Source organism: Methylocystis sp. B8 (assembly GCF_005771425.1).
Lineage (GTDB): Bacteria > Pseudomonadota > Alphaproteobacteria > Rhizobiales > Beijerinckiaceae > Methylocystis.
The window spans coordinates 1-55,637 of sequence record NZ_VBTZ01000005.1 but is presented as its reverse complement, the minus strand read 5'-3'; the positions used below and the strand labels follow the sequence as shown (position 1 = coordinate 55,637).

54 protein-coding genes and 1 pseudogene (1 of these 55 running past the window's edge) are annotated in these 55,637 nt (G+C 61.2%); 27 read left to right on the top strand and 28 right to left on the bottom strand.

Annotation, left to right across the window (positions count from 1 at the left end; genetic code table 11):
- From FEV16_RS10155 to FEV16_RS10145, 3 genes are all read left to right on the top strand, one after another.
- Positions 1–226 carry the 3' portion of a hypothetical protein gene (locus tag FEV16_RS10155; protein ID WP_138167524.1) on the top strand. It extends 251 nt beyond the left edge of the window, so the window shows 226 of its 477 coding nt (coding positions 252–477); its start codon lies beyond the left edge, outside the window; it ends in the stop codon at positions 224–226.
- 179 nt (positions 227–405) lie between these two features.
- The gene (gene secG / locus FEV16_RS10150) at positions 406–1,167 is read left to right on the top strand and encodes a preprotein translocase subunit SecG (protein WP_138167523.1); all 762 of its coding nucleotides are present in this window, start codon (positions 406–408) and stop codon (positions 1,165–1,167) included.
- 103 nt (positions 1,168–1,270) lie between these two features.
- Positions 1,271–2,899, top strand: a complete 1,629-nt coding sequence (locus FEV16_RS10145) for a CTP synthase (protein ID WP_138167522.1) — start codon at positions 1,271–1,273, stop codon at positions 2,897–2,899.
- 21 nt (positions 2,900–2,920) lie between these two features.
- Here the strand turns inward: FEV16_RS10145 and FEV16_RS10140 are convergent, their stop codons facing one another.
- From FEV16_RS10140 to FEV16_RS17445, 4 genes are all read right to left on the bottom strand, one after another.
- Positions 2,921–3,130 (bottom strand): hypothetical protein, encoded by a 210-nt coding sequence (locus tag FEV16_RS10140; protein WP_138167521.1) that lies wholly within the window; start codon positions 3,128–3,130, stop codon positions 2,921–2,923.
- A complete protein-coding gene (locus FEV16_RS10135) occupies positions 3,117–4,076 on the bottom strand; it encodes a hypothetical protein (RefSeq protein WP_138167520.1) in 960 nt (319 codons plus the stop codon). The genes FEV16_RS10140 and FEV16_RS10135 overlap by 14 nt, the downstream gene beginning before the upstream one ends.
- Before the next feature lie 121 nt (positions 4,077–4,197).
- Positions 4,198–4,596 (bottom strand): carboxymuconolactone decarboxylase family protein, encoded by a 399-nt coding sequence (locus FEV16_RS10130; protein WP_138167519.1) that lies wholly within the window; start codon positions 4,594–4,596, stop codon positions 4,198–4,200.
- Positions 4,597–4,621: 25 nt separating this feature from the next.
- Positions 4,622–4,753 carry a hypothetical protein gene (locus tag FEV16_RS17445; protein WP_281404849.1) on the bottom strand — a complete coding sequence of 44 codons (132 nt, stop codon included), beginning with the start codon at positions 4,751–4,753 and terminating at the stop codon, positions 4,622–4,624.
- Between the two features lie 335 nt (positions 4,754–5,088).
- On the opposite strand from FEV16_RS17445, the gene FEV16_RS10125 reads away from it, so the two are divergent.
- The 5 genes from FEV16_RS10125 to FEV16_RS10105 all read left to right on the top strand — a co-directional run bounded on the left by FEV16_RS10125 (position 5,089) and on the right by FEV16_RS10105 (position 10,920).
- The gene (locus FEV16_RS10125) at positions 5,089–5,388 is read left to right on the top strand and encodes a hypothetical protein (protein ID WP_138167518.1); all 300 of its coding nucleotides are present in this window, start codon (positions 5,089–5,091) and stop codon (positions 5,386–5,388) included.
- 213 nt (positions 5,389–5,601) lie between these two features.
- Entirely contained in the window at positions 5,602–6,051 is a 450-nt protein-coding gene (locus FEV16_RS10120; RefSeq protein WP_138167517.1) for a host attachment family protein, read from the top strand.
- A 240-nt stretch (positions 6,052–6,291) separates the two neighbouring features.
- A complete protein-coding gene (locus tag FEV16_RS10115) occupies positions 6,292–7,509 on the top strand; it encodes an alpha/beta hydrolase (RefSeq protein WP_138167516.1) in 1,218 nt (405 codons plus the stop codon).
- A gap of 131 nt (positions 7,510–7,640) precedes the next feature.
- Positions 7,641–8,543, top strand: a complete 903-nt coding sequence (locus FEV16_RS10110) for a hypothetical protein (protein ID WP_138167515.1) — start codon at positions 7,641–7,643, stop codon at positions 8,541–8,543.
- A gap of 187 nt (positions 8,544–8,730) precedes the next feature.
- Complete coding sequence (locus tag FEV16_RS10105) at positions 8,731–10,920, top strand: phospholipase D-like domain-containing protein (protein ID WP_138167514.1); 2,190 nt, start codon at positions 8,731–8,733, stop codon at positions 10,918–10,920.
- 21 nt (positions 10,921–10,941) lie between these two features.
- Here the strand turns inward: FEV16_RS10105 and FEV16_RS10100 are convergent, their stop codons facing one another.
- The 5 genes from FEV16_RS10100 to FEV16_RS10080 form a co-directional block, all read right to left on the bottom strand.
- Positions 10,942–12,153, bottom strand: a complete 1,212-nt coding sequence (locus tag FEV16_RS10100; protein ID WP_138167513.1) for an alpha/beta hydrolase domain-containing protein — start codon at positions 12,151–12,153, stop codon at positions 10,942–10,944.
- A complete protein-coding gene (locus tag FEV16_RS10095) occupies positions 12,056–12,730 on the bottom strand; it encodes a UdgX family uracil-DNA binding protein (protein ID WP_138167512.1) in 675 nt (224 codons plus the stop codon). The genes FEV16_RS10100 and FEV16_RS10095 overlap by 98 nt, the downstream gene beginning before the upstream one ends.
- Positions 12,731–12,968: 238 nt before the next feature.
- Positions 12,969–14,726, bottom strand: coding sequence for a di-heme-cytochrome C peroxidase (locus FEV16_RS10090; RefSeq protein ID WP_138167511.1), 1,758 nt, complete (start codon positions 14,724–14,726; stop codon positions 12,969–12,971).
- 129 nt (positions 14,727–14,855) lie between these two features.
- The gene (locus FEV16_RS10085) at positions 14,856–15,404 is read right to left on the bottom strand and encodes an alpha/beta hydrolase (RefSeq protein ID WP_138167510.1); all 549 of its coding nucleotides are present in this window, start codon (positions 15,402–15,404) and stop codon (positions 14,856–14,858) included.
- Complete coding sequence (locus FEV16_RS10080; RefSeq protein ID WP_138167509.1) at positions 15,404–17,089, bottom strand: lysine--tRNA ligase; 1,686 nt, start codon at positions 17,087–17,089, stop codon at positions 15,404–15,406. The genes FEV16_RS10085 and FEV16_RS10080 overlap by 1 nt, the downstream gene beginning before the upstream one ends.
- A 218-nt stretch (positions 17,090–17,307) precedes the next feature.
- On the opposite strand from FEV16_RS10080, the gene FEV16_RS10075 reads away from it, so the two are divergent.
- Entirely contained in the window at positions 17,308–18,663 is a 1,356-nt protein-coding gene (locus tag FEV16_RS10075; RefSeq protein ID WP_246657263.1) for a carbohydrate porin, read from the top strand.
- Between the two features lie 102 nt (positions 18,664–18,765).
- Here FEV16_RS10075 and FEV16_RS10070 read toward each other — a convergent pair whose 3' ends face one another.
- The 10 genes and pseudogenes from FEV16_RS10070 to FEV16_RS10025 all read right to left on the bottom strand — a co-directional run bounded on the left by FEV16_RS10070 (position 18,766) and on the right by FEV16_RS10025 (position 28,243).
- Complete coding sequence (locus tag FEV16_RS10070) at positions 18,766–19,083, bottom strand: hypothetical protein (RefSeq protein ID WP_138167508.1); 318 nt, start codon at positions 19,081–19,083, stop codon at positions 18,766–18,768.
- Between the two features lie 160 nt (positions 19,084–19,243).
- Positions 19,244–20,119 carry an NAD(P)-dependent oxidoreductase gene (locus FEV16_RS10065; RefSeq protein ID WP_138167507.1) on the bottom strand — a complete coding sequence of 292 codons (876 nt, stop codon included), beginning with the start codon at positions 20,117–20,119 and terminating at the stop codon, positions 19,244–19,246.
- A 3-nt stretch (positions 20,120–20,122) separates the two neighbouring features.
- Positions 20,123–21,160, bottom strand: a complete 1,038-nt coding sequence (gene moaA / locus FEV16_RS10060; protein WP_138167506.1) for a GTP 3',8-cyclase MoaA — start codon at positions 21,158–21,160, stop codon at positions 20,123–20,125.
- Between the two features lie 122 nt (positions 21,161–21,282).
- Complete coding sequence (locus tag FEV16_RS10055; RefSeq protein WP_138167505.1) at positions 21,283–22,290, bottom strand: sulfotransferase domain-containing protein; 1,008 nt, start codon at positions 22,288–22,290, stop codon at positions 21,283–21,285.
- Positions 22,291–22,322: 32 nt separating this feature from the next.
- Positions 22,323–22,886 (bottom strand): annotated as a pseudogene (gene cysC, locus FEV16_RS10050) (adenylyl-sulfate kinase); the annotation flags it as partial.
- A 110-nt stretch (positions 22,887–22,996) separates the two neighbouring features.
- Positions 22,997–24,646, bottom strand: a complete 1,650-nt coding sequence (gene mbnF, locus FEV16_RS10045; RefSeq protein ID WP_138167503.1) for a methanobactin biosynthesis FAD monooxygenase MbnF — start codon at positions 24,644–24,646, stop codon at positions 22,997–22,999.
- On the bottom strand, positions 24,646–25,944 hold the full coding sequence (gene mbnM, locus FEV16_RS10040; protein ID WP_138167502.1) for a multi antimicrobial extrusion protein MatE: 1,299 nt from the start codon (positions 25,942–25,944) through the stop codon (positions 24,646–24,648). Before mbnM ends, mbnF begins: the two co-directional genes overlap by 1 nt.
- Complete coding sequence (gene mbnC / locus FEV16_RS10035; protein ID WP_348639982.1) at positions 25,941–26,516, bottom strand: methanobactin biosynthesis protein MbnC; 576 nt, start codon at positions 26,514–26,516, stop codon at positions 25,941–25,943. Before mbnC ends, mbnM begins: the two co-directional genes overlap by 4 nt.
- Positions 26,500–27,327: a methanobactin biosynthesis protein MbnB gene (gene mbnB / locus FEV16_RS10030; RefSeq protein ID WP_138167500.1), complete on the bottom strand. Its 828-nt coding sequence runs from the start codon at positions 27,325–27,327 to the stop codon at positions 26,500–26,502. Before mbnB ends, mbnC begins: the two co-directional genes overlap by 17 nt.
- 79 nt (positions 27,328–27,406) lie before the next feature.
- A complete protein-coding gene (locus FEV16_RS10025) occupies positions 27,407–28,243 on the bottom strand; it encodes a methanobactin precursor domain-containing sigma factor (RefSeq protein WP_138167499.1) in 837 nt (278 codons plus the stop codon).
- Between the two features lie 740 nt (positions 28,244–28,983).
- Between FEV16_RS10025 and FEV16_RS17520 the strand changes: the two genes are divergently transcribed.
- The 6 genes from FEV16_RS17520 (at position 28,984) to FEV16_RS09990 (ending at position 36,828) form a co-directional block, all read left to right on the top strand.
- Positions 28,984–29,511, top strand: a complete 528-nt coding sequence (locus FEV16_RS17520; RefSeq protein ID WP_348639981.1) for a DUF2946 family protein — start codon at positions 28,984–28,986, stop codon at positions 29,509–29,511.
- Between the two features lie 161 nt (positions 29,512–29,672).
- A complete protein-coding gene (locus FEV16_RS10010; RefSeq protein WP_138167497.1) occupies positions 29,673–30,737 on the top strand; it encodes an MbnP family copper-binding protein in 1,065 nt (354 codons plus the stop codon).
- Positions 30,734–31,912 carry a methanobactin export MATE transporter MbnM gene (locus tag FEV16_RS10005; protein WP_138167496.1) on the top strand — a complete coding sequence of 393 codons (1,179 nt, stop codon included), beginning with the start codon at positions 30,734–30,736 and terminating at the stop codon, positions 31,910–31,912. The genes FEV16_RS10010 and FEV16_RS10005 overlap by 4 nt, the downstream gene beginning before the upstream one ends.
- 29 nt (positions 31,913–31,941) lie before the next feature.
- Positions 31,942–34,335: a TonB-dependent receptor gene (locus FEV16_RS10000; protein WP_171015191.1), complete on the top strand. Its 2,394-nt coding sequence runs from the start codon at positions 31,942–31,944 to the stop codon at positions 34,333–34,335.
- Positions 34,336–34,478: 143 nt separating this feature from the next.
- On the top strand, positions 34,479–36,344 hold the full coding sequence (locus tag FEV16_RS09995; protein ID WP_138167495.1) for an extracellular solute-binding protein: 1,866 nt from the start codon (positions 34,479–34,481) through the stop codon (positions 36,342–36,344).
- Positions 36,345–36,453: 109 nt separating this feature from the next.
- A complete protein-coding gene (locus FEV16_RS09990; RefSeq protein WP_138167494.1) occupies positions 36,454–36,828 on the top strand; it encodes a DUF971 domain-containing protein in 375 nt (124 codons plus the stop codon).
- A gap of 58 nt (positions 36,829–36,886) precedes the next feature.
- Here FEV16_RS09990 and FEV16_RS09985 read toward each other — a convergent pair whose 3' ends face one another.
- The 3 genes from FEV16_RS09985 to FEV16_RS09975 form a co-directional block, all read right to left on the bottom strand.
- The gene (locus FEV16_RS09985; RefSeq protein ID WP_138167493.1) at positions 36,887–37,513 is read right to left on the bottom strand and encodes a L,D-transpeptidase; all 627 of its coding nucleotides are present in this window, start codon (positions 37,511–37,513) and stop codon (positions 36,887–36,889) included.
- Between the two features lie 179 nt (positions 37,514–37,692).
- Positions 37,693–39,279, bottom strand: a complete 1,587-nt coding sequence (gene serA / locus FEV16_RS09980) for a phosphoglycerate dehydrogenase (protein ID WP_138167492.1) — start codon at positions 39,277–39,279, stop codon at positions 37,693–37,695.
- 118 nt (positions 39,280–39,397) lie between these two features.
- On the bottom strand, positions 39,398–40,576 hold the full coding sequence (locus FEV16_RS09975; RefSeq protein ID WP_138167491.1) for a phosphoserine transaminase: 1,179 nt from the start codon (positions 40,574–40,576) through the stop codon (positions 39,398–39,400).
- 127 nt (positions 40,577–40,703) lie between these two features.
- Between FEV16_RS09975 and FEV16_RS09970 the strand changes: the two genes are divergently transcribed.
- Positions 40,704–41,006 (top strand): DUF6156 family protein, encoded by a 303-nt coding sequence (locus FEV16_RS09970; protein ID WP_138167490.1) that lies wholly within the window; start codon positions 40,704–40,706, stop codon positions 41,004–41,006.
- Between the two features lie 4 nt (positions 41,007–41,010).
- Here the strand turns inward: FEV16_RS09970 and FEV16_RS09965 are convergent, their stop codons facing one another.
- A complete protein-coding gene (locus FEV16_RS09965) occupies positions 41,011–41,307 on the bottom strand; it encodes a BolA family protein (protein ID WP_171015190.1) in 297 nt (98 codons plus the stop codon).
- Positions 41,308–41,393: 86 nt separating this feature from the next.
- On the opposite strand from FEV16_RS09965, the gene FEV16_RS09960 reads away from it, so the two are divergent.
- The 6 genes from FEV16_RS09960 (at position 41,394) to FEV16_RS09935 (ending at position 47,194) form a co-directional block, all read left to right on the top strand.
- Entirely contained in the window at positions 41,394–41,993 is a 600-nt protein-coding gene (locus FEV16_RS09960) for a J domain-containing protein (protein ID WP_138167488.1), read from the top strand.
- 92 nt (positions 41,994–42,085) lie between these two features.
- Positions 42,086–43,084 carry a cobaltochelatase subunit CobS gene (gene cobS / locus FEV16_RS09955; RefSeq protein ID WP_138167487.1) on the top strand — a complete coding sequence of 333 codons (999 nt, stop codon included), beginning with the start codon at positions 42,086–42,088 and terminating at the stop codon, positions 43,082–43,084.
- Between the two features lie 65 nt (positions 43,085–43,149).
- Complete coding sequence (locus FEV16_RS09950) at positions 43,150–43,377, top strand: zinc ribbon domain-containing protein (RefSeq protein WP_138167486.1); 228 nt, start codon at positions 43,150–43,152, stop codon at positions 43,375–43,377.
- Between the two features lie 75 nt (positions 43,378–43,452).
- The gene (gene cobT / locus FEV16_RS09945) at positions 43,453–45,375 is read left to right on the top strand and encodes a cobaltochelatase subunit CobT (RefSeq protein WP_138167485.1); all 1,923 of its coding nucleotides are present in this window, start codon (positions 43,453–43,455) and stop codon (positions 45,373–45,375) included.
- A gap of 279 nt (positions 45,376–45,654) precedes the next feature.
- Complete coding sequence (locus FEV16_RS09940) at positions 45,655–46,875, top strand: molybdopterin-dependent oxidoreductase (RefSeq protein WP_138167484.1); 1,221 nt, start codon at positions 45,655–45,657, stop codon at positions 46,873–46,875.
- Between the two features lie 7 nt (positions 46,876–46,882).
- A complete protein-coding gene (locus FEV16_RS09935) occupies positions 46,883–47,194 on the top strand; it encodes a cytochrome c (protein ID WP_138167483.1) in 312 nt (103 codons plus the stop codon).
- A 7-nt stretch (positions 47,195–47,201) separates the two neighbouring features.
- Here FEV16_RS09935 and FEV16_RS09930 read toward each other — a convergent pair whose 3' ends face one another.
- On the bottom strand, positions 47,202–47,996 hold the full coding sequence (locus FEV16_RS09930) for a quinoprotein dehydrogenase-associated SoxYZ-like carrier (RefSeq protein WP_138167482.1): 795 nt from the start codon (positions 47,994–47,996) through the stop codon (positions 47,202–47,204).
- 64 nt (positions 47,997–48,060) lie between these two features.
- Positions 48,061–48,954, bottom strand: a complete 894-nt coding sequence (locus tag FEV16_RS09925) for a quinoprotein relay system zinc metallohydrolase 2 (protein WP_246657280.1) — start codon at positions 48,952–48,954, stop codon at positions 48,061–48,063.
- A gap of 322 nt (positions 48,955–49,276) precedes the next feature.
- Here FEV16_RS09925 and xoxF5 point away from each other — a divergent pair, with 322 nt between their 5' ends.
- The 4 genes from xoxF5 (at position 49,277) to FEV16_RS09905 (ending at position 53,185) form a co-directional block, all read left to right on the top strand.
- Positions 49,277–51,085 carry a lanthanide-dependent methanol dehydrogenase XoxF5 gene (gene xoxF5, locus FEV16_RS09920; protein WP_138167480.1) on the top strand — a complete coding sequence of 603 codons (1,809 nt, stop codon included), beginning with the start codon at positions 49,277–49,279 and terminating at the stop codon, positions 51,083–51,085.
- A gap of 145 nt (positions 51,086–51,230) precedes the next feature.
- A complete protein-coding gene (locus FEV16_RS09915; protein WP_138167666.1) occupies positions 51,231–51,698 on the top strand; it encodes a c-type cytochrome, methanol metabolism-related in 468 nt (155 codons plus the stop codon).
- An 18-nt stretch (positions 51,699–51,716) separates the two neighbouring features.
- Entirely contained in the window at positions 51,717–52,622 is a 906-nt protein-coding gene (locus FEV16_RS09910) for a substrate-binding domain-containing protein (protein WP_138167479.1), read from the top strand.
- 5 nt (positions 52,623–52,627) lie between these two features.
- Positions 52,628–53,185, top strand: a complete 558-nt coding sequence (locus FEV16_RS09905) for a PQQ-dependent catabolism-associated CXXCW motif protein (protein WP_171015189.1) — start codon at positions 52,628–52,630, stop codon at positions 53,183–53,185.
- Between the two features lie 109 nt (positions 53,186–53,294).
- On the opposite strand, the gene FEV16_RS09900 is transcribed toward FEV16_RS09905, so the two are convergent.
- The gene (locus FEV16_RS09900) at positions 53,295–53,963 is read right to left on the bottom strand and encodes a hypothetical protein (RefSeq protein WP_246657262.1); all 669 of its coding nucleotides are present in this window, start codon (positions 53,961–53,963) and stop codon (positions 53,295–53,297) included.
- Here FEV16_RS09900 and FEV16_RS09895 point away from each other — a divergent pair.
- On the top strand, positions 53,962–54,672 hold the full coding sequence (locus tag FEV16_RS09895) for a HisA/HisF-related TIM barrel protein (protein WP_138167477.1): 711 nt from the start codon (positions 53,962–53,964) through the stop codon (positions 54,670–54,672). The two genes, FEV16_RS09900 and FEV16_RS09895, sit on opposite strands and share 2 nt — an antisense overlap.
- 29 nt (positions 54,673–54,701) lie before the next feature.
- On the opposite strand, the gene fae is transcribed toward FEV16_RS09895, so the two are convergent.
- The gene (fae, locus tag FEV16_RS09890; protein ID WP_138167476.1) at positions 54,702–55,271 is read right to left on the bottom strand and encodes a formaldehyde-activating enzyme; all 570 of its coding nucleotides are present in this window, start codon (positions 55,269–55,271) and stop codon (positions 54,702–54,704) included.
- 251 nt (positions 55,272–55,522) lie between these two features.
- Positions 55,523–55,637, bottom strand: a 115-nt coding sequence (locus FEV16_RS09885) for a formaldehyde-activating enzyme (protein WP_210234879.1), incomplete at its 5' end; no start/stop codon positions are given.

Sequence of the window (55,637 nt, the reverse complement as noted above, 5' to 3'; positions counted from 1 at the left end):
CGCCAACGTGCGCTTCCCGAACGGCGCCAATCTTGAATGCAAGCCCGGGGGCGGGACGAAGCCCGGCTGCTCGGACAATACGAGCTTCTATTCGACGACGATCCAGAACCAGATGATCAAGGACAAGCAATATATCGAGCCGGGCAAAGTCATCGAGTTCAAGGACGAAACCCGCTTCGACCAGGAGGGCGGCGGCTGGAAAGGCCAGGACGGGAATAAATATTAACGGCGATCTCAGCCGTCCCGAGGGCCCAAGCATCGCGAGCCTCGCGGCTCGCGATTTCTCATTTTTAAGCGGCTGTTTGCGCCGGCCTTTGCCCCTTCCGTGCGCGCGGCGCTTGGTGTAGAACGCCGGCCAACGGATTGCGCGCCCGGCTCGGCTGCGGCGCGGCTGGAAGGGTTCACATGCAGCAGGTCATTATCGTGATCCACCTGATGGTGGTGACGGCGCTCGTCATTCTCGTGCTTTATCAAAAGTCCGAGGGCGGCGCGCTCGGCATGGGCGGCAGCGGCGTCTTCACCGGGCGCGGCCAGGCCAATGCGCTCACCCGCGCCACCGGCATTCTCGCGACGATGTTCTTCATCACCAGCATCGCGCTGACCGTGCTGCCCGCCTGGGAGCGTCGCTCAGAGGGCGGCGAGGACTGGACCAAGGCGGTCGACCAGGGAACGATCCAGCTCAAAGAGGTTCCCAAGACCGAGGGCAAGGGCGAGCAGGAAAAAGCGCCGGAGCCCGGTAAGGACAGCATTTTCGACCAGCTTCAGCGCGCCCAGCAGAAGCGCCAGCAGAGCGCGCCCGTAGAGGCGCCGCCGGCCGCAACGACTCCGCCCGCCGCGCCGGCGCCGGTTCAGGAGCCTGCCGCCCCGGCGCCGCAAGCCCCAGCCATAGAGCCGCCGAAGGCCGCCGCGCCTGCGCCGGTAGAAGCGCCGAAGCCTGAAGCCGCCACGCCCGAGCCGCCAAAGAGCGAAGCGCCTGCCGCTCCGACCGAGGCGGCGCCTGCTGCGCCTGTGACGCCGCCGGCTGTCGAAGCGCCGAAGGCGGAGACGCCTGCGCCGGAGGCGAAGCCCGCCGAGTCGCAGATCCAACCCGCTGCGCCGGAATCCAAGCCCGCGGAGCCGGAGAATAAGCCCGCGCCGCCGACGATCTGGAAATCGCCGACCCAATAAGGCGCGTCAAAATCCGCATCGCATGATTTCGGCTGGGGGTTACGGCCCTCGGCCCAATAATTCGCTACCAGAATCGCTGGAAAGGCGTTAGGCGTTAAGCCCCATGGCGCGGTACATCTTCATCACCGGCGGCGTGGTCTCCTCACTTGGCAAGGGCTTGGCGTCGGCGGTTCTCGGCGCGCTTTTGCAGGCGCGCGGCTATACGGTCCGCTTAAGAAAGCTCGATCCCTATCTCAACATCGATCCGGGCACGATGTCGCCCTATCAGCACGGCGAGGTCTTCGTCACCGACGACGGCGCCGAGACCGATCTCGACCTCGGACATTATGAGCGTTTCACTGGGCGTCCCGCCTCGAAGCAGGACAACGTCACAACGGGGCGCATCTATCAGGACATCATCAATAAGGAGCGGCGCGGCGACTATCTCGGCGCGACGATCCAGGTCATTCCGCATGTCACGAACGCCATCAAGGAGTTCATCCTCGAGGGCAATGAGAATGTCGATTTCGCGCTGATCGAGATCGGCGGCACGGTCGGCGACATCGAGGGTCTGCCGTTCTTCGAGGCGATCCGCCAGCTCAAGAACGATCTGCCGCCGCATCACTGCATCTATATTCACCTGACGCTCCTGCCTTACATTCCGAGCGCCGGCGAATTAAAGACGAAGCCGACGCAGCATTCGGTCAAAGAGCTGCGCTCGATCGGCATTCAGCCGGATATTCTGCTCTGCCGCACCGACCGCGAGATTCCGCGCGAAGAGCGCCGCAAGCTCGGACTCTTCTGCAATGTGCGCGAACAGGCGGTGATCGAGGCGCGCGACGCCGCCAACATCTATGACGTGCCGCGCGCCTATCATGCGGCGGGGCTGGATGCGCAAGTGCTCGCCGCTTTCGGCATCGAGCCTGCGCCAAAGCCCGATATGAGCCGCTGGAACGCGGTGACTCAGCGCATCAACAATCCCGAGGGCGAAGTCACCATCGCCGTCGTCGGCAAATATACCGAGATGAAGGACGCCTATAAGAGCCTCATCGAGGCTTTGGCGCATGGCGGTCTCGCGAACCGCGTGAAGGTCAATCTCGACTGGATCGAATCGGAGATTTTCGAAACCGCTGACCCCGCCGCGCATCTTGAACATGTGCACGGCATTCTCGTTCCCGGCGGCTTCGGGCAGCGCGGCGCGGAAGGCAAAATTCTCGCGGCGCGTTTCGCGCGCGAACGCGGCGTGCCCTATTTCGGCATTTGCTTCGGCATGCAGATGGCGGTGATCGAAGCCGCGCGCGCGCTCGCAGGAATCGAGAAGGCGAATTCGACGGAGTTTGGCCCCTGCGAGGAGCCGGTCGTCGGCCTCATGACCGAATGGCTCAAGGGCAATGAATTGGAGAAGCGCGGGGTCGGCGAGGGTCTGGGCGGCACCATGCGCCTTGGCGCCTATCCCGCGCTGTTGAAACCGGGTTCGCGCATCGCGGGGATTTACGGCGCGAGCGAAATCTCCGAGCGCCACCGCCATCGCTATGAGGTGAATTTCGCCTATCGCGATCGGCTGGAGGATTGCGGGCTATTATTCGCCGGCTCTTCGCCCGACGGGCTGTTGCCGGAGACGGTCGAAATCCCGGAGCACCCCTGGTTCATCGGCGTGCAATATCACCCGGAATTGAAGTCGCGCCCCTTCGAGCCGCATCCGCTGTTTGCGAGCTTTATCGCGGCGGCGAAGGCGCAGAGCCGGTTGGTGTAAGGGAAACAGTTTTAAAAAGGACTACCCTGCCTTTTTGGCCTTTTCGTAGCCGCCGCTCCGCAGGAGCCCAGGCATCATGTAATCGGCGCGCCTACGAATAAGATCGCTAGTCTCGCTAACATCCCGTGAAGTTGCGCTGCCCGAGGCTAATTTGCTGGCGTGCTTAAAAATTTCCCGGTCGATGGTCTCGATGTGGGAAGTCGGCCATTCGGTGCGCTTATTTTTGCTCATGACAAATCGCCTCTGCGCGAAGATCGGTTGTTTTCAACAGAAAGGCAATAGCGCTTCCCAAAATTCGTAGTGGCTCGACTGGATCCATTGCCGCATCCTCTGGGCTACGTAAACGAAACCTTTGCGGCGTATCGCTGGTCGCTACCAGAATCCCAAGAGCAGGTTCACTCGCGAGTTTGATGGGTATGGAAGCGATTGAGCGGTAGTGGTGCCGATCACTTTCGCGACAACTTGGATCTGGCGAGTCGAAAATTGCGCGAGCTTCGGCATCGCTAGTGTCTCCGGCAACTATTTCCCTCTGCATTTGAAATGCAGCGCCGACATGACCCTGCCCAGGTTTCCAGTTGCGGTGCGGAGCCTCTTCTTCTGTTCGGGTTGGTCGTCGGCAAACAACGCATTTAAGCTCGTCCGAACTTTGATCGTATAAGTATATCGCAAAATTCCACCTGTCGTTCCCTATACCAAATAAGATGGCCTTTTCTGCGACAACGACGTCAAGCATCGCTCCCAAACGGGGAAGTGTGTCGCCTGCGTGATTGCCCTCCGCGACAGCACTTTCGACCATGTCTTTCAATGCTCCCGCTGTTGAGTACAGACGTGTAAACCATCGAAAATCACCATCTAACGAGGTTATCTCCTTCTCGCGGGAGTCTAGCTCATCTGTGAGCTCATTCGCCCGCTCAATTGCGTCGGCCGTGTTTTCAGTCACGACCTCAAGCAATAGCGCGCCTATAAAAACGAGGATCGCTGCAATTGCTTGAGTTAAGTAAAAAGCCCAGCGATGATCGGGTGGGTACAAATAGGAGAACTGGCTTGCTAATGCCGAAATCAGTGCGCCTCCGAGCACGAAAACGATCTTCTCAAACTTTTTCCATTTGGAGATGGAGCTAAGTAAGTCGTGCGTTTCCTTTCGGATTTCGCGTTTATGCTCTTGAATAGTTTTCATGCGGTCTCAAAGGAGCAGGAGTACATTAAGCTTCGAATCGACTTTGTCGTTAAAAATAAGCCCAAGTCTCAATCGCGAGCAACAAATACAGCTTCCATGACGGGCGTTGTTGGCGCCCCTCTCACCCCACCTCATATTCCTCATCGATCGGCACGCCGAGCGCCGTGACCAGGCGATTCGTCTCCGACGCCATGCCGACGATCGCGAGCAACTCGCGATATTCCTCTTCGCTCATTCCCTTCGCGCGGGCGTTCGCCGTGTGCGAATGGATGCAATAGGGACAGGCGTGGGCGATCGAGACGGCGATATAGATCATCTCCTTGACCTTTGGCTCCAGCACGCCCGGACCCATCACCTGCTTCACGCCATCCCAGGTGCGTTTCAAGGTCGCCGGATCATGCGCGAGCGCGCGCCAGAAGTTGTTCACGAATTCGCTTTTGCGCGTCGCGCGAATGTCGGCGAAGACGTCGCGCGCTTCGGCCGAAAGTTCTTCGTCATTGAGCAGTCGAACCGTGGCCATGATCCTCTCCCGTTGATGCGCGGCTTCACTTGTTGGGGTCGTTCGGCGCCGCTGGCCATGTGCGCGGGCCAGGGTTGACGTGATAGTTCACGCCGCAGCCTGAAATCGCGATGGCGATTGCAAGAAGCAACATCGATTTGACGATTGGCGTAAGCATCTTTTCGCCTCCGCGGGTTGACGCTCACTTTTGTCAGAAAACCGCCATTGGCGCCGCCTGAATCGCTTCGCTTTCGGCTCCTGACAATGGCGCATGTTTTGCGTCGAGGGCCCGCGACACGCGCGCGCATGACATGGGAGGAAGAACGACGCAAGCGACGCGGCCCGCCCCGAATTTTCTGCCTAATTTCAAGGCGCTGCGCTGATTTGACCAAGTCTGCGCCAATTGACGCGCAATATGCTGCAACGCACAATCTTCGCCATGAACCTGCGCTATGCGATTCGACCGACGGGGCGTGCGTCCGTCGAACGCAGCGGCGCGGCAAGGAGGTCACAGTGGAATCGGTCAAGCAGTGGTTTCAGGATTGGTCGGACGCTTGCGAATACGCAAAGGAATGCGCGCCCGACTTCTCCTTTCTTTCGTCTTTCGCCTTCGGCGAACCCTATACGGCGCTCATAAGCCTCGCGGTCGCCTGCTGGCTGATTTGGGCGCTCAACGAGCGCGGGATACGCCGGAAAGCGGCGCTCCTGCAGGCGATGGCCGCACGCGCAGGCGCGGGGTCGCTCGACGCCGCGCTGTCGGAAATGAAGCGCACGTCCGCCAAGGCAGACAAAGAAGAAAAGCTCGCCGCGTAATCGCATAAGGGCGCGATTTGAACGCGCTCCGCGGCGCGTTATCTCTGCCCATGGGCGCGATCCGACGATCGGCGCGCGCGGCCGGGCTTGTGATCGATCTCTCGCGAGGATAGGAGACGCTTGCGTTAGCCAACGGCAGTGCGCCGACGCGGCCGAGCAGGTCGCCTGACGCCAATAAGACTTGAGAACAAGATTGGAAGGCGAGGGAGCATCATGAGCGAATTTTCCGTCGGCAATGGCGCGTGGGTTCTGGTTGGAGACGGCCGCCGGGCGCTCTTTTTCCAAAACCATGGCGACGCCGAACTCCTCGATCTTCGCGTCATTGAAACGCGCATCGACGAAAACCCCGCGACGCGCGAGCAAGGTTCGGACAAGCCCGGCCGCAGCTTCGCCTCCAAGGGCGGCGTGCGCAGCGCCGTCGAAGATTCCGACTGGCATGAGCTTGAAGAGGAGCGCTTCGCGCGCGCCATGGCGGACCGGATCAATAAGGCGGCGGAGTCGGGCGAGTTGAACGCCATCGCCATCATCGCGCCGCCCAAGGCGCTCGGCGAAATTCGCAAAGAGCTGTCAGCGAAGGCGCAAAGCAAGGTCGTCGGCGAACTCGCCAAGGACCTGACCCGCCATCCGCTCAAGGATATCGAGAAGGCGCTGACCCGCGGCTGAAGGCAGGGGAAAGCTTGAGGCTCTCCCCTGCGCAGTCGGAGGCGATTCGTCCCAGCCCCGCCTCCGACGCTCGCTTCTTTGCGAGCGCCACTATAATGCCGCATTCGTCCCAGGAAATCAGCGTGCTTGCGCACAATACGCGCGATCGCCGTATTTGAGCCGCAAAGATGAGCGACTGAGCGTATTTAGCTTCGCCTCAGCGGCGGCGCGCGGCATGAATTATTTGAGCACGGCGGTCTTATGGCGCGGGGACGGATCATATTGGCGGCGCTTTTTGCGCTCGCGTTCAGCGCTTGCGCGAGCCGCCCGCATGGTACGCTGATCCCGACGCATCAGCTCGCGCCCGGCGCGAGCATCGTCGACCTTCTCGTGGTCACGACCAGAGAGCCGGATCCATTAGAGCCCGGCGTCATGTTCTCGGGCGAACGTGGGAGGGGCGTCCACTTCGCCGACATTGCGGTCTCAATCCCGCCGGACGCAGGGCGCGTGATCGGCGACGTGCAATGGCCGCAGGCGCCGACTCCAGACCCCGCCACGCAATTTACGACCGTTCATGCCGACGTGTTGAGCAGGGAGGCGGCGCTCGCGGCGTTCAACGCCCGCATCCGCAAGACGCCGAAGCGGCAAGTGCTTCTCTTCGTCCATGGCTACAACACTCGGTTCGAGGAAGCCGTCTATCGTTTCGCGCAGATCGTCCATGATTCTGGCGCCGACGTTACGCCCGTGCTGTTCACTTGGCCGTCGCGCGGCCGACTGCTGCAATATGGCTATGATCATGAGAGCGCCAGCTATTCGCGGGACGCTTTGGAAAGCGTGCTGCAGGCGCTGCAGCGCGATCGGGACGTTGGCGAAATTTCAATTCTCGCGCATTCGATGGGCAATTGGGTGACGCTCGAAGCGCTGCGCCAGATGGCGATCCGCAATGGTCACATTGGATCGAAAATCGAGAACGTGATGCTCGCCGCGCCCGACGTCGATTTCGACGTTTTCCGGCGTCAGATTGCGGAGATCGGGATTCGACCGTCGGTCTTCACGCTGTTCGCTTCGCGCGACGATGACGCGCTCGCAGCGTCCCGCCGGTTCTGGGGCAATACGCGATTGGGCGCCGTCAATCCGAACGCGCCGCCCTATCACGAGGTCCTCGATCGCGATCGAATCAGAGCCGTCGACCTTACCTACGTCGCCTCCAGCGATCCCCTGGGGCACAGCACCTTCGCCTCCTCTCCGGAGGTCGTGCGCTCGATCGGCATGAGGCTCGCGCAGGGTCAGCCGCTGAAGGAGGGCCAAGCGGGCGTCGGCGATCAGCTCGGACTTGTGACGGCCGGCGCGGTTTCGGCGGTCGGCGGCGTGGCTGGGGCGGCGGTCGCCGCGCCTTTCGCCATCGTCGACCCGGCGACGCGCGAGAATTTGAGCGAACATCTGAACGCCGCGGGGCAAAGCCTCGATCCGCAATATTAACCGCGCCCGCGGGTTAGTCGTCGACAACCAATCTATTTTAACGCTCTGTTGCGGCGATGTGACAGTCAGCGCGGCCGAACCCCGTTAGGGTCAAACGCTCGCGACGATCACCGCACGGGACTTCAATCGCAATGTCATTTATGCGTCAGCTTCTCGCCGTTCTGGCGGTCGCCTTCGCTGTGTCTGCCGCACGCGCCGACACGCCTTCCTGGTGGACGCCTCCGATTTCGGAACATCCCCCATCCAAGCGCGCGGTCGATGGCGTCAACGCCAAGCTCGAAGGTTTCGGCGGCGGGTCATACTGGCTCGGCTTTGCGCGTTTGAACAACGCCTCGGCCGGCGGCGTGGGGTCGATCACCGCCCCGGTCGGCGACCGTTTCGGTTTTCAGATTGACGCCCTCGCGGCGGGCCATCGCGGCTTCTTTGTGAGCGCCGGCGCGGGTCATGCCTTTTGGCGCGACCCGAGCGTCGGTCTTCTCGGCGCCTATGGGGCGATCGCCAACGATAAGCGTCTGGACGACACGCGTTTCCGGCTGGGCGCGGAAGGCGCCTATTATTACGGACCGTTCTCGCTCGCCAGCGTCGCCGGCTACGAAGAGAGCTCCGGCCATTTCTTCACGCCGCTCGGCTACGCGCCTGGGTTCCTCGCCTATCAATGGCAGCCGCGGCGCGGGCGCTTCTTCGACATGGTCGATATCAGCTTCTATCCGACCTACAACGTCAAATTTTCGGTCGGACATCGTTTCGTCGGGGGTCGCCATGCGGCGGCTTTCGCGGGCGAAGCGCTCATCTGGAATCTCGGCAATTCGGCCGTCACCGGCTTCATCGAAAGCCGCGTCGGCGAGGATGATTACAAGGCCGTCTGGGGCGGCGTTCGTATCTATCTCGGCCAAAGCGACAAAACGCTCATCGTTCGGCACCGCGAGGACGATCCGATGAACTGGCTGAAGGACGACATGTTCGCGTCGCAGAACAGCGTCCGCACCGGGGCGATGCCCTTGCCGCAGATCGCACCCGCGCCTCCGCCGTTCTGAACGCGGCCTGGTCCTTCGCCTTCTTTGACGCGCGGAACCCGCGATCTATCTTGACGCCGGGTTTTTGTTCTCAATTCCTAAAAAGGCGCCGCCCGCCCCATAGTTAGCGTGACAGTCACACCAAGTTGATGTTTAATATCCGTAGTTACTCTCATTTTCTTTTCAGATGTAATTATAGGGGATACGGATGAATTTGATCACGCGCGCGGGCGCTTGGTGCAACGGCGAAGTCGCCTACATCGCGTGGGACGTGAAAGAGCCGATCAAAGACTGTATCGGCTTCATGGTGACGCGCGTCCACGATACGGGCGCCGATGCAGGCAAGCGTCGTATACTTCCTACCTGGATCGCCTTCGCCGATCAGAACAACCCAAATTGGAATGAGCAGGACTCGTCCGTTTGGCCGATTCAGAACTTTGAATGGCGCGACCTCACGCTTCGTAAATCACGCGACAACACGAACGTTCGTCCTATCGATTTCGAAGTTCATTACGAGATCGTTCCCGTCGCGCTTGCAAAAGCCGGCCAAACGCCGATTCCTCCTTCAGCAACGGCGCCGGCGACAGACCCGCAGGGCATGCCGAGTTATGAAGGGCCGAAGCATCCGCTGGTCCAGATCGGTCAACCGTTCAAGACCAACAGGATTCGAGTGACGCACACTTATGGCCGAAACATTAGGGCCACATTTACGAATGGAATCCTTTCGACCCAAAACCTTGTTCGACAGCTCAGTAGCGTAAACAAAGCGCCGCCCAAGGAAATCATGGCCGATGCCGCCTCGAGCGACGCGAAGAGACGGATTAGGAGTGCGCAGCAGAAGGAAGAACACCTGCTGACCACGCTGAAACGGGAGATCAATAATCAGGACTCGCCGATCCGAAAATATTTGATGGGAGACGTATATAAATTCCTCACCGAACTCATCGACCGAGCCAAAAACGAGGGTGGACAGATCTATCTCGCATTGTACGAGTTGGATGACATCCAACTTATTCCGTTGCTGGTCGACGCAATGAAGCGCAGGCTGATCCATATTGTTCTGACGACCGCGGGGAATTTGAATCCCAACCCAAAGGGAACATCTAAGGAAGAGCGTCAGCCAATAATATGGGATACCGAGAACGATGATCCTCGTCGGCAATTGCACGCAGCCGCAGATGGCGAAAAGGATCGCGTAATCGACCGAATGTTTAACTCCACTGCCCGGATCGGGCACAACAAATTTGCAGTTTATGTCAGGGACGATAAGCCGGTGGCGGTTATGACCGGCAGCACAAACTGGACCAAGACCGGTCTCTGCACGCAGTCGAATAATTGCATCATCATTGAGGATGCAGGTTTGGCCGCTGACTATTTTGCTTACTGGAACAGGCTAAAAAGCGACAAGCAGCCTGCCCGCAAAGCGCTGAAGGTGAGGAAGAGCGGCAAGACCATATCGGGCGCTAGCCCGAACTCCGCGAAACAAGGAGCGGTCCTTAGAAGCGCCAATCATAAAGCGCCGAAAGAGCGAGCTCTTACGGAGGGCGCCGCCCGCGTATGGTTCTCGCCAAACACCAAACAGCCCACTGTCCCTAAAACGAGCGCCGTACGGCCAGTCGATTTGGAGGAAGTATATCAGCGGATGGACGCCGCCAAGAGCGCCATCATGTTTCTGGTGTTTATGCCTGGAAGATCCGGCGTCAACAATGTCGTCGGTGAAGCGGCAACTATTGCCAATTCCGCCCGTGTGGGTACGTCCGACGGTGAAAGTCTGCGGCTGGCGAGAAGGCTGACCACGATCGCAAACAAGGGTCGATTTGTGATGGGCGCCATCAGCGATCCTTCAGCGATGCCGGACTACAAACCTCCCTCCGACGGCGCCAAAAAGAAGGGCGGAATTAAATTACCGCCACCCGCGATTTGGTGGCCGGGGGGCGATCAGAGTCAAGTCGCTCTCGTCCGCGCGGCGGCCGTCCGGATTCCGTTTGGTAACCTGCGACCCGAATTGCTGACCGCGGGGCACGCCATCATCCACGACAAGATTATCGTTATTGATCCGCTGGACGAAGAAAATTGTACGGTTATTACGGGTAGTCACAACCTGGGATACAAGGCCTCCTACTGCAACGATGAAAATCTGCTGATCATTAAAGGAAACCGCGATCTGGCAATTTCCTACGCAGTGCATGTGATCGATCTCTATCAGCATTATCTGATGCGCGCGCGGCTCGAAGAAAAGATCCGAAAGGACATCATGGCCGGCAAGCTCAAATCTTACGACGATGCTGCCGCCCATTCGATCCCGCATGGTCTGCTAACGCTCGGCGACGACTGGCAGAAGCGGCATCTGAAAAACCGGGCGCAATCCAGCATGGCTTACTTCATGGCGAATGCTTAGCCTTGAATTCGTCTCCACATTTTAGAAAGGCGCTGATCTCGCCGCGGCGACATAGGCGTCGGCGTCCCGCTGTAACAACAGCCGCTCCTTGACGAGCTTGTCGGCGATAATGCGCATCGTCGCGACGAAATAGGCGCGCGATCCATAGCGCTCGACGAGCGACGGGCGTGGATCGCCATTTTTTTCGCCATCCGGTTTTGTCGCGGGGAAAGGGATCGCCGCGCCCGCGACGCAGAGCTGCCCTTTCTTGTTTTTTTGCGCATTGAAGCCCGTGAAGGTCGCAATGGGGAGCGCGAGGTCCGGCAGACGCAGGCCGGGGACGTCATTGCCGTCAGCGTCGATTTTCGGAACGCGCCTCGCCCCCTCAGGCGGCGCGGGCAAATCGGCAACTTTCGGCCACTTCAGATCCTGCGCCGGCGTTAGATCGCCATCGCGCAGCGCGCGCGAGGCGGGCGGCGCGATGGCCTTCGCCGTCCATTCGTCGAGCGCGACGAATAGCGCCCGCAGCGGCGGCGCGATGGCGCGCGCGTTGATGGGCGCGACGCAATTTGTCGCCGTGGTCGAACTGGCGACGCCAGCGAGATAAAAGCGTCGGCCGTTCGGCGGCGCGCTCTTCTCAAATTCGATGCGCGGCTTCTCGCGCCAATAGGCGTCGGCGCCCCAGGTTGCGATGAAGCGCGCTGGGCTTCCCGGCTCGCGGCTCGCGTCATGAAGCAACAGTCCGTCGAATGCCGAGGCCGCGTTCGACATGGCGTCGGCGTCGGCGCCCTGCGCGCGGCCGAGGACGCGCTTCATCTTGAGCGCGCCGCGAATATGCCCAAGCACATCGCGCAACGCTGGCTCTTTGGCTTTGTCGGGGAGCTTGGCGACATCGAGCGTCAGCACGGCGAGTCCGCGTTCGAGCGCGAGCGGCTTCACGTCCTCGCTCGGTTGCGTCTCGATCAGAATGGACTTTGCGCCGCCGCTTGGCGATTGCGCCGGCTTCGACAACGTTCCAGCGACCTCGTAGGTCGTTCCATCGAGTTTCACCGTCGCGGAAACGGCTTCTCCCGCTCCGTCCGGCGGCGTTTCGAACTTCAGCAGTTCGGCGCGCGCCGCGCCGGCAAACGCAAGGGACGCGACGAGCGCGAAGGCGCTAGCGCGCTGCGCGCGCCTCGTCCTTTTCGATCCAGCTTGCGATCTTACTAAGATCGGCGAGAAAACCTCGCCAGGCTTGTCGCTTATCCGATTCATCCTTCAAACGTAGCAGAGATGATGGGTGGACGGTCGCCAAGAATTGCGCGCCGCCATCGAGGTCGAAGATTTCGCCGCGCAGCTGCGATACCGCCTCTGAGCGGCCGAGCGCGCAGCGGATCGCGGTCGCGCCGAGCGCCACGATCAGTCCAGGTTGGAGCAAAGCGCGTTCGCGATCGAGCCACCAGCGGCAGGCGTCGATCTCCCCGGCGTCTGGCTTCTTGTGCAGACGGCGCTTGCCGCGCGGATCGAATTTGAAATGTTTCACCGCATTGGTGACAAAGCATTTATCGCGCTCGACGCCGGCGCGCTCCAGCGCGATGTCGAGGAGCTTGCCCGAAGGTCCGACGAAGGGCCGCCCGGACCGATCTTCCACATCTCCCGGCTGCTCGCCGATCAGCAGAACGCGCGCCTGCGGCGATCCTTCTCCAGGAACGACTTGAGTGGCGTTTTTATAGAGCGGACAACGAGTGCATTCAGCCTCTTGTCCGGCGAGCGCCGAAAGAGACTTCGCTTCGGTCAATAAGTCGATTGCCGGCGAAGGCTTCGCCCGGATTACGATTTGGGATTTCTCCACGCGACCTTTCCACTAGATCACGCTGCGTTTAGGCGGAATCGCCTAAACGCAGATGACGTGATCGATTCCAAAAGCTTAGAGCGCGCTTTGCGCGAAAATCCGGTATCCACTTTTTCGCGAGCCGCGCTCTAGCAGCGTCGCAAGCGACTCCAAGAAGGTCGATATAGGCGTCGCTGCGCCGGGGAAAAGCTGACCTGAACGGGAATCTCGGGACGACGGCCGTCCCGAGTCGCGTCGATCAAAGCGTTTTCAGATATTCGAGCAGCGCGCGTTTATCGGCGTCGCTCAATGACGTCCCAAAGTCGTGACCGCAATGGCTGACCCCTGAGCCTCTGTTGCAATCCGTTTTCATCAGGAAGGTCGACTTCGGCTGCTCTACCGCGAGGCCCACAACGGAAACGTCATAGGCAGGACCGACTTTAAAGTCCGCGACGCGCTGTTGCGGCGGCTTCAAGAGCTCGGCGAGCGACGGCACCGAGGCGTTGTGCAGGTAAGGCGCCGCCGCCCAGACGCCTTCGAGCACGCGAGCCTCGAACTTGATCTTGCCTTCGGTTTCCGGCGCGCGGCGGCAGGCCCAGCGTCCGGCGCCGGGCGTGCCCGGAATCTTGTAGACGCCCTTCAGCTCTTCGATCAAAGGCTGCAGAATCGCCAACGCGACGTCGGCCCTCTGTCGTTCGACCGTATTCACCGTGACCGGAATGAAGTGTTGCAGGATCGCGCCGCGCACAGCGGTCGCCAGCACTGAGACGGGCATGTCCTTCCTGTCGAGCGGCTGTGACACGAAGGGAATGAAGGCGCCCGTCAGCGCGCCGGTGTCGACCTTCCAGTCCGGCGCGAAATATTGATATTCCCGCGCGTCGGTGCCGACGTCCTGAACTGGCGTGCACCAAGTGTCCGGATTGAGCAGTCGCGGCTGGCCTCGATCGATTCCGTGGCAATCAGCGCATCCGCCCTCTTCATAGGGACGCTGATAGATCAGCTTGCCTTGCCCGGCGAGCGTCATGTCCACGGGCCACGGCCATTTCGGCGGACCGATCCGCTCGACGAGATGCTCCAATTCGATCAGCCCTTTGAAGTCGACGGAATTGGATTTGACGTAATTGAAGCCGAGGAGATGCGTGGCGTCCTTCTCGGGGAAGAATTCGCCGAAGACGCCGTAGACCTGTCCGACGTTTCTGGACATGGCCAGAATGCGGTCGCCGTTATCGGCGAAGCCCGGCCACTGCGTATGGTCCTGCCGCGGCGCGTTCCAAAGGAACGGCGGCCGCACCGGCGCATCGGCCTTTCGCATGTTCCCGATAATCATGTGCGTCGGCCCCGGACCGATGTCGAGGCCAGTGACGCGATTGAGGATCATGCCGACGGCGTCGATGCGTCCGGAGCCCCAAGGCCTATCTTTCGGCAGGCCGGCTTCGGTGATGGCGTGGTGACGCGCATACCAGAGATCGACTTCGGCGCGCAGCTTGGTTTCTTTCTGCGGATCGTAGCCGCTTCCGAGAATGGCCTTGGCGAATTCCGAAAAGGACGTCGGGTCAGCAAGAACTTTGCCCACGACCGTATCGAGATCGGCCCAAAGCGCGCCCATGTCGGCGAGCGCCGGTCCGCCGTCAATGCGGTAGGCTTTTCCCTCGACGTCGATCTGGCGCGTATGGCAGGCGGCGCAGGAGGGACCCAACACGCCGTCGGATACGACGAAGCCGACCGGCAGCCCCGGCGTCGGGCTTGCAGGATTGGCGAGATAGCCGTAGCGCGCCAATCCATCGGCAAGGAAGGGCTGCCCGTCCGCCTGCTTGAGCGCTTTGATCCAATCCCAAGGAATGAGGCGAGAGCCCTGGCTCGTGCTGTAAAAGCCGTTCCAAGCCTTTTCATCCCAAGGACCGGCGTCCGGAATTGAAGAGGGCTGTTCGACGCGTTCGAACGCCGACGCGCTGGGCGAGGCTGCTGCGAAAATGCCGATTGCAAGCGCAGCGGAGCGGAAAGCTTTTGTGATGCTCATCTCAAATCTTCTCAATGAACGGCCGTTACAAAAACGCGTCGACGCCGATTGCGGCAAGGCTGCGACCGTCGCGCCGCGTCAAAGTCGATGATCGCTAATAGGGTGTCAATACTCCGAATTAATGACGGCTTAAAGCTTCGCCATGAAATTGGCGAAGGCGAGCGATCCTTCCGGCCAGGGTCCATGGCCGCTATCGACATTGATATGGCCGGCGGCGCCGGCATCGATGAATTGCGCCCCGATATCCTGCGAGAGATGACGCGCGAAGAGCAGATCCGCGTAAGGGTCATCGCTGCTGCCGACCATCGCCGCAGGAAAGGGAAGTCGCGCGCGGGGAATCGGCAGAAAGGCGGAATCAACTGACGGCAATTCTCGGATCACCGCTTCCGATGGCGGCGCGACGAGAAAGGCGCCGGCGATTCTTTTCCCGACGCGTTGCGCTGCATGAAGAGCTGCGATGACGCCGAGCGAATGCGCGACGATCACCACGGGCCGCGCGCTTGCGAGAACTTCGCGCGCGATCGTCTCTTCCCACTCGGCGCGTATTGGCTTCTCAAAGTCGCGCTGAGTCACGCGTCTGGCTGTGGAGAGTTTCGCCTGCCAGCGCGTCTGCCAATGATCGGGGCCTGAGTCGCTCCAGCCCGACACGATGAGAATGTCAGCGTCTGCTGCGCGCATCAGGCGGTTTCGCGCGCGACAAAGGCGCCGCTAAGCGCGTCCTCGATCAGCTTGCGCGTCTCGGCGACGCCGTAGAGCGCAATGAAAGAGCCAAAGCGCGGTCCCTTCTTCTCGCCGAGCAGCACTTCATAGAGCATGTTGAAGAAGTCGTTGGAGACGCCGGGACGCTCAGGCGTCGCGCCCTTGGCGTTAAAGTCCTGATAGCGCGGCACGGCGCGGGCGACATCGTAAAGCGCCGTCTGTATCTCTTCGGCGCTTGCGAGCTCCATGCCCGAGAGCGTTTGATTGATCTTTTGCAGCACGTCGCGCTCGACCTCGTCCGCGGCGCGATAGCTTTTCGCGGGCTTCACGAAATCGCGGAAATAAGCGACGGCGTAGCCCACGAGCTTATTGAGCCGTGGATGATTTTCCGGCGTCGCGGATGGCGCATAGCGACGCAGAAAGCCCCAAAGCACCGCGGGGTCTTCGGCGTTGGCGACGGCGGCAAGATTGAGCAGCATGGAGAAGGAAACGCTCGTTCCCTTCGTCTCGCCCTGATGCGCCAGCGTCTCGGACTCTGGCGGATCGCCGGCGTGAATGTGCCATACCGGATTGCCGAGACGATTCTTCCAGTCCTGGCGTGGGTAAGCGTCGAGGAAATTCAGATAGTCGTCGACGGCGCGCGGGATCACGTCGAAATAGAGCCGCTTGGCGGCGGTCGGCTTCTGAAACATGAATTGCGCGAGGCTCTCGGGGCTGGCGTAGGTCAGCCATTCCTCGATCGTCAGGCCGTTGCCCTTCGACTTCGAGATTTTCTGGCCCTTCTCGTCGAGGAAGAGTTCGTAATTGAAGCCTTCCGGCGCCCGTCCGCCGAGCGCGCGCACGATCGCGCCTGAGAGTTTCACCGACTCGATGAGGTCCTTGCCGGCCATCTCGTAATCGACGTTAAGCGCATACCAGCGCATCGCCCAGTCCGGCTTCCATTGTAGTTTGCAATGGCCGCCGGTGACGGGCGTCGTGAATTTTTCGCCCGTGTCCGGATCGCTCCAGGAGATCGTGCCGGCTTGCGCGTCGTAGCTCTCGAGCGGAACCTGCATGACGATGCCGGTCTTCGGATGAACGGGTAAGAAGGGCGAATAGGTCGCTGCGCGCTCCTCGCGAAAGCTCGGCAGCATGATCTTCATCACCGCGTCGTAGCGCGCGAGCATGTGCTTCAAGGCGGCGTCGAAACGGCCGCTCTTATAATATTCCGTCGACGACGCGAATTCATAGTCGAAGCCGAAGGCGTCGAGGAAGGCGCGCAGCCGCGCATTATTATGCGCGCCGAAACTGTCATGCGTGCCGAAAGGGTCCGGCACCTGCGTCAGGGGCTTGCCGAGGTTCGCCGCGACCAGCTCTTTGTTCGGAATGTTGTCGGGGACCTTGCGCAGCCCGTCCATGTCATCCGAGAAGGCGATGAGGCGCGTCGCGATTCTGCCCTCGGTCAGGACCTCAAAAGCGCGGCGCACCATGCTGGTGCGGGCGACCTCGCCGAAGGTGCCGATATGCGGCAGGCCTGACGGGCCGTACCCGGTCTCGAACAGCACGCTCTTTTGACCGCTCGCCTCGACCCGTTTGACGAGCTTTCGCGCCTCTTCGAACGGCCAGGCGGGCGAGACGCGCGCGGCTTCGACGAGTTCGGACGACAAAAGGAGCGGTGCGGACATGGGATGCGAGCTGGCCAATCTTTAGGGGAGGCGCGCACAGTAGGGAGAGGGGCTCGGGGCGTCAACGAATAAGCCCCCCACATTCGGCGGCTCGCGTGGGGACTCTGGCGAAACGAAGGCTCGTGACTGTTGCGCGCCAGCGATAGACAAGCGCGGCTAGGGCGTTAAGCTTCACGGGCATTTGATTCACGAACGGACTTCGCGCGGGGCCAATAAGGATGTGGCGAAGGAAGTCGAGCGGGCCGGCCTCCCCAAAAAGGCGAGGCATACGCGGGCGCCATTCGACCGCCGCGGCTTGCGTCATTGCCGCGGCCGTCAGTGTCGTAGCCATCGTCCCGCCAGCCCTGGCTGAAGACGAGACCGTCTCCCTCGCCAAGCAGAAATCGCTGACCGACACGCCGGACGGACCCAAGGACCAACTGCGCAAGTTCGGCATCGACCTCGACGTCTGGATCACACAATTTTACCAGGGCATTCCCGCTGGCGCGCTCGATCGGACGGCGCAATACGGCGGCAAGATGGACACCTTCCTGCGCGTCGACGGCGAAAAGCTCGGGTTCTGGAAAGGGCCCAAATTCAACGCGCAATATGAGCATTACTTCGGCCGCAACATAAATCGCCAGGATTTGGCGCTGCTGCCTGTCAACGTCGCGCTCGCCTTCGTCGCGCGCGACGTCTACCACTCGGCCCTTTCAATGACGCTGACGCAGGAGTTCAGCGAGCACTTCTCGGTGACGATCGGCAAGTTCAATATGCTGACGCTCGCCTCGCAGACGCCGCTCGTCGGCGGCGGCGGCATCGACACCTTCATGAACCGCGCCTTCGCGCTGCCCTCGACCGGCATCGGCGTCAGCTCGCCGGAAACGGTCGCCGACCGTCTGATCATCGCGCCGCCCTATCTCTTGGGCGGCGTCGCCGCGCTCAAGACCCAATATTTCGATCTCAAAATCATGGTGGCCGACCCGCGCAACGCCCAGCAGCCGCGCGTCATCGAACGGCCTTTCGAGCGCGGAATCGGCGCCGGCCTGATGGCGACCGTGCCCGTCGAGATTGGCGGCCTCAAGGGCTTCCATACCTTTCGCTTCGCCTACAGCAATGCGCGGGGCTTCGACCTCGAAGACATCGGCGAAAGCGCGGCGATCGCCCGGCTCAGAGGAATTACAAAAAAAGGCTATCGCTTCGTTTCATACGCCATCCAGCAATATCTGATGCAGAGCGAGACTGACCCCAAAGTCGGCTGGGGGCTGTTCACCCTCGCGACTCTCTCGGACGGCAATCCCAATCCGGTCAGATGGAGCATGCTCGTCGGTCTCGCCGGCAATAATCTGATGGCGGGACGCGAGGAGGATCGCTGGGGCGTCGGATTTTACCATTTTGGCCTCAGCCAGCCGCTCCTCTCTGGACTGGCCGTAAGGCGGATTTATCGCCGCAGCGAGGGCGGCGTCGAGGCCTTTTATAATTTCGCGGTGACGCGCTGGCTGCGGCTCTCAGGCGACATTCAAATCATCGATCCGTGGAATCCGGAGAGGTTGCGGGCGAGCTATGTCGGACTGCGTCTGCAGACGAAGTTCTAGGAAAACAATTCAGCGAAAACAAAAAGGCGAAGACGTCCGTTTCCGAACCATCTTCGCCCAAGGCCAGCCCTTTGGCCTAATCCGGGTGCGCGACTCTTGGCGTCAATTCGCGCAGGAGACGCTACGCATGTAACGGACGCGACCACGCTCGTCAGCCTTCGGCATAATGACGAGCGTGCAATCTTCATCCTCCGCGCCATAGGCGCGCCCCACTCGGATCGCCGGTCCGCGCGCCAGCGGACGCATGCCGACGTCGTTAAGGCTCACGGCGGCTTGGACGCCAGTGGCTGCGGATTGGCTCTTCGGATCAAACGTCGAGGGCGCGGCCGCGACAGCAGCGACCGCGCAGATTGCGACGGTGAATCCGAGGATAACCCGCGACGTGCGGCTCGCGAACGGGCTTTCGCGCGAAACGGCCATTAATAGGGCTCCCACATTGTATCGGGAATTTCTGCCCCAGATCGCTACTCGAACGATGCGAACCCTGGACGCTTCCTCTTTTTTGCGGGGGAGAAACGTCCGGCCCCGCTAATGGTTCCGTCGCAGTCGGAAATTTTTAAGGTTTCGCCTCAATTTCGCCTTATCGCTCAAGACGGGCGATAAGGCTCGACGTGTCCCAGCGCCGCCCGCCCATATTTTCGACTTCGGCATAGAACTGGTCGACGAGCGCCGCGACCGGCAGTCGCGCGCCGTTGCGCCGCGCCTCGGCGAGGCAGATCGCCAGGTCCTTGCGCATCCATTCGACCGCGAAGCCGAAATCGAACTCCCCGGCGACCATTGTTTTTGTGCGATTTTCCATCTGCCAGGACTGCGCCGCGCCATTCTTGAGAAGATCGACGACATTCTTGGCGTCGAGGCCCGCGGCGCCGGCGAAGTGAAGCGCCTCGGCCAGGCTCTGAACCAGGCCGGCGATGGCGATCTGATTCACCATCTTGGTGAGCTGCCCGGCGCCCGGCGGCCCCATCAGCCGGCAGGCGCGGGCGTAGCAGGCGATCACCGGCTCCGCCTTGGCGAAGACCGAAGGATCGCCGCCGCACATGACGGTCAGCGCGCCCTTTTCGGCGCCGGCCTGGCCGCCGGAGATCGGCGCGTCGATGAAGCCGAGGCCACGTTCGGCCGCCGCGGCGTGGAGTTCGCGCGCGACCTGGGCCGAGGCGGTGGTATGATCGACAAAGACCGCGCCCGCCGACATGCCGGCGAAAGCGCCCGCTTCGCCGATCGTCACCACGCGCAGATCGTCGTCATTGCCGACGCAGGAAAAGATGAATTGCGCGCCCGTAGCCGCTTCGCGGGGCGTGGAGAACCATTGTGCGCCGGGATGGGCGGCGGCGAATTTCTCGGCTTTTGCGGCGGTGCGGTTATAGACGCGCACTCTATGTCCGGCGCGATGGAGGTGGCCGGCCATGGGATAGCCCATGACGCCAAGGCCGATGAAAGCGACGATTGCTGGCGCCATTACTCAGCCGCCCGTCATGCTCATATGGCGGGAGACGGATGGGGCCGGCGCCGTTCGGTCGATGATGAAGTCGTGGCCCTTGGGCTTGCGCAGGATGGCGGTCTCGATCGCTTGATGCAGAAGCGCGTCATCCGCGCTTTCGCGCAGCGGCGCGCGCAAATCCGCCGCGTCCTCCTGGCCGAGGCACATATAAAGCGTGCCGGTGCAGGTGACGCGCACACGATTGCAGCTTTCGCAGAAATTATGGGTGAGCGGCGTGATGAAGCCGATGCGCCCGCCAGTCTCGCGCGCGCGCACATAGCGCGCCGGTCCGCCCGTGCGATAGTCGATCTCGTCGAGCGTGAAGGCTTCGCTCAGCCGCTCGCGGACCGCCTGCATCGGCAAATATTGGTCAGCGCGTTCAGGCCCGTCCAATTCGCCGAGCGGCATCACTTCGATGAAGGTCATGTCCATTCCGTTCTCGTGAGCGAAACGCACGAGCGGCACAAACTCGTCTTCATTGACGCCTTTCAGCGCCACGGCGTTGAGCTTCACCTTGAGGCCGGCGGCGCGGGCGGCGGCGATGCCCTCTAAAACCTGCGCATGCGCGCCGCTTCTGGTCAGCGCCCGAAATTGGTCTGGGTCGAGCGTGTCGAGCGAGACGTTGACGCGCTTAACGCCGCAGTCGGCGAGCTCGGCCGCGAAGCGCGAAAGCTGCGAGCCGTTGGTGGTGAGCGTCAGCTCCTCAAGCGCGCCGGATGCAAGATGTCGCGACAGGGCGCGAAACAGCTTCATCACGTCGTGGCGCACCAGCGGCTCGCCGCCGGTGATACGCAGACTTTTGGTTCCGCGCGCGACAAAGGCGGAGCAGAGTCTATCAAGCTCCTCGAGTGTCAGCAGGTCGCGGCGCGGCAGGAACTGCATATGTTCCGACATGCAATAGACGCAGCGGAAGTCGCATCGATCGGTGACGGAAACGCGCAGGTAAGAGATCGTCCGCCCGAAGGGGTCGACAAGCGGCGCCGGCGCGATTGGCGCGGGCGTCCTGGCGTGGGCGTTCATCCTTATCCTCGGACCGGCGGAATTTCAGCTTCACCCATATATTGCCGGAAAGCGGGCGCGTGAAGCCCACAGGGCGGCTCGCCGTCGGCCGGGATCAAAGATTGGCCGGAGTGCGCGCTCTGTTATAGGTTGGCGCCCCAGCCGAAATCCTTGCCGAGCAGCGCGTACAGCTCTTCATTATAGGGCCGGAAAAACTCGGCCAAATTCTCGCGGAGGCTGTCGTCGAGCTTTCCGGGGGGACCCGGATTTTGCTCCTCGATCGCGAGCGGCTCGACTTCAGGCAGGCCAAGAAACCCGTAGATTTGCTTCGCCGTCGATCGCGGGTCGCGAAAAAATTCCGTCGCATCGACGATAAAAACGCGGTCCCTGCCGAACTTCTCGAAGAGCAGACGCAGAAAGGGCGCGTAGATGCTGTGCCGCAGATAGCCCGCCCGCGCGCCCGAAAATGCATGCGGCTCCATGCCGCCGCTGCGTATGATCGCTTTCTCGGCTTCGATCAAGGTCCTAAAATCCGGAAAGCCTTTCCAGTGCGGATCCTGCGACTTGCGGCTGATGAAGCGCTTCTCGTCCCATCGCCAGTGAGAAAAGGCGCGCTCAACCGGATCGCGCAGCACGCATATGATGCGCATATTCGGAAACATCGACTGCGCCAGAAAAATCCAGAGCGGGTTGGGCATCACCGGCGTGCAGTAACCGGTGATCGCGCCGTCGTTCAGTCGCTCCGCCGCTTTCTGCGCCGCGAGCGTCGGGAAATAGGCCATTAGCTCGCGCATCGTTTCCGTGAAGGAAATTTCCTTCGACAGCGGCAGCACGACATGCGGATGCTGAAAAATATAAGAGGAGAGGAAAGACGTGCCGGAGCGCACCGCGCCGATCGATGCGAAGTACGGCTCCATGCGTTCGCTGGAGCCAAGGGTCCGCGCCCACACGCGCCATTTTGGTGGATTGAAAAAGTAATAGCGTCTGAATTGATACGCGACCTCTAATGGCAGGCGTCGCCATGCTTCGCCAGTCTCGGATCGCCGCCTGAAGTCCTGATAGGGAAGGTGAAGAGTCTCGAGTCTTTTCGGATCGACGGCCAAACCGCTCGAGACCGGATCCATGGACATGTCGGGGGCGAAAGCAGTCATGCGCCATTCTCCGATCGGATGGACGTCCACGTTCAATAGGACGACAAAAACGGTTGAATGATCTCGATCAGCTGATCGGCCATTTGCTCCGGCGAACCGTCTAAGGTCCGTAAAGTCAGTTCAGGCCGTTCCGGGGGCTCGTAGGGCTGATGCAGCCCAGTGAAATTTGGAATTTCGCTGGCGAGCGCACGCTTATAGAGCCCTTTCGGATCGCGTTCGACGCAAACCTCGAGCGGCGTATCGACGAATGCTTCAATAAAGTCGCCTGGCGCGAAAAGCCGTCGCACCGCCAGTCTTTCGGCGCTAAAGGGCGAGATGAGCGCACAGATGACAATGAGGCCGGCTTCCGTCATCAGCTTCGCGACCTCGCCGACGCGACGAATGTTTTCTCTTCGGTCTCCGCTCGTAAAGCCCAGATCTTCGTTCAGCCCGGAGCGCAGACTGTCGCCGTCGAGCAAGATCGTGTGTGCGCCTCGCGCCACCAGTTTTCGCTCGACGAGATTGGCGATCGTCGACTTGCCCGCGCCCGACAGCCCGGTCAGCCAAATGACCGCTGGACGCTGACCCTTGATTATCGACCGCTCGCGCTTTGTCACGGCGATCGGATGCAGTTTTTGATCGTTTAGGATCGCAGCGTCCAATAAAGGCGCGTATGGCGCGCCTCCATTCGTTTCTTCAGAATTGAGCGGGGGAGAAGGCTGCGACATCATGCCGACGCTCCGATGAGAGGCGTCTCGTTGCGCATCAAGGTCTTGGCGACTTTCTCGCCTTTGGCGCGCGCAAAACTCGATTCAAGAGTCGAGAGCGGATCGGGGATACGGCCTTTCGAGCGCCAGGCGATGTAGCCGTCGGGGCGCACGAGGAGCGCGCCTTCGGGCGAAACGCCCAAGCGCGGCAGGAACAGACCCTCGGGATCGTGGACGTCAAATCCAACGCGGCAGACGCCGAGGGGCGTTCTTGAACGAAGGCCAACGCGCTGCGCGGCCTCCATCCAGTCGCCGCCATCCGGGCCAACGAACAGCATGAAATCGCGTCCAATCAGATCGTGCGAGGAGACCGTCTCTTCGCCGCGCCGCAGCCAGACATGCGCCAGACGCGTTCCGGGCGCGCCGCTCGGGCGAAACGGATCTTCTACCAGAGCGCCGTCATCATCTTCGTCAGCGATGATAACGTCGGAGCGATATCGATAGCCCATCGCGGTTTCGAGGAGACCGTATTCGTCTTCCCGAATGCGCAAGTCCTGCCGATCAGGCAGGAGACGCTCGATGTAATTGGCGATTGCTCGCGCAATCGCGATTCGCGCCACCGGCTTGCGCTCGATCTCATAGCTGTCGAGCAGCGCGGGGGCGGCCTGGCCCTTGACGACGAGCGCCAGCTTCCACGCAAGGTCAGCGGCGTCCTGAATCGCGGTCTGTCCGCCGAGCCCGCCCACTGGCGGCGTGATGTGCGCGCAGTCGCCAGCAAGAAACACCCGCCCGAAGGACATGCGATCGGCGATGAGAGCGGCCATCCGCCAGGGGCGAATGTCGAGAATTTTAACCGCGAGATCGGGAACGCCGACAGATTGTCGAACGAGCTCTTTGCATCGTTCTTCGTCGAAATCGGCCTCCTGATCGCGCGAGGAATCATATTCTATGTTGATCTGGCCGTGGTTGGGTTCGTCGCAGGTGACGAAGGCGCCGCTGAAGGCTGGGTTGCGCAAATAGTAGAGCGTAAATCCGTCGCTTGGTAGGATCGCGCTGAGATCGGTCTCGAACAGCACCGAGATCGTGTCTGCGAGGAATCCCGGGCCTTCCATCTTGACGCCGCCAGAGTCGCGGATCGTTCCGCCGGCGCCGTCGGCGGCGATCATGTAGTCGGCAAGAACCGTCGTCTCTTGTCCCGACGCTTCGTCGCGCAAGATCGCTTCGACGCCGTCCTCTCGTTGCGAGAAGCCCGCCAGCGTCGTCGAAAATCGGATATCTGCGCCGTTGTTGCGCGCGAAGCGCAGCAGCACGGGTTCGACCCGGTCCTGGCCTGCCGTGCATATCTTGCTCGGCGACACGCGCGTCGCGTCGAGCGACATCTTGGTCACGAGCGTCTCAATCGGCGGACTTGTGACGCTCTCGGCGATAATGAGCGTAGAGTCGTTGGCGCCGGTGCGGCTTGCCGCGAACAGCGCATCTTCCAAGCCTTCGACGACGCGCAGAACTTCCATGCTGCGCCGGTTAATCCCATGCGCCTTCGGCAGACGCGACGTTGTGGCGCGTTTCTCCACGAGAAGGCAGGGGACTCCACGCCACGCGAGCAGCGTCGCCGCCGACAGACCGGCGTAGCCGGCGCCGACAATGAGAACAGGGATTCGCTCCACGCTCATTAGACATGTCCTTTCGAGCGCAACGAGACGCCAGCCGGCTCCTCGGGCGCGGATCGAAGGTTAAGCCAGATCAAGAAAACGGCGAGGACTTCGGGCCAGATCAGAGATTGATAAGCGATCTCCGGTCGGTTCACGGAGAGTCCGAATAGAATGAACAACGGCGCGATGAGCCACTGCGCAATCATATCGACGGAGGTCAGTTCCGCGAAGGAGCTCCGCGCAAGCGTCAGGCCTCGGACGATGCTACCGACGAAGCGGATTGGCAGGGAGAGCGCCAAGCAGGCGACGAATACGGACCACCAGGCTCCATGTTGGCGATAGAGAGTCGCGCCGATCCAATCGCGCCCAAGCAGCAGCATGATCGCGGCCGTCAGCGCGATTGGCGCGCCGACCCGGACGACCGGCGCGAGCGCCAAAGTCCAGTCGTCGTGAGATTTCGTCGGAAGGTGGATGGCGAGATAGCGCGTTAGCGTAATCAGCGGACCAAGGATGAACAGCATGAAGGTTTGGGCCGCGGCAAATGAGTCGAGACGTTGACCGTTGGCGCCGCTCTGCCAGGGGAGCGAAAAGAGCGTCAGCGTGAAGAGCATCGCCGCCTGCGGCGAGAGCACGCGCAACGCTTCCCAAAACGTTCCGCTTAGAAATGAGCGGACGAATGCGATTTCGGGGAAGCGAATTCTGCGCGCGCCATGCGCTTGCAGCCGGCTCCAAAGCCAAATTGAGGCGACGGCCGCAATGATGCAGCTCGCGAGAAAACAGCCGGCGAAACCAAACCCGAGCGCTTGCATGAAGAGGATGTTAGCCCCGGCTTTCGCGGGAATTTCCGCGAGTTTCCATGTGAGCACCGAGCCGCCGCGTCCGAGCGCGTGCAATAAGAATCCTTGCGTATTCGAAAGAACGCGAAAAGGCGCGCCAGCGACGAGCCAAACGATAGGGGCGCCGACATAGGGAGCGGCCGCGGCGTCCCCCATCAGGGCGTCAAGAAAGATCGGATAGGCGAAGAAGCCGAAAATCGCCGTCGCGACGCCAAGCGCGAGAGAGAGCGCGCAGGTCTTTTCGATTGCGTCGGCAGTCTCGCCATTCTTTTGCGCATGGCCGAGCGCGATGGCGGCGACGGCGGCGCAAGCGATGGTGACGGCGACATCGAGCAGCGTGATGCGCATCAGAATCGCATAGGCGCCTGGCGCGCGGCCGCCCAGTCTCGCGACCATCGCGAGATCGATTTGCATGATGAAGGCGGCGGCGGACGTGCTGGCGAACAGGAACCAGTATCCGCGCCACAGCGGCGCGCTTGTCATCGCGCCAGGCTCTGCCACCCCGGAAATATGTCGAGTTCAAAGGACTGCAGCGTAAAGTAACCAAAAATATCCGGAGGCGCCGGCAGCGGCTCCTCGGGTTCGATAAGTTCGATCTCGCGTCCCAAACGAACGCTGCGGCATTTCCAGCCGATGACGAGATTCTTCGTGTCTGCGCATCCGATAACGATGCCGCAATCTCTGCCGCGATCGAGGATCGCCCAGCGGGCGGCCGACGCCGCCATGATCGACCTCAGATATTTATCGTCCGCGAGCAGCCGCTCCTTGAACGGCGACTGGCGCAGCCAAACGTAGACCCATAGATAATATGACCAGTCGAAGGCGAGCTTCTTCTCTCCCGCCCAGGCCATGAAAGGCCGAAAGATCGACATGCCGTCCGGACCGGAGAGCTCCAGAAGTTCGGGGCAAATGTCGAAGAGCGTATGCCAATAGATGCGCAGACTCACGTCGATCCGCACGAAGGCCTTATGATCCGCAGGATAATTCGCGCACAATACCGGCGACATAAGCGCAGGGTACAGGTCGCGATCGGTTCGACTAGGCAGAGACAGCAAGGTCGTGACGCCTTTCTTCGGCTACGCCAAACAGATTTCGCAGCAGCTTCAGGTCGGCGACGATGTCGTCAAATTCGATCTGATCGTCGCGCTCATAGGTCATAGTTGCGCCCGGTTTGTCGAAGACCGACCGGAAATTCTCAAGGAAGGACATCGTGTCCGGCGCCAGCGCCTCGGCATGGGTGTCCAGTGAAATGAAGGGCTCGATCAGGGACTGCCTGTAGCCGGCGACGTGGAAATGCTGGGCGCCGGCGATGACGTTGCGCCACGCTTCAAACGGCGTCCCACAATTGCGATTGGAGCAAACGGCATTAGACGCGTCGAACAGCACGCCAGCGCCGGTTTCTTTCATGAGGCGCTCGAAGAAGGCGGGCGCCTCTCTCCCCCCGTCCATGATGGACGGGTAATTTTCAAAATGAATGCGCTGTCCGACGATCTCCTGCCACTGCAGGACCTTGTCGCGCACGAATTCATATTCCGTCGAATAGTCAATTTCGCCGAGATGGAAGAACGCGCGCCCTTCGTGAGAAAAACGGAGAATGTGGTCTGAGACGTAAATTGGGTTCAGCGCGTCAATGTAATCTCGAAGCCGAGCGGCGAAGTCGACGAGCGTCGGCCGATCGGCTTCGAGAAACTTGGAATACATAATATGCAAGCCGATGGGACAATCGAACGCCTTGGCCAATTCGTTCGGATCGACGCAGAAAAAATTGTCGATAAGAAATTCGCAATAATCGATATGTCTTTCGGCAATGAGCCTCTGGACCATGTCATAGGTGTCGCCGAGCGTGAAGTTAAAGCCAAGCCGCATCTATTTGTCGCCTTCGTCTTGACGCGCCGAACGTCGCTTGCGCCGCCAGCCGGGGGCCAACGGCGCAAGTCGATTGTCCTTAGCCGTTCGTGGCGGCGCAGGTCGACGCGCAGCGGGCGCTGGCGCGGCCGATAACATTGAGCGTAATGCGCTTGGCGATACGGATGGTCATAGTGGCCTCCCTCTTGGAGTTCGTCTGGACAGTCCAAACGGGCTCCGCAGAACGCGGAACCCGAATGGTATGACGAGCGAGGCCGCAAAAATCGGACAGGCTGGGGCGGGAATTTTTTCGAGCTGACGGATTTTTGATTTCCACGGTGTCTTGGACGGCGCGCGGCGCGGCTGGCCGCGAGGTCGAGGAGTCGCGTGGCTCGGCCGCATTAACGCCCTCCGCGCTGATCGGAGCGCTTGGAGGCGCGATCTCGAAGGCGCGATCGAAGTGATCGAGCGCGCGAATAAGGTTGCGATTGATCGTTCTCAAGGAAACGCCAACTTCCTGCGCGATTTCTGAATGGCTGAAGCCCAGTATCCGGCTCATAAAGAAGATCTGACGACAACATCGCGGCAGCTGCATAAGGGCGGCTTGAACATCCGACGCCAGCCCGAACGCGTCTAGCGCTGACGCGATCCGCGTCTCCAGCGTCGACGACTGGAACCATGCGCCGTCCTCGGCAAGAGCCCGGGCATGCGTCTTCTGTCTTCGAAGATTATCGATGGCGAGGGTGCACGTCATTTTCGACACATAACCGCGCGCATTTGAGATCAACTCGCCGCGATCGGTTTCGAGCATTTTGAGATAGGCTTCCTGGACCATGTCTTCGGCGTCGTCCGAGCCGATCACGCGGCGCGCCCGCGTTATTAGATCGCGGTGGTGACTTCTAAACAGTCGGTCAATCGTCTCATGAGATTTGTGCATCAGAGCCTCCCCGCTCTTTTGCCAAGCATGCGCCGGTAATCCAAAACGCATCGACGCCAAGCGCTCTAGCGGGCCTCCAGGCGGTGCGTAAATTTTTGGCCCGCAAACGGATTTGTCGCCAAATCGCGGGACGTTCGGCGTCTTTAGACGGGAGGGGCGCGCGCCGGCGGCGTTTCCGAATGCGACCGTGGCGCGGGAAGAATTGCTGACGTCAGAATGACGTTTCGCGTTGTCGGAAGGCTTTGGCGTACAAGAAGTTCAGAGACGCATAGGATCGGTGGCTGGGCGCTGCAGCATGTTATGCAGTCGGAGCAAGACCCGTCGTGTTCATTCGGCGAATGAGGAGCGGCGGGAGCAGTAACGCCCTTGCAGATGACGCGCGTGAACGCGGGATATTGAAATTGAGCCTGCGCGGGGCCGGTCGGAACCGCCGCAGCTTGCAGCAATGTCGCAACTAAGAGAATAACCCGAAAGAGCATGGATTGCCGCCAACCATTGCTTACGGTGAGCGGATCATAGGCGCGAAGCTCGCGGGCCGCAATACGAAAACTCCTTACGCGACGCACGCATGCAGAACGATGAAGCTGGGCGAATCTCCAGCAAGTCGCCAAACGCTCAACGGTCTGCCTTGTCGACAATTAAAGACCATCGACATCGCGCTTAAGCATTGCGCATTTGATTAAGAGCAAGAATGTCTCGGTCCTTTTCAGTTTATAGCGAAGGCTGCACGACTTTTCCGAATGCGCCCAATGCAAAAGGCCGAGTGTGGCGGAAGCGCAACAATTGAAAATATTGCGAGACTCCGATACTCGCCCTCGTTGACAAGTCGATCTCTGTGCAATCAGAATTTAGTTATGCGGCAAGATAGGCGAAAAATACGGCAGTTTGTCCGTCCGTTCGTGACGGCGGTCGTCGCTTGTCTGCTTTTCCAGCAAGCTTTGGCACTTGTCTTTTCTCAGACTCGTCACAGCGGCGACAGCGGCGCGTTCCTCAGCTCTCCTGTGGCGTTGTCTGACGAGCTCTGCGCCAACAAGAACGACGCCGGCGGGAAGACGTCCCACGCTCAACACATGCACTGCTTGGCCTGCTTTCTAAGCGAGCGAAGCGACGAAGCCGGTTCAAAGGTTCTGCTCACCGCCGTCGTTCTGGTGCTGGTGCCCGTGTCCGACGCGCCTCCTCTTTGGCCGGAAGAGCGCGATCTCGCGCCGCCGACCACACTATGGCCCAGTAACAGGCTCTCTCGCGCGCCCCCGTCGCTTCTTTCCTAAAGAAGCGCGTTAGCGGTCGGCTGCCGGGTCTCTTCGACCCCACTCGCCCTTTCCCTCGCGTTTGATTTTCGCGCGCGTGTTCTCACGCGTCGCTGATACGCGCCGTTCGCCTGCGCGTACGCCAAGACACGTCTCAAGACCCGTTGCGCAGGAGAGGAATCATGAGGGCGCTCAACCATTTTGCGTTCGCGATCGGCGGTCTCGCAGCCATAGGCGTCGCGCATGCCGCGAAGATCGACGCGAATGAAAGACAGCAGGTCGCGATACGCTTTGCGCTTGCGGCGGGCGATCAGCCGGTCGAATGCGGCCGCGACATTTCCGGGCTCGGAACCGGCGGTCAGCCTGCGCAACTTCACGACGCGCGATTCTACATCTCGACGCCTGCTCTGATCGACGCCGCCGGCCACGAAGTTCCCATCGAGCTGGAACAGAACGACTGGCAATACGCCAACGTCGCTTTGCTCGATTTCGAGAACAAGACCGGCAAATGCATCGGCACCGCGGACGTCAACGACACGATCAAAGGATCAGTCCCGCGCGGCCGCTACAAGGGCGTTAGCTTCGTCATCGGCGTTCCAAGCGTCACCCAGGATAAAGACGGAAAGGACGTCGTTCTCAATCACTCCAATTTCGCCACCGCTCCCGCGCCGCTCGATCTTCAGTCGATGAGCTGGAATTGGCAGGCCGGCCGCAAATTCATCAAGATCGAAGTCGACCCCGAGGGTGGCGTGACGCGTCCGCCGCCTCCGCCGAAAAACCCCGCGACCACGGCGAATGGCGCCGGCGCGCCTGCGGGCGACAAGCCCGATGGCGCGCCGCTCATGGCCGACGCGCCCAAGACGGCGCCGCTGCGGGTCAATTCGGACGGAACGATCACGGTCTCGACCTGGATGCTGCATCTCGGCTCGACCGGTTGCCGCGGCGACGCCACGAAGGGCGAAATCACCTCCTGCACGAATCCCAATCGGATTCCCGTGAAACTCGCCTCTTTCGATTCTGCCAAACAGCGCGTGGTGCTGAATCTGAAGCCGCTCTTCGCCAGCATCGATCTTGGGAAAGACCAGGGTTTCTCGACGGGCTGCATGAGCGGTCCGGCCGATCCCGAATGCGCGCCAATGTTCGAAAATCTCGGACTTCGGCTCAAGGAAACCGCGCCCGACGCCAATGACGCCGGCCAGTCCCCCGGCGCGCCGACGAAGATCTTCCGCGCGGAGGTCGCGAAATGAAGCGCGCAGCTTTCATTCTCCTCTTCGCCGCGATTTTGACTGCGAGCGCCGCGCAGGGCGAAACGAATCCGAGCGGAGATTCGTGGCGCTGGGCCTTGCCAGAGTTCATGCCGCCGCCGCGGGTTCCCGTCGACAACGCGATGTCGGAGGCGCGCTTCCAACTCGGGCGTAAGCTCTTCTACGACACGCGCCTATCGGGAAACGGCAAGGAGGCCTGCGCGTCCTGTCACGAGCAACGTCTGGCTTTCACCGATGGGCGGCCGGTGGGCGTCGGAGCGACGGGCCAGCATACGCCGCGCAATTCTCCCAGCATCGCCAACGCCGGCTGGCGCGCGACGTTGACCTGGGCCAATCCGGCGATGGTCACTCTCGAAAGGCAGATGGAGGGGCCGCTCTTTGGCGAAGAGCCCATCGAGATGGGCGTCAATGATCAGAACCGCAAAGAGATCATCGCGCGCTTCGCAAGCGACGCGGACTATCGACGCGAATTCGTGGAGGCGTTTCCCGGCGAAGCCGACCCGATCACCTTCGGCAATGTCATCAAGGCGATCTCAGCTTTCGAGCGCGGCGTCGTATCGACCTCCTCGAAATATGATCTCTATCTTCTTGGCAAGGCGACGCTCTCTCCCGAAGAGGCGCGCGGCAAGGATCTCTTCTTCGGCGAGAAGGCGGAGTGCCATCACTGCCACGGTAGCGTGAATTTCGACGATCAGTTCTATCACGCGAAGACGCGCGAGATAGAGACGCCGTTTCACAACACCGGACTCTATGATCTCGACGGCAAGGGCGCCTATCCCGAGCCCAATCGCGGCGTGTTCGAGAACACGCATAATCCTGCCGAGATGGGTGCGTTCCGCGCGCCGAGCCTGCGCAATATCGCTGTGACCGCGCCTTATATGCACGACGGCAGCGTCGCGACGCTCGAGGACGTGATCGACATCTACGCCGCAGGCGGCCGTAACGTAACGAGCGGTCCACTCAAAGGCGACGGTCGCTACAACCCAAACAAGAGCGCGTTGATCGTTCCGATCGATCTGTCGCCGCAGGAAAAGAGCGATCTGATCGCCTTTCTGAAAACGCTCACCGACGAATCCTTGCTGACATCGCCCCGTTTCGCCGACCCGTGGAAACCGGAGTCGACGGCAAGGGGCCCATCGCGTGCGCCCTCTCAATGAGTTTCAAGCCAACTAGGAAAGTGAAGAAAATGAGCTCCCGGTCGAAATTGATGCACGGAGCGGCGCTCACCGCCCTCGCGCTTGTGTCCGTCCCTTCCGTTGCGCATGCGCAGCAAGCGCTTCCGCAGATCACGATTGGCGCCGCCAGACCTCCGGCCACGAGAGAGTCGACGGCGGGCGAAGCGGGATATGCGCCGGGCTTTGATCCCGCCCGCGCGAAATTGCCGATCTACCGGGATCCGCCCGGCGAGACGGTAACGATCGTCAACACCAAGTTCCTTAAGCCGACGCCACTGCAGGATGTCCGGAGGGTGTTGGAATACAGCCCCGGCGTCTCCGTGCAGCAAGGCAATAATGCGCGGGATTTGTTTATTTCGATTCGCGGCTCCGGCAATCGGCTTGGCGTCGGGTTTCCAACGGGCATCCGCAACATCATGATGTATGAGGACGGGTTCCCGATCACGACAGCCGACGGCAATGGCCGCACCGACCTGCTCGATCCGCACTCCTATGCCGCCATCGACGTCTATCGCGGACCGTCGTCGGCGCTCTTCGGCAATTACGCCTACTTGGGCGCGATCAACTACCGCACCTTTTCCGGGGCCGAAATCGATGGCGTCAACACAGGTTCGGAATTTGGCAGCTTCGGCTATGTCAACAATTACATTCGCGTCGGCAAGGCTGTGAAGGACAGCGCGCTCGGCGCTTTCGATCTCGCGTTTTTCGCCTCCGACATCAACGGCAGCGGGTATGTATACCACGGCGCCTACTCAGGCAAACAAGCCAAGGTTCTCGGCAGATGGGAGGTGACCCCTAACGATCGGGTCATCGTGAAATATATCGCCAATGACTTGAGATCGGAGTTCATCAACCGAGAAAATTTAACCGTCTTCTACCTCAATCCATTTCAACAAGGCTGCGCCATCCCGACCTCTTTGAACGTCAACTTGTGCAACAATCTCTTCGTACCGGCGAATGGCATCTCCGGCGCGACTGTTCGCCAAAGTGTCGCCACGCTTGGCACGCATCAAAACTCTCTCAGACAGATCGGCGGCGTTCAATTCGAGCATGACTTCGACAGCGCCACCACTTGGCGATCGCAATTCACTTACGACTATCTCGATAACATCAGCGGCGCTTGGCCGCCGCCGATTATTGGCCCGGGCGGCCAAGGCGGCCCGGTGGCCTTGAGGGGTCCGACGGTGGGCATCACCGCGCAGACCGACATTACCAGTCACGTGCCGATCTTTGGATTTCCGGCGACGCATTTTCTCCAGTTCTTCTATAACAACGCCAAAACCGCCAATCCGCTCTTCAATCAGATCGCCAACACCTGGTACAGCGGCGCAATCGGCGCGCAGGTCGGCAAGAACGATTCCTATGCGTCAAACATTGGTTTGCGCGCGCGGGAAGAGATTGCTCTTGCTCCGGGCCTGACTGGCGTCATCGGGTTCAGCGCCAACTGGAATCGCGTCTGGGGCGTGAGCACCGCCTACAACTACCCCGCCAATCTGGCGCCCAGATTTCCTACCCAGGTCGCCGTCGATAATGACTATTGGAACACGGCGCCGGAAGCGTCGCTCACCTATCGCTACAATCCGGAATGGCAGGTGCGGGCGCGGTATTCGACAGGCTACAGCACGCCGACATTCGTCTTCCTTACTAGCACGCGAAACGGAGTCGGAGCTAATCCGCTGAAGGCTCAGACCAACATGGGCGTCGATCTCGGCATCGACTGGACGCCGAGTCCAGAGCTTAATTTCAGCGTGACCGGCTTCAACGAATGGCACCGGAATGAAATTTTGACGCTGAGCAATGGGCTCATCGGCTATTCGCAAAATATTCCCTCCTCTCTTCACCGCGGCGTCGAACTCAACGCCGATTGGCGGCCCTATGATGGGTGGCGGCTGATCGCGGCTTATACGTTCAACAATCAGTTCTTCACCAACTATTGGGACGATCTCGGTTCGGTCGGGGGGCGAGCAGTCTTATATAATCGCGCCGGAAACAGGATTCCTAATGTGCCTCCGCATACTGTGACGATGCGCCTTGGATACGACCAGCCCTACGGCGACCTTTCGGGTCTCGGCGCTTACACCGAATATGTTTTCAAGAGCGATTATACGATCGACAACGCCAATTTCACCACGATACCGAGCTACAGCGTGTTCAATGTGAACGCTCATTATAATCACGACTTGGCGGACCTCTATTTCAAGAACATTGAACTGTATTTCGAGGTCTCGAACATCTTCAATCGGACCTACGTCGCCGGCGCATTCGTGGTGGCCAACTCACTCCTCGTCGGCCCGGTACAAACGCCTTTGGTTTGGTTCAATGGCGGCTTGGCGACGGCGCAAGGCGCCGGCATCCTTGCTGGTCAGCCGCGCGCCTTCGCCGGAGGCGTGAAGCTCAGGTTCTGATGCGATCAGGCGTCGCCCCTGCCAGGGGCGACGCCCGCTACGCCCGCGCCTACGTCTTGAACAAGGCTCGCTCAGCATTCTTCGACTTGGAGATTGTCAAAGTCAGATAGATTCGGTCCGCCAATCGGCGAAGGAGGCATGGAATGAGTCGCGCTCACCATGCAATTGGGCTCAGGATCGCCGCCGTGCGGCTCGCGGCGCTCATGTATCTCGTCGCCATCTTGGCTTCAGCCCCAACGCTTGCCCAAGATATTCCAAACGCTCCTGTCACGCATGGTCTCGCGCTCTACGGCGCGCCTGCGCTCCCGAAAAGTTTCGATCACCTTCCTTATGCAAACCCGGGTGCGCCGAAGGGCGGGACGCTGCGGCTCGGTTCGCGCGGCGGTTACGAAAGTCTCAATCCGTTCAATTCGAGATTCGGGGACGCGCCGCAGCTTATCATCGGCAATGTGCTGGAAAGCCTGATGACTCGCTCGCGGGACGAGCCCTATTCGCTTTATCCGCTCATCGCGAAGTCCATCGAGATCGACGATGCTCGCGAACACGTCACCTTTCACCTCGACCCTCGAGCGCGATTCTCCGACAAGACGCCCATCCTTGCGGCGGACGTTCTATTTTCCTTCGAATTGCTGAAGTCGAAAGGTCGGCCGAACCATCGAGTGATTTTCCCTTTGATGAAGTCTGCCGTCGCGCTCGACGATCATACGGTTCGGTTTGATCTGACGGGCGTCAAGGATCGCGAAGCGCCGCTCGTTCTCGCCGACATGCCAATTCTGTCGAAGAGAACCACCAATGTGGAGCGTTTCGACGATCTCGATATGACGATTCCTCTTGGCTCTGGTCCCTATGTGATTTCTGAGGCGAAATCAGGCGAACGTCTCGCTTTACGCCGCGACCCTGATTACTGGGCTCGTGACATACCAAGCCAAAGGGGGCTCTATAATTTTGATGAGATCGACGTCGATTATTATCGTGACGGCGCGGCGCTTTTTGAGGCCTTAAAGGCGGGACTTATCGACTATCGCGAAGAGACGAGCGCCGCGCGCTGGTCGACCGGCTATGATTTCCCGGCCATTCGAAATGGCGCAATCATCAAGGAAATCCTGCGGCCTGGCCGCCCGACGGGAATGGAGGGCTTCGTTTTTAACTTGCGCAAAGGCATCTTTCGCGACGTGCGGCTGCGCGAAGCGATCGCCATGATGTATGACTTTGAATGGATCAACGCCAATTTCTACGGCGGGCTTTATGCGCGCACGGAAAGTTATTTCGGCGACTCGGATTATTCTTCGATAGGCCGTCCAGCCAGCGCTGCGGAGCGCGCCTTTCTTTCGCAATTCCCCGGCGTTGTTCGCGATGACATTCTCGAAGGTCGTTGGCGGCCTATGCAACACGATGGGTCCGGACGCGATCGCGTAGTCGCGAAGCGTGCGCAGGCGCTTCTTGCTGAAGCAGGCTATACCGTCGTCGACGGTCGTCTTCAGAAGAATGGCGTTCCCGTCGTCTTTGAAATCATGATCCGCGACCGCGACGAAGAGCGGCTGGCGCTCAACTTCGCCGCCTCGTTGAAACGCATTGGCGTCGAAGCCAATCCACGAACATATGATGAGGTGCAGTACCAACGCCGCCGTCAGCGCTTCGAATATGACATGATGATCGGCCAGTGGCTGCCGGCCGCCGTTCCCGGTCAGGAGCAGTTGAACCGCTGGAGCACAGCGAGTCTCGAGCGCGAAAACTCAGTCAATCTCGCTGGCGTCGCATCGCCTGCGATCGATGCGACGATCGATAATCTGCTCGCCTCGCGCACGAAGGAGGAGAGCATTTGGGCGGCTCGCGCGCTAGACCGCATATTGCTTTCGGGATTCTATTTCACGCCTCTGCAGCATGCGAACGCCATCTGGTGCGCGCATAGCGCCGCAATTCGCCATCCTGAGCGCACGCCGCTTTATCCGATGTTTCCCTTCGGCTTCACCTTGGAGAGCTGGTGGATGCAGAAAGCTGACTCTCCCTAAGGATCGTGTTGGCGCTCTTGGTTCGAAGGCGATAGAAATATTTGGAGGCAGCCACAACGCTGCGGCCCGCAAATTGCTCGCGCATGAACAAACGTTGTGGAGAAGCATCATGGGGCAGGAGCCCTGGCCAACTGAATTGCGCCTTTCCGAAGACGGACGGATGCTAACCGTCGCTTTCGACGATGGCGCGCAATTTTCGCTCAGCGCGGAACTGTTGCGCACGCAGAGTCCAAGCGCAGAAGTTCAGGGCCATTCGGCCCAGGAGCGTAAGACCGTGGGCGGTAAGCGCAACGTCGCGATCATCGCCGTCGCGCCGGTCGGCAACTACGCTGTGCGTCTCGACTTCGACGACATGCATCGCACCGGAATCTACACTTGGCGGTATCTGCGCGAACTCGGCGAAACGGCGACAGAACGCTTCAACGCCTATCTCCAAGAGCTTGCCGCAAAGGGGCTCGACCGCGACCGGCCCGGAGAAAAATAAACCGCAAAAACAAAACGGCCGACGCGAACGTCGGCCGTTCAAAAATCGCCGCCGAGACTTATCGCGTCACAACCACGCGGGTGCCAACCCTCACGCGATTATAAAGGTCGACGACATCGTCATTGGTCATGCGGATGCAGCCGGACGACACCGCCTGACCGATCGTCCAGGGCTCATTGGAGCCGTGGATGCGATAGAGCGTGCCGGAGAGATACATGGCGCGCGCGCCGAGCGGATTGTTGAGGCCGCCCACCATGTGCCTCGGCAGGTCGGGGCGGCGGCGCAGCATTTGCGATGGCGGCGTCCAGTCCGGCCACTCGCGCTTGTGAGCGACGTAGCGGGTGCCAGCCCATTCAAAGCCGGGTCGGCCGACGCCGACGCCATAGCGGATCGCCTGGCCATGCCCGAGCGTGTAATAGAGGCGACGCTCATTGGTGGCGATGATCACCGTTCCCGGCGCATAGCTCGCGTTAAAGGCGACAACCTCGCGCGGAATGGCGACGGCCTGCGGACGGCCGTCACCGGTCTGCGGGGCGAAAGAACCGCCGCCGAAAAGCGCGGCGAAAGGATCGAACGCCGCCGGCTGCGGTTGCGGCTGCGGCGCAGGGCTGCGCGCAAATGCTTCGGCAGCAAGGCCGCAAAGAGCGCCGATGGCGCAAATGACTGCAAGAGTAGGACGCCGCATGATGATCCCTTTTATCGAGAGTGGGCGTGCGCCGCGCCGACTCCAGAAACGGCGCGATCAGTGCGACGATTAGTCCCGCAGCGCCTTCGCGCAAGCAAGCAGGAAGGCCAGGCGCAGCCGTGTTTCTTTCGCGATAGTGGCAGAGTTGCAACAGTAAGGTTGAGCGCGACAATAGGGGATCAGAATTTCAGCGTTGTCGCCTGTTTTACGCCAGGCAAGCCTTTCAGGGCCGTGAGCGCTTTGGCAGGCAGTTCGCCGTCGATCGCGACGAGTGCGACCGCTCCGCCGCCGGGCCTGTCGCGGCCAAGCGCAAACGTAGCAATATTGACATTGGCGTCGCCAAGCACGCCGGCGAATTTGCCGATGAAGCCCGGCCGATCTTCATTCGTCACATAGATCATCGACGGCGCGAACTCGGCGTCGACGCCAATATCGCCGATGCGGATAATGCGCGGCTTGCCGTCGTGGAAGACGGTCCCCGAAACGCAAATTTCGCCCTGCGCCGTATGCGCGCTGAGCGTGACGAGCGATTCATAGTCGCCTTGCGCCTCGCGGGTAATTTCCTCAACGGATAGTCCACGCTCTTTGGCGAGGATCGGCGCCGACACTGGATTGACGTCTTCAAGAATCGGTCGCAGCAGCCCAGAGATCGCCGCGGAAGTGATCGCGCGCGTCTTCTGGAAGGCGACGACGCCTTCGTAGACGATCGACAATTTGTCGACGCCGGTGCGCGCGATTTGTCCCACGAAGAGGCCAAGCTTCTCGGCAAGCGCTACGAAGGGTTTGAGCCGCGGCGCCTCTTCGGGGCTGATCGAGGGGAAATTCACGGCGTTGGCGATCGCGCCGCGCGTCAGATAGTCCGCCATTTGCTCGGCGATCTGCAGCGCGACCTTTTCCTGCGCTTCGCTCGTCGAGGCGCCGAGATGCGGCGTGCAGACGACGTGCGGATGGCCGAACAAAGGGTTTTCCGTCGCCGGCTCTTGAGCGAAGACGTCAAAGGCGGCGCCGGCGACCTGGCCTTCATCGAGCGCTTTGCGCAGCGCCTCCTCATCGACAAGTCCACCGCGCGCGCAATTGACGATGCGCACGCCCTTGCAAGTCTTGGCGATGTTTTCCGCCGAGAGAATGTTTTTCGTTTGCGTGGTCAGCGGCGTATGCAGCGTGATGAAGTCCGCCCGCGCCAAAAGTTCGTCGAGTTCGATCTTTTCGACCCCAAGCTCATTCGCGCGTTCTTCGGTGAGATAGGGGTCGAAGGCGATCACGCGCATCTTGAGGCCAAGCGCGCGTTCGGCGACATTCGCGCCGACATTGCCGCAACCGATGATCCCGAGCGTCTTGCCGGTGATCTCGACGCCCATGAAGCGGTTCTTCTCCCATTTGCCGGCCTGTGTCGATGCGTCGGCCGCGGGAATGTCGCGCGCGAGCGCGAACATCAGCGCGATAGCGTGTTCGGCGGTGGTGATCGAATTGCCGAAAGGCGTATTCATGACGATGACGCCGCGCGCCGTTGCGGCGGCGACGTCGACATTGTCGACGCCGATGCCGGCGCGGCCGACGACCTTGAGACGCGGCGCGCGCGCAAAAATGTCGGCTGTGACCTTGGTCGCCGAACGGATGGCCAATCCGTCATAGTCGCCGATCGCGGCGGCGAGCTTGTCCTTGTCCTTGCCGAGCGTCGGCTCGAAATCGACATCCAGGCCGCGCAGGCGAAAAATCTGCGCGGCGGCGGGCGAAAGAGAATCCGAGATGAGAACGCGCGGCGGCATTATGGTTGTCCTTGCATATGTCTATCCGCTTCTTGCAGAACGACCATCATTCTCGATGGCGCGAAGACGCAGCAACAAGACTAAGAAGAAACGTTCGAGTGTAGCGCGTTTGGCGCTTCTACGCTGTTTGCTGAGCGTCGGCGCAAGCCTCCGTATAGGCCCAATCGAGCCACTTCGTCAGCAGCGCTACGTCGGACGTTTCGACAGTCGCGCCGCACCAGATGCGAAAGCCCGGCGGCGCGTCGCGATAGGCGCCGAAATCATAGCCCGCGCCTTCCCTTTCGATCATCGCGACCATCTTCTTGGCGAGCGCCGCCTGCATGTCCGCGTCTTTCGCGGCGCTCTCTTTGGAGAAGACGAGGCAGACGCTGGTGTTGGAGCGAGTCGCTGGATCTTTCGCGAGAAAATCGATCCAGGGCGTCTTTTCGACCCAGCCCCTCACGGCTCGCGCATTGGCGTCTGAGCGCGCGAACAGCGTCTCAAGTCCGCCGATCGATTTCGCCCAGGAAAGCGCATCGAGATAATCTTCGACCGCCAAGAGCGACGGCGTGTTGATTGTCTCGCCCTGAAAAATCCCTTCGTTCAATTTGCCCTTTTTGGTCAGCCGGAAAATCTTCGGCATCGGCCAGGGCGGCGTATAGCTCTCGAGTCGCTCGACGGCGCGGGGCGAGAGAATGAGCATGCCATGCGCCGCCTCGCCGCCGAGAACCTTCTGCCAGCTATAGGTCGTCACATCGAGCTTGGCGAAATCCAAGGGCTGCGCGAAGGCCGCCGACGTCGCGTCACAAATCGTCAACCCTTTGCGGTCTGGCGGGATGAAATCGGCGCTCGGCGCGCGCACGCCGGAGGTCGTGCCGTTCCAGGCGAAGACGACGTCATTGGCAAAATCGATTTGCGAGAGATCAGGCAATTCGCCGTAAGGCGCGACGAGGCTGCGCGCCTTTTCGACCTTCAATTCATTGAGGACGTCATTGACCCAGTCTTCCGAAAAGCTTTCCCAGGCGACGACATCGACGCCGCGCGGGCCGAGAAGCGACCAGAGCGCGATCTCAACGGCGCCGGTGTCGGAGCCCGGCACGATGCCGATGCGGTAATCTTGAGGAACGCGCAGCGTCTCCCGCGTCAGCGCGATGGCTTGCGCCAGCTTCTCCTTGCCCGGCTTTGAGCGGTGCGAGCGTCCGAGCGCCGCTCGGCCAAGATTTTCGAGCGCCCATCCCGGCCGCTTGGCGCAAGGGCCGGACGAAAAGCAGGGATTAGCCGGCTTGGCTTCGGGTTTCGCCACGATGTCGGCGGCCATGGCGGTGTTCCTCCGGCGGCGGCCCTCCCGGTTGCGGGATAGGAGCCATTGGGTTAGCGCGATTCTCTAGTATCCTCACTGATACGGCGTCGCTTCAAGAAACGCTGTCGGATCGGGGAGGGCCGTCATGTCGGAGAACAATGAAGAAGAATATCGCTATTTTCTCACCTACAGCGGGCTTCGGCTGCCGTTAAATCTCGTTGGGCCGCTCGAGGCCGACGCCATCGCTAACCGCAACACTTATTTTCGCGCGACCTATGACTCTGAAGGCAGGCTCGCCTGTTGCGAAAAGCTTGTCTATGGCGAAGTCGAGCTGAGACACGACTATGCCTATGACGCCGACGGCGCGCTGACGCGCGCCCGCATCGCCATGGGCGAGGACGTTTCCGAAATCGACTGCGACGCGAACGGCGCGCCGCTTCGTAGCTGATCCCTCAAGCGCGGGCAGCTTCTTGGGGAGTCTTGGCGCTGATCGCCAGAGCGTGAACCCGGTCGGCCAGCTCCTCGGAGAGGAGCGCATTGACCAGACGATGCCGCTCGATCAAGCTCTTGCCCTCAAAAGCCGCGCTCACCACCTCCACCGTGAAATGGGTTTCGCCGTCGGGATGGTGATGCCCATGCCCGGCGTGGCGATGAGAGTCGTCGATAATGTTTAGCGCTGCGGGCGCGAGGCCTTCGGCGAGCTTCTGCGCGATGCGCGCCTTGACGACGCCTTTACCCTGATCCGTCATTGTTCGTCTCCCGATCGACGCCGAATTAGCACATTGACGCTTGGTTGTGCTTGCGGCTTGCTGCGGCGCCATCATAATGGAATGAAATGAACCTGAATTCGCCCCTGTTCGATCGCATCCGAACCCAGCGCGAGCCGCGCGAACCGCCGCGCGAGAGCACGTTGCGCTGCGATTCGCCCGGCTGCGAGGCGGAGGGGGCCTATCGCGCGCCGATGGGCCGATTGCGCGAGGGGCAATATTTCTGCTTCTGCCTTGAGCATGTCCGGGAATACAACGCGACCTACAATTATTTCAATGGCATGGATGACGCTTCCGTCGCCCGATACATGAAGGACGCCACCATTGGGCATCGCCCCACCTGGTCGATGGGCACGCGGCGCGGACAGGCGGGCTTTCGCGAGGACGCCATGGCGGCGGTCGATCCGCTCGGAGTCTATCGCCAGCGTTTCCGCCGACCGCCCCCTGCCGCCGAGCGCCGCGGCCCGCGCCGTTCCCCAGTGACGATAAGGGCGCTTGTCGCCATGGGGCTCGAGGAGACGGCGGATCGCGAGACGATCCGCGCGCGCTATAAGGAACTCGTCAAGCGCCATCACCCCGACGCAAATGGCGGCGACCGTTCCCGCGAAGAAAAATTGCGGGAAATTATTCACGCCTATAAGACGCTAAGGGCCGCCCGGCTGGTCTGAGCGCTCGCGGCGAGCAGGCTTTTCCGGCGCGGCAGCACAGATTCGTCGAATTATTCGGGAAGGCGCGGGACCGCGCAACGAAAGGACGCATTTTGGTCGCTGCAGTACACGCCGCAACGGGACTCGACAGTACGCCTGACATGAAGATTTCCGTGCGTCAGGTGTTCGGAATCGATTCCGACATGGAGGTTCCAGCCTTTTCCGAGCGCAACGAGCATGTGCCGGACCTCGATCCCGACTATCTTTTCGATCGGCAGACGACGCTCGCCATTCTCGCCGGCTTCGCCAAGAATCGGCGTGTGATGGTGACCGGCTATCACGGCACCGGAAAGTCGACGCATATCGAACAGGTGGCGGCGCGGCTCAATTGGCCTTTCGTGCGCGTCAATCTCGACAGTCACATTTCGCGCATCGACCTCGTCGGCAAGGACGCCATTGTCCTCAAAGAGGGCAAGCAGGTCACCGAATTTCGCGACGGCATCCTGCCCTGGGCGGTCCAACACAATATCGCGCTCTGCTTCGACGAATATGACGCCGGCCGGCCCGATGTGATGTTCGTGATCCAGCGCGTGCTCGAAGTCTCGGGTCGACTGACGCTGCTCGACCAGAACCGGGTCATCCGTCCGCATCCCGCCTTCCGACTGTTTGCGACCGCCAACACGGTGGGTCTTGGCGATACGTCAGGCCTCTATCACGGCACGCAGCAGATCAATCAGGCGCAAATGGACCGGTGGTCGATCGTCGCGACGCTGAATTACCTGCCGCATGACGCCGAGACGAATGTCGTGCTCGCCAAGGCGAAATCCTATGGCGCGACGAAGGAAGGCAGGGACGTCGCCAACAAGATGGTGCGCGTCGCCGATCTGACCCGCAACGCCTTCATGGCCGGCGACCTTTCGACCGTGATGAGCCCGCGCACGGTGATCACCTGGGCGGAGAACGCCGAGATTTTCGGCGACATCGGCTTCGCTTTCCGGATGACCTTCCTGAACAAATGCGACGAGCTCGAGCGTCCGCTCGTCGCCGAATTCTATCAGCGCTGCTTCGGCAAGGAGCTACCGGAAAGCGCCGTCAATGTGGTGATGACCTAGCCGCTGCTTCGATCGGAACGAAAATTGCTCGTGTCCCAGGCGAATGCACGTCACGTGAGGGCCTGATGCCGCTTTACGCCTATGTCTGCGACGCCTGCGCCGCCGAATTCGAGCTTCTGGTGCGCGGATCGGATGTTCCCGTATGTCCAAACTGCGGCGGCGAGAAGCTGCAACAGCAGATCTCCCGCATCTCTAAGGAAATTAAATATCCTGCGATCGCCAAGTCCTGGCGCCGGCGCGCCGCGGCGGAAGGCGATCTCTCGAATTTCAGCAAGGGCGAACGCAAACTGTAGGATTTCCGCCAACAGGGCCGGCGCGCGGCGCATTTCGCTTGCGGCCTTGTCGGTCGGCGCGCATATAGTCGCGACATGCCTCCAGCGCCGACAAATCGACGGCCCGCCTCGCCCAAGGAGGCGCCGCAGGAGCCGTTCAAGCGCGCCGTCGCCGGGGCGATGCGCGCCATGGCGCGCTCGCCAGCGCTCGACGTGGTCTTCGCGCCCGAACGGCCTTCGCTTATCGCCGGAGCCGAGGGCGCCAAGGCGCGGCTGACCGAGCCGCCGCGAAAGCTGAGCCTCAAGGACGCAGCGATTTTACGTGGCCAGGCGGATTCCTTGGCGCTGCGTCTCGCCTGTCACAACGATGCGCTGCATCGACGTTATTCCCCCGAGCCGATCGCGGCCCGCGCCGCCTTCGACGCCATGGAGCAGGCGCGCTGCGAGTCGATCGGCGCGATGCGGATGCCCGGCGTCGCCGACAATATCGGCGCAATGCTCGACGATCGCTATCAACGCAGCCACGCCGCCGAGATCTCAAGTCGCGAGGATGCGCCGCTCGAGGACGCGCTGGCGCTGCTCGCGCGTCAGCGCCTGACCGGACTTACGCCGCCGCCGAATGGCCAGAAGATCGTCGAGCTGTGGCGCGACACGATCGAAGAGCGCGCCGGCGCCGATCTCGACCGGCTGTCCGGCGCCGTGGAAGACCAGAAGCTCTTCGCCCAGATCGTGCGCGAACTGCTTTCGCATCTCGACATGGCGAGCGGCGAAGCGCCCGACGATACGAAGTCCGACGAGGAAAGCGAGGAGCCGCAAAACCCCGACCAGAGCGAGAATGACGATCGCGACGAGGAAGAGTCCAAGAGCGCCGCTGAGATGGATACGGCGCTCGCCGCCGAAGACGCCGAGCAGGAGGGCGAAAGCGACTCCGCGGAAGCGCCGTATGGCGAGACCGAGCGCGAGGCCGACGCGGGAGACGCCGAGGAAGCCGCCGAGGCGCGCCGCCCGGCGACAAGCGCCGCTGAGCGCGCCGGCGCGGATTACCACGCCTACACCACCCGCTTTGACGAGACCATCCGGGCCGAGGAGCTCTGCGACGCCGAGGAGCTGGATCGGCTGCGCGCCTATCTCGACAAGCAGCTCTTGCATCTCTCTTCAGTTGTAGGACGGCTGGCGAACCGTCTGCAGCGCCGGCTGATGGCGCAGCAGAGCCGTTCCTGGGAATTCGACCTAGAAGAGGGGATGCTCGACCCGGCGCGCCTGCCTCGGGTCATCATCGATCCCCAGCAGCCGCTCTCTTTCAAACGCGAAAAGGATATGGACTTCCGCGACACGGTGGTGACGCTGCTGCTCGACAATTCAGGCTCGATGCGCGGGCGCCCGATCACGGTCGCCGCCACCTGCGCCGACATTTTGGCGCGCACGCTGGAGCGGTGCGGCGTCAAGGTCGAGATCCTTGGCTTCACGACCCGAGCTTGGAAAGGCGGCCAGTCGCGCGAAGCCTGGATCGCTGAGGGAAAGAAGCCTAACCCAGGCCGCTTAAACGACATCCGCCACATCATCTACAAGGCGGCCGATGCGCCGTGGCGGCGCGCCAGGCGCAACCTCGGCCTGATGATGCGCGAAGGGCTCTTAAAGGAGAATATCGACGGCGAGGCGCTGGATTGGGCGCACCGGCGGCTTCTGGCGCGTTCGGAGCAGCGGCGCATCCTGATGATGATCTCGGACGGCGCGCCCGTCGACGACTCAACGCTATCGGTCAATGCGGGCAATTACCTCGAGCGTCACCTGCGTCAGGTCATTCACGAGATCGAGACGAAGTCGCCAGTCGAACTCATCGCCATCGGCATCGGCCATGACGTCACGCGCTATTATCGGCGAGCGGTGACAATCGTCGACGCGGAGGAGCTTGGCGGCGCGATGACCGAGAAGCTCGCGGAACTTTTCAGCGAAAGCGCTCTTGCCGCCCCGCCGAGCCAGTGCCTCTCCCGCTCACGGCTCTCCGCTGCCCGCCATTAGCTGGGGCGGCGCCGGCTCTTAACTTTTATGCAACGATTCGGCTCGTCGCGCGTTTCTGAAGGCGTGAGTTGAACCGTAGGGGATCGTGATGGCGTTCATTCATTGGCAGGACAATGCGCCTCAGAGAGAGGCATCTGAGATTGAACGAAGCGTGTGCGTTACGGCCGTCGTCGCGCTGGCGGCGGTGCCCTTCGCACTATGCGTCGCCCTAACGATCTGGGGTTCCTGACGTTTCTGCCGGCCGCTGCTGGGGGAGGACCGGCGGCGGAATCGGCGTGAATGATTTCTCAGGCGACAAGCCGGCGGTCATTTCTACGGGGCGCGAGCGGCGGCCTCGCCTCTCTCTGCATATCGAGAAAACAAGACGCCATTGCAGCCGAGAGTGTCCGGCTCGGTTTCGCGAATGGCGAAAGGCTGCTCGTGCGATATCCGGGCAAGCGCGCTCTCATTCAGCTTAGCGCCCGGCCGCCTCAGCTCGAAACGCCCTTTTCGATTTTCAACGAAGACGCGCTAACGCCAAACGACGCGTTTTTTGTTCGCTACCACCTTGCGGACATTCCGCTCAGCATCGATCCGGGCGCCTTTCGTCTGGAAATCCGCGGCCATGTCGAGAGGCCTCTGTCGCTCTCGCTCGCGGAGCTGAAACGCGACTTCGATCCGGTGGAGATCGTCGCCGTCAACCAATGTTCGGGCAACAGCCGCGGCTTCGTCGAGCCGCGCGTCGCCGGCGGACAATTCGGCAATGGCGCGATGGGAAACGCGCGCTGGACGGGAGTCGCGCTCAAGACGATTCTTGAAAAGGCCGGGCCGACGCCGGGCGCGCGATCGGTAGCCTTCAACGGGCTCGATGGCCCGGTCGCGCCGGAAACGCCGGACTTCGTCAAATCGCTGGACCTCGCGCATGCGGGCGACGGCGAGGTGATGGTCGCTTACGCCATGAACGGCGAAGAGCTGCCGTGGTTGAATGGATTTCCGCTGCGGCTGGTGGTTCCCGGCCGCTACGGAACCTATTGGGTGAAACACCTCAATGAGATTGAGGTGCTCGACAAGGATTTTGACGGTTTCTGGATGTCGAGCGCTTACCGCATCCCGGACAATGACTGCGCCTGCGTCGCGCCCGGCGCATCGAAAGGCGCGACGCGGCCGATCAAGCGGCTCAATGTGCGAAGCTTCATTACGAGTCCGGCCGAAAACGCGAAAGTCGCGGCCCATGTCGCTCTTGAGGTCAAAGGCATCGCCTTCGACGGCGGTCATGGCATTGAGGCCGTGCTGCTCTCGACTGACGACGGCGCGAGCTGGACCGCCGCCCGGCTCGGCGACGATCTTGGCCGATATTCCTTTCGCGAATGGCGGAGCGAATTATCTTTGAACCCAGGCGTGCATCATTTGAGATGCCGCGCCGTCAATCGCATCGGCCAGTCGCAGCCCATGGCGCCCTTATGGAACCATGCCGGCTATATGCGGAATGTGGTGGAGACGGTTCGGATAGAGGCGGTCTAACTGAAAAATGCAGCGCTTCGATAAGGGACTAATGCTGATCGCTGCGACGGCGCTTCTCGCGCCCACGCTCTGCGCCGCCGAGACGCTCACCTATTCGCTGCCGGAAGAGGCCGCGACGCTGCGCGCCGGGCCGGGCGAGGAAACCGCGCTGAAGAATTGCGCCGCCTGTCACTCCGTTGACTACATCGAGCGCCAGCCGCCGAAGATGGGCCATGCGTTCTGGGAGGGCGTCGTCAAGAAGATGACCCAGTCCTATCACGCGCAGATCGACGAGTCAGACGCGCAAAAGATCATCGATTATCTCGCCGCGACCTATTGAGCGCGGCTCACGACGCTTCGCCGATCGACCATTCGCCCTTGTAGACGCCGCCCTTATTGTCATGCGCTTCGACGCGGATCGTCTTCGCGCCGTTCGGCGCATAGGTGAAGCGGAAGGTCGGGTCTTCCGAGAGCGAAATGCCGCCTTCCATCTTGAAGATCGGCGCGTCGCCCTGAAAGACTTCGACCTGGTCGATGAAATGAGCGGGGAGATAGGCGCGCGAGACCGGGTCCATCTGCATGCCGGAGGCGTTCGGGTGGCGGATCATGATCTGAGCTTCGCGCTTCGCCGGATCGGCGCTTTTGAACTCGCGATATTTCATTTTGCCGATATTGGCGATCGCCTCATCCTGATCCTTGACCGCGGGCGCCGAACAGCCGCCCGATGCTTTGACGAATTTGGCGTCGGCGCGCAGTCTGCCGTCGCTCCCTTCGGCCACCGCATGGACATTCGAGTATGAATTCACCCGCACGCGGGTTTCGATGAAGCCGACGCCGGATTTGTCGCCAAGCGTGAAGGCCGCCGCCATCGGCATCGGGTTCTGGTCGATGACGAGCGTCGCTACTTTGATTTGAGTGGGATCTGAGAAGCGCATCGTCATTGGCACGATCGCCGCGTCCTCGGCGCGCACCGGCGCATCGAGATTAATGACACCGTCTGCGGCCGTTATCGGCCGGCTTTGAAAGATGTCGACAACGAGCCCAGGCCAGGGATCGGGCGCGTTCTCGGCGCCGGCGGCAGTAGCAGCGACGGCGAAGAGGGCGCCGGCGGCGCAAAGAGCAGCTTTGTTCATGTCCGGCATCCTCCAAAACACATGCAGCAGAATAAGCGGGAACTGTCTTCGACGTCACGTGACAAAGTCATCTTCACGGCGTCTCCCACTCCAGCTCCGCAAATCCCGCCGTTGCGTTGCGGGCGTTGTAATCGTCGAACAACCGCCACTTCTCCCGCTCCTCCGCGCCCGCTTCCTTGGCGGCCGCGGCGACGCTCTCGCCCTTCTTGATCGCGGCGCGCAGATCCGCGGTGAGCCGCATAAGATAGGCGCGCTCATCATCTAGCGCCTTTGGCCAGGGCGCTGGAATAGGCCCATGGCCGGCGACAACTTGCGCCGCCTTGATCGCTGCGAGCCTGTCGGCGACGTCGAGGAAGCCGAGCAGGCTGCCATCAACGACCGGCACATGCTGCAAAAAGAGCAGATCGCCGGCGAAGAGCACGCCGCTCTTTGGATCGAGAATGGTGAGGTCGCATTCGCTGTGCGCCGTGCGCCACGCTTGCAGGACGATCTCGCGATGACCGAGATCGAGCGTCATCGTTTCGTCGACGGTCACTGTGGGCGGCACGATCGTGACGCCGTCGAGCGCGTCGCCCATCTGCGCGCGAAAGGCCGAAAGATAATGCGGCCCTCGCGCCGCAAGCGCGCGCGGCAGATTTTTGTGCCCGACGAATGTCGCGCCGGTCTCGACGAAGGCGCCGTTGCCGAACGTATGGTCGGGATGCGCATGGGTGCTGATGACGTAGCGGATCGGCTTTTGCGTCTTCTCCCGCAGCGCGGCGAGAAAGGCGCGGCCTTCGATCAAGCTGCCGCCGGTGTCGATGACAGCTACCGCGTCCTCCCCGACGATCGCCCCGAGATTGGCGATGTCGCCGAAATTTTCCCGAGTCATGAGGGACGTTTGCCCTTGGTGCGCGTAAACGCCCGGCGCGATTTCATTTATGGAGAAGGCGGGCGCCGCCTTTGCGGCAAATTGCGCCGGAAGCATCGCGACAAGAGCCAGCATGAGACGCAACATGTTGTTAGCCTTGACTGTTTGATGGCCCGCAGCATGCGACGCATCGCACGGCGGAGTCACTGTTTTTTGCGATTGCGATTCAACCGTTAGCGACATATTATCCCGCCGTTTCCGAGTAAAAGATGCCTCCCGGACGGGAACTGGGAGCTTCTCGCCGTCGGCGGACGTTATGTCCCGCCGACATGAGACATAAACGGAAATCGCCTTCCCAATGTCGAGGCGCCTAGGAGGCGCGACGTCAGCGGCGGCGCAACAATAATGCGCGCCACGGCGTCGTCAGGAGGAAAAGCTCATGCATAGACTGTTGTTGTCGACTTCGGTGGCCGTATTCGCGCTCACCGGCGCGGTGAAGGCCGACGAATTGCTGACCCTGCAGAAAGACCCCAAGCAGTGGGTGATGCCGACGGGCGATTACGCCAACTTGCGCCATTCCGCTCTTAAGCAGATCACGACCGAGAACGTTAGCAAGCTTGCGCCGGCCTGGCAGTTCTCTACCGGCGTGCTGCGCGGCCACGAAGGCGCGCCGCTCGTCATCGGCGACGTCATGTATCTGCACACGCCGTTCCCCAATAACGTCTATGCGCTCGATCTGAAGGATCCCGATCACAAGATCCTCTGGAAATATGAGCCCAAGCAAGATCCGTCCGTCGTGCCGGTGATGTGCTGCGACACGGTCAACCGCGGCCTCGCCTATGGCGACGGCAAGATTTTCCTGGCTCAGGCTGACACGACGCTCGTCGCGCTCGACGCCAAGACCGGCAAGCTGCTCTGGTCGGTCAAGAACGGCGATCCTTCGAAGGGCCAGACCTCGACCGCCGCGCCGCACGTCTTCAAGGACAAGGTCTTTGTGGGCATCGCCGGCGGCGAGTTCGGCGTGCGCGGCCACATCACCGCTTATGACGTGAAGACGGGCCAGCAGGTGTGGCGCGGCTATTCGATGGGTCCGGACGCCGACACGCTTATCGAGCCGGGCAAGACCACCCATCTCGGCAAGCCGGTCGAGAAGGACTCGGGCATCACGACCTGGGAAGGCGATCAGTGGAAGATCGGCGGCGGCACCACTTGGGGCTGGTACAGCTATGATCCGGACCTGAATCTCGTTTACTACGGCTCTGGCAATCCCTCGACCTGGAACCCGAAGCAGCGTCCCGGCGACAATCGCTGGTCGATGACGGTCTGGGCGCGCGACCTCGACACCGGCAAGGTGAAGTGGCTCTACCAGATGACGCCCCACGACGAGTGGGACTATGACGGCATCAATGAGATGATCCTCGCCGACCAGAATATTGGCGGCAAGCCGGTCAAGACGCTGGTGCACTTCGACCGTAACGGCTTCGCCTATACGCTCGACCGCACCAACGGCGATCTGCTCGTCGCCGAAAAATATGATCCGGCGGTGAACTGGGCGACCAAGGTCGACATGGACAAGTCGTCCAAGACCTATGGCCGTCCGTTGGTCGTGTCGAAATATTCGACCGAGCAGAACGGCGAAGACGTCAACACGCAATATGTCTGCCCGGCGGCGCTTGGCTCCAAGGACCAGCAGCCGGCGACCTATGACGCGGCGACGGGCCTGTTCCTGGTCCCGACCAACCACGTCTGCATGGACTACGAGCCGTTCCGCGTGAGCTATACGGCGGGCCAGCCCTACGTCGGCGCAACGCTGGAAATGTTCCCGGCGGGCAAGGACAAAGGCGAGACCCACACCGGCAACTTCATTGCCTGGGACGCCAAGACCGGCAAGATCGTCTGGTCCAACAAGGAGCAGTTCTCGGTCTGGGGCGGCGCGACGTCGACTGACGGCGGCGTCACCTTCTACGGCACGCTCGAAGGCTATCTGAAGGCCGTCGACACGAAGACCGGCAAGGAGCTCTATAAGTATAAGACTCCGTCGGGAATCATCGGCAACGTCACGACCTATGAGTCCGGCGGCAAGCAGTATGTCGCGGTGCTCTCGGGCGTTGGCGGCTGGGCCGGCATCGGCTTGGCGGCTGGCCTTTCAAAGAGCAGCGAGGGCCTCGGCGCCGTCGGCAACTATGCGTCGCTCGCCAACTATACGGCTCTCGGCGGCGTCTTGACTGTCTTCGCTCTGCCGAACTAAGCCAGACGCGAAGTTAACAAAGCCCGACGCTCGGCGGCGCCGTTACGGCGCCCGCCGAGCGTCGGCGTTTAAGGTGTGTGGGAAGAGACCAAGGAGAGAGGTAATGAAATCGTCGCTGGCCGGAGCGTTAGCTCTGGGCGTCATCATGTGCGTGGGAACCTCCGCAATGGCCGAGGCGCCGGGAGATCCCAAGGCCGTCAAATCCGTGGACGGCAAATATTTCGACGCCAAAGGCGACCCCACCTATAATGTCGGCCCCGACGGCAAGGTGGATTGGTATACTTTCTCCGGCTACCGCCGCTATCACGCTGAATGCCACGTCTGCCATGGCCCGAACGGCGGCGGCTCGACCTATGCGCCAGCGCTCAAGGACTCGGTGAAGCGTTTCAACTACGCAGAATTCGCCGGCATCGTCATCGGCGGCCGTCAGAACGGCAACAGCGTCATGCCGGCATTCGCCGACAACAAGAACGCCTCCTGCTACATCGACGACCTCTATGTGTATCTCCGCGCGCTCTCGACCGGCGCGATCGAGCCCGGTCGTCCGGCCAAGAAGGAAGATCGTCCCGAGGCCTTCGCCAAGGCCGAGGCCGAATGCATGGGTCAGAAGTAAGGGCTTTAACGCGATCGCATGATCGACTTGACAAATCGCTGGCGCGGCTTGGCCGCGCCGCGCTTCCGGGCTCTCGCCGCCGCAATCCTCTTTGCGGCGGCGCCCGCCTTTGCCCAGCATATGGGGCCGGACTTCGGGGCCAAGGGCGATGACAGCCAGGGTTCGATCGAACTCGTCGACCCGAAGACCCTGCGTATTTGCGCCGATCCGAACAATCTCCCCTTTTCAAACGACAAGGGCGAAGGCTTCGAGAACCGGATTGCCGAATTTTTAGCAAAGAAGCTCGGCAAGGATCTCGCCTATAGCTACTACCCGGGCGCTACGGGCTTCGTGCGCAACACGCTCAATGCGCATCTTTGCGACGTTATCCTCGGCATGCCGCAGGGCAATGATCTGGTGCAGCCCACCAATCCCTATTACCGGACGACCTACGCCATCGTGACGCGCGCGGGATCGGAACTCGACGGCGTCAAGTCGCTCGACGATCCTCGGCTGAAGGAAAAGCCGCATCGCATCGGTCTCGTCGCCAATACGCCTCCCGGCAATGTGCTGGCGATGAACGGTTTGATGGCTTCGGTGAAGCCCTATGCGCTCATGGTCGATACGCGCGTCGAATCTTCCGGCGCCGCGATGATCCATGATCTGGAAAAGGGCGATATCGACGCGGCGTTGTTGTGGGGGCCGATCGCCGGCTATTACGCCAAACATTCGAGCGAGAAGCTGAATGTGACTCCGCTGCCGGAGACGCGTGGCGCCCGCATGGCGTTTCGCATCGGCTTTGGCGTTCGCCATTCCGATCAGAACTGGAAGCGCGAGCTCAATACGCTCATCGCTCAGAACAAGACTGAGCTTGAGCGCATTCTTCTCGATTATGGCGTCCCCTTGCTCGACGAGTCGGGACATCAGATCGCTGCGCCACGATGAATTTGATGAAACGTCCTGTTCTCGGCTTTCTTGCGCTTTGCGCCGCCCTCGCGCTTGGCGGCGCGCCGGCCTTCGCGCAAGCGCCGCCGGAGCCGGAAACTTATCGGCTCGACAATTATCATGCGCCGACGCCCGCGACGCTTAAAGGCGCGACGGTGCTCGATACGCCTCAGGCCTACGAATTGTGGAACGCGAAGAAGGCGGTCTTCATCGACGCGCTGTCGCATCCGCCGAAGCCCGAGGGCCTGCCTAAGAACGCGGTGTGGCGCGACCCGAAGCGCTTCGATATTCCGGGCAGCGTTTGGCTTCCCGACACCGGCTTCGGTGAGTTGTCAGAGCCGATGGCGCGCTATTTCGAGCAGGGACTGGCGCGCGCGAGCGGCGGCGATAAGTCGAAGCCGCTCGTATTCTATTGCCGCACCAATTGCTGGGCCTCGTGGAACGCGGCGAAACGCGCGCTCGCGCTCGGCTATACGGATGTGATGTGGTATCCGCCTGGCGCCGACGGCTGGGAGCAGGCCGGCCATCCGCTCGAGGAGCGCCAGCCCGAGCCGCGAGAATAGGGCGCGCCCCAATCTCCGCCGTCATTGCGAGCGCAGCGAAGCAATCGAGGCGGCGCAGCTTCTCTTATGGATTGCTTCGTCGCTCCGCTCCTCGCAATGACGGGAAGTCTCACTCCATCGCTTGCTCGATGGCCCGCGCCAGCGCGCCGAAACGCTGCTCGATCAACGCCGGGCTTTCGCACACATAGCCGACCATGCGCCGCTGCTCTTCGAAGAGCCGTAGCCGCCACTGCAGCGCTTCGCTTGCTTTTTTTATAGCTTCGGGATCCGGCGGCTTTTGATCCTGCAGATCGCGCAGCGTCTGCGTTTCTTCGCGCGCCTTCTCCGCCATGTCTTTCAGGCGCCGGCCAAAACGATCGAGGCCATTGACGACTTCATGGCGCTCATCGTTCATGCGCTCATAGACGCCAGCGAAAAGCGTCATCAGGCGCTCCTTGCGCTTGTCGCCGGCCGATTGGGCGAATTGCGCAACAAGCCGCTCGGCCTCGTCGATCGGGGTGCGACGCTGCGAAAGGCGTGAGACCAGATCGGCGATCGTTTGATCGTCGCGCCAATGTTTCATGGCGTCATCGAGCGGCGGGCCGGTCCAGACGCCAGCGACCGCGAGCTCGGGCACACGCACCTGCCGGCATGGCCAATCAGGTTGGCTCTGTTGTTGCAGCGCCTGCGCCGTGGCGGCGTCGGCGAAGATGAGCGAGATGAGCGCGACAAGCAGGCTGCGAAGAATCATGAGGTCCGACCGGACGTCGCAAGAGCGCGACGCGCTATAATGCCTCATGCAGATCATTCCCGTCATCGATATTCGCAACGGCGCTGTCATGCGCGCCCGCGCCGGCGAGCGCGAGAGTTATAGACCGATCTCCTCGCCTCTCGCGGCGACGAGCGCGCCCGCTGACGTCATCGCCGGTTTTTTGACGCGTCTTCCTTTCGAGAGAATTTACGTTGCTGATCTCGACGCGATCGAGGGAGGCGGAGACAACAGATGCGAAATCGACGCGTTGATTGAACGCTTCCCTCTGCTACGCATTATGATCGACGCCGGCGAAAAGTCTTGCGACCGACGCAGCGCAAAGCACGTCGATTGCGTGATCGGCAGCGAAACCTTGCGCGACAGCGAATCCTTGCGCGCCGTGAAGGACGATCCCGATGTCGTTCTCTCGCTCGATTTTCGCGACAATGTTTTTCTCGGTCCAGATGCGCTGGACCTATGTCCAGAGCTGTGGCCGAGTCAGGTCATTGTCATGACGCTCACGCGCGTCGGCGTCAGGGCCGGCCCCGATTTTGCGCGCATCTCGCAAATTATTGCGCGCGCCGGCGGACGACGCGTCTACGCCGCAGGCGGGGTGCGCGATGTGCGCGATCTTGCGGAGCTCGAATCAATCGGCGCCGCCGGGGCGCTTGTTGCGACGGCGCTGCATGAGGGCGCTCTGACGTGGGCGGATTTCGAGCGCTTCAAAACGACTGGGAAAGAAAAAAGGGAGCCCTAAGGCTCCCTTGCAAGGCGAACCGCCGACGCTCAGTTGGCGGCGAAAGGATGTTTTGCGGTGACGCGCGCCGACAAAACGCTGCGCGCGCTCGGATCGCCCTTCATTGCGCGGGCGATGGCTTCCTTCGTCGCGGCGTAGTTGAAGTCCTGAATCTTCTGATCGTCATTGGCGTCCCAATGGATGAACACGCCGACGCAGATGAAAAGGTCGTCCGCTTGGCTCATAGGAATGACGCCCTCGGCGACGCTGTCGGCGACAGCCTTGGCGACGCCGTACTGCGCCGGGCCGAACATCTGAACGGCCTGCTTGGCGTTCTTGATGGTCACCTTGTTGAACATCATCGTATAGGGCTTCACCAGCAGATTCGGCGCAATGACGGCGAGCAGCGTCGTAAAGCCGTCCTTGTTGTTGACGAGCCCGTTGGCGAAAGCCTTCTCGGCGGCGGAGCCGCGCGGCCCCATGATCAGGTCGATATGCGCGACCTCATTGCCGTCGCCGACAAGCGATTCGCCGACGCTGGTCTTTCCGCTGCTCGAGGTGAAGCTGGACGACGGCTTCGGAAAGAGCGCGCCCAGTATTTTCTCAAAGAACGAAGCCATGATCCCATCCCTTCCCGGTGCGTTCGCGTCCGTGCGGCTTCTTTTGATTTACGCGCGGAACGCAGCTTTTCCTTACGCCTTCCTCAGGGAAGACGGAATTTCTGCTGGCGGCCGACCTCCCGCGCCAGGCTCTTCATCTCTGCCGACGTCATTGGATCGCTCGCCCCATCGCCGTATCAGCGGCGCGCGCCAGCCGGCGCCGCACATGCGGGAAGCCTTAGGCTCCCCGCTGCGCATGTTCTGCGCGCGACTCAGTTCGGCGCGAAGGGGTGCTTGGCTTCGTTGCGCTTGGCGACGACTTCGGAGGCCTTCGGCTCGCCCTTGACGGCGCGCGCAATCGCTTCCTTCGTCGCGGTGTAGTTGTAG

What these genes read in the sequence shown, in the direction of transcription:
- mbnM (WP_138167502.1), bottom strand. Translation starts at nt 25,944, where the DNA reads ATGACAAGCGCGCCGCTGTGGCGCGGATACTGGTTCCTGTTCGCCAGC.
- FEV16_RS09940 (WP_138167484.1), top strand. Translation starts at nt 45,655, where the DNA reads ATGATTTCTCAGGCGACAAGCCGGCGGTCATTTCTACGGGGCGCGAGC.
- FEV16_RS10105 (WP_138167514.1), top strand. Translation starts at nt 8,731, where the DNA reads ATGAATTTGATCACGCGCGCGGGCGCTTGGTGCAACGGCGAAGTCGCC.
- FEV16_RS10005 (WP_138167496.1), top strand. Translation starts at nt 30,734, where the DNA reads ATGAAGCGCGCAGCTTTCATTCTCCTCTTCGCCGCGATTTTGACTGCG.
- FEV16_RS09985 (WP_138167493.1), bottom strand. Translation starts at nt 37,513, where the DNA reads ATGCGGCGTCCTACTCTTGCAGTCATTTGCGCCATCGGCGCTCTTTGC.
- FEV16_RS09895 (WP_138167477.1), top strand. Translation starts at nt 53,962, where the DNA reads ATGCAGATCATTCCCGTCATCGATATTCGCAACGGCGCTGTCATGCGC.
- FEV16_RS09975 (WP_138167491.1), bottom strand. Translation starts at nt 40,576, where the DNA reads ATGGCCGCCGACATCGTGGCGAAACCCGAAGCCAAGCCGGCTAATCCC.
- FEV16_RS09915 (WP_138167666.1), top strand. Translation starts at nt 51,231, where the DNA reads ATGTGCGTGGGAACCTCCGCAATGGCCGAGGCGCCGGGAGATCCCAAG.
- fae (WP_138167476.1), bottom strand. Translation starts at nt 55,271, where the DNA reads ATGGCTTCGTTCTTTGAGAAAATACTGGGCGCGCTCTTTCCGAAGCCG.
- mbnF (WP_138167503.1), bottom strand. Translation starts at nt 24,646, where the DNA reads ATGAGCGTGGAGCGAATCCCTGTTCTCATTGTCGGCGCCGGCTACGCC.
- FEV16_RS10130 (WP_138167519.1), bottom strand. Translation starts at nt 4,596, where the DNA reads ATGGCCACGGTTCGACTGCTCAATGACGAAGAACTTTCGGCCGAAGCG.
- FEV16_RS17445 (WP_281404849.1), bottom strand. Translation starts at nt 4,753, where the DNA reads ATGCTTACGCCAATCGTCAAATCGATGTTGCTTCTTGCAATCGCCATC.
- FEV16_RS09965 (WP_171015190.1), bottom strand. Translation starts at nt 41,307, where the DNA reads ATGACGGATCAGGGTAAAGGCGTCGTCAAGGCGCGCATCGCGCAGAAG.
- FEV16_RS10075 (WP_246657263.1), top strand. Translation starts at nt 17,308, where the DNA reads ATGTGGCGAAGGAAGTCGAGCGGGCCGGCCTCCCCAAAAAGGCGAGGC.
- FEV16_RS10110 (WP_138167515.1), top strand. Translation starts at nt 7,641, where the DNA reads ATGTCATTTATGCGTCAGCTTCTCGCCGTTCTGGCGGTCGCCTTCGCT.
- FEV16_RS10115 (WP_138167516.1), top strand. Translation starts at nt 6,292, where the DNA reads ATGGCGCGGGGACGGATCATATTGGCGGCGCTTTTTGCGCTCGCGTTC.
- moaA (WP_138167506.1), bottom strand. Translation starts at nt 21,160, where the DNA reads ATGAACGCCCACGCCAGGACGCCCGCGCCAATCGCGCCGGCGCCGCTT.
- secG (WP_138167523.1), top strand. Translation starts at nt 406, where the DNA reads ATGCAGCAGGTCATTATCGTGATCCACCTGATGGTGGTGACGGCGCTC.
- FEV16_RS09950 (WP_138167486.1), top strand. Translation starts at nt 43,150, where the DNA reads ATGCCGCTTTACGCCTATGTCTGCGACGCCTGCGCCGCCGAATTCGAG.
- FEV16_RS10085 (WP_138167510.1), bottom strand. Translation starts at nt 15,404, where the DNA reads ATGCGCGCAGCAGACGCTGACATTCTCATCGTGTCGGGCTGGAGCGAC.
- FEV16_RS10065 (WP_138167507.1), bottom strand. Translation starts at nt 20,119, where the DNA reads ATGGCGCCAGCAATCGTCGCTTTCATCGGCCTTGGCGTCATGGGCTAT.
- FEV16_RS09970 (WP_138167490.1), top strand. Translation starts at nt 40,704, where the DNA reads ATGTCGGAGAACAATGAAGAAGAATATCGCTATTTTCTCACCTACAGC.
- FEV16_RS10090 (WP_138167511.1), bottom strand. Translation starts at nt 14,726, where the DNA reads ATGAGCATCACAAAAGCTTTCCGCTCCGCTGCGCTTGCAATCGGCATT.
- FEV16_RS10025 (WP_138167499.1), bottom strand. Translation starts at nt 28,243, where the DNA reads ATGCACAAATCTCATGAGACGATTGACCGACTGTTTAGAAGTCACCAC.
- serA (WP_138167492.1), bottom strand. Translation starts at nt 39,279, where the DNA reads ATGCCGCCGCGCGTTCTCATCTCGGATTCTCTTTCGCCCGCCGCCGCG.
- FEV16_RS09905 (WP_171015189.1), top strand. Translation starts at nt 52,628, where the DNA reads ATGAAACGTCCTGTTCTCGGCTTTCTTGCGCTTTGCGCCGCCCTCGCG.
- FEV16_RS09900 (WP_246657262.1), bottom strand. Translation starts at nt 53,963, where the DNA reads ATGAGGCATTATAGCGCGTCGCGCTCTTGCGACGTCCGGTCGGACCTC.
- FEV16_RS09930 (WP_138167482.1), bottom strand. Translation starts at nt 47,996, where the DNA reads ATGCCGGACATGAACAAAGCTGCTCTTTGCGCCGCCGGCGCCCTCTTC.
- FEV16_RS10120 (WP_138167517.1), top strand. Translation starts at nt 5,602, where the DNA reads ATGAGCGAATTTTCCGTCGGCAATGGCGCGTGGGTTCTGGTTGGAGAC.
- FEV16_RS09990 (WP_138167494.1), top strand. Translation starts at nt 36,454, where the DNA reads ATGGGGCAGGAGCCCTGGCCAACTGAATTGCGCCTTTCCGAAGACGGA.
- FEV16_RS09925 (WP_246657280.1), bottom strand. Translation starts at nt 48,954, where the DNA reads ATGCTTCCGGCGCAATTTGCCGCAAAGGCGGCGCCCGCCTTCTCCATA.
- FEV16_RS10135 (WP_138167520.1), bottom strand. Translation starts at nt 4,076, where the DNA reads ATGAAAACTATTCAAGAGCATAAACGCGAAATCCGAAAGGAAACGCAC.
- FEV16_RS10080 (WP_138167509.1), bottom strand. Translation starts at nt 17,089, where the DNA reads ATGTCCGCACCGCTCCTTTTGTCGTCCGAACTCGTCGAAGCCGCGCGC.
- FEV16_RS17520 (WP_348639981.1), top strand. Translation starts at nt 28,984, where the DNA reads ATGCGCCCAATGCAAAAGGCCGAGTGTGGCGGAAGCGCAACAATTGAA.
- FEV16_RS09960 (WP_138167488.1), top strand. Translation starts at nt 41,394, where the DNA reads ATGAACCTGAATTCGCCCCTGTTCGATCGCATCCGAACCCAGCGCGAG.
- FEV16_RS10140 (WP_138167521.1), bottom strand. Translation starts at nt 3,130, where the DNA reads ATGAGCAAAAATAAGCGCACCGAATGGCCGACTTCCCACATCGAGACC.
- cobT (WP_138167485.1), top strand. Translation starts at nt 43,453, where the DNA reads ATGCCTCCAGCGCCGACAAATCGACGGCCCGCCTCGCCCAAGGAGGCG.
- FEV16_RS09935 (WP_138167483.1), top strand. Translation starts at nt 46,883, where the DNA reads ATGCAGCGCTTCGATAAGGGACTAATGCTGATCGCTGCGACGGCGCTT.
- FEV16_RS09910 (WP_138167479.1), top strand. Translation starts at nt 51,717, where the DNA reads ATGATCGACTTGACAAATCGCTGGCGCGGCTTGGCCGCGCCGCGCTTC.
- FEV16_RS10145 (WP_138167522.1), top strand. Translation starts at nt 1,271, where the DNA reads ATGGCGCGGTACATCTTCATCACCGGCGGCGTGGTCTCCTCACTTGGC.
- FEV16_RS10055 (WP_138167505.1), bottom strand. Translation starts at nt 22,290, where the DNA reads ATGACTGCTTTCGCCCCCGACATGTCCATGGATCCGGTCTCGAGCGGT.
- FEV16_RS09995 (WP_138167495.1), top strand. Translation starts at nt 34,479, where the DNA reads ATGAGTCGCGCTCACCATGCAATTGGGCTCAGGATCGCCGCCGTGCGG.
- FEV16_RS10010 (WP_138167497.1), top strand. Translation starts at nt 29,673, where the DNA reads ATGAGGGCGCTCAACCATTTTGCGTTCGCGATCGGCGGTCTCGCAGCC.
- FEV16_RS10070 (WP_138167508.1), bottom strand. Translation starts at nt 19,083, where the DNA reads ATGGCCGTTTCGCGCGAAAGCCCGTTCGCGAGCCGCACGTCGCGGGTT.
- FEV16_RS10100 (WP_138167513.1), bottom strand. Translation starts at nt 12,153, where the DNA reads ATGAATCGGATAAGCGACAAGCCTGGCGAGGTTTTCTCGCCGATCTTA.
- FEV16_RS10000 (WP_171015191.1), top strand. Translation starts at nt 31,942, where the DNA reads ATGAGCTCCCGGTCGAAATTGATGCACGGAGCGGCGCTCACCGCCCTC.
- mbnB (WP_138167500.1), bottom strand. Translation starts at nt 27,327, where the DNA reads ATGCGGCTTGGCTTTAACTTCACGCTCGGCGACACCTATGACATGGTC.
- xoxF5 (WP_138167480.1), top strand. Translation starts at nt 49,277, where the DNA reads ATGCATAGACTGTTGTTGTCGACTTCGGTGGCCGTATTCGCGCTCACC.